The organism is Streptomyces sp. CB02009 (assembly GCF_001905825.1).
Taxonomy (GTDB): domain Bacteria; phylum Actinomycetota; class Actinomycetes; order Streptomycetales; family Streptomycetaceae; genus Streptomyces.
Map to the genome: position 1 here is coordinate 171,436 of NZ_LIVV01000014.1, position 40,615 is coordinate 212,050.

At 68.6% G+C, this 40,615-nt stretch carries 44 protein-coding genes, 1 pseudogene and 1 riboswitch; of the genes and pseudogenes, 25 read left to right on the forward strand and 20 right to left on the reverse strand.

The features are described from left to right. The first annotated feature begins 984 nt into the window (after positions 1-984). Together AMK27_RS38695 and AMK27_RS38700 are read left to right on the forward strand one after the other, a co-directional pair. Entirely contained in the window at positions 985-1,245 is a 261-nt protein-coding gene (locus tag AMK27_RS38695) for a hypothetical protein (RefSeq protein WP_073918938.1), read from the forward strand. Positions 1,246-1,667: 422 nt separating this feature from the next. Then, positions 1,668-1,940 carry a hypothetical protein gene (locus AMK27_RS38700; RefSeq protein WP_073918940.1) on the forward strand — a complete coding sequence of 91 codons (273 nt, stop codon included), beginning with the start codon at positions 1,668-1,670 and terminating at the stop codon, positions 1,938-1,940. On the opposite strand, the gene AMK27_RS38705 is transcribed toward AMK27_RS38700, so the two are convergent. From AMK27_RS38705 to AMK27_RS38730, 6 genes and pseudogenes are all read right to left on the reverse strand, one after another. Beyond that, on the reverse strand, positions 1,937-2,479 hold the full coding sequence (locus AMK27_RS38705; protein WP_338014370.1) for a DUF6233 domain-containing protein: 543 nt from the start codon (positions 2,477-2,479) through the stop codon (positions 1,937-1,939). The genes AMK27_RS38700 and AMK27_RS38705 overlap by 4 nt on opposite strands. A 50-nt stretch (positions 2,480-2,529) precedes the next feature. Beyond that, entirely contained in the window at positions 2,530-3,639 is a 1,110-nt protein-coding gene (locus AMK27_RS38710) for a DUF5954 family protein (RefSeq protein WP_073918941.1), read from the reverse strand. A gap of 224 nt (positions 3,640-3,863) precedes the next feature. Beyond that, a complete protein-coding gene (locus AMK27_RS41465; protein ID WP_079188783.1) occupies positions 3,864-5,093 on the reverse strand; it encodes a helix-turn-helix domain-containing protein in 1,230 nt (409 codons plus the stop codon). A 156-nt stretch (positions 5,094-5,249) separates the two neighbouring features. Then, a complete protein-coding gene (locus AMK27_RS42515; protein ID WP_143204931.1) occupies positions 5,250-5,531 on the reverse strand; it encodes a hypothetical protein in 282 nt (93 codons plus the stop codon). A 423-nt stretch (positions 5,532-5,954) separates the two neighbouring features. Continuing rightward, positions 5,955-6,068, reverse strand: a pseudogene (locus AMK27_RS42160) (IMP dehydrogenase); the annotation flags it as partial. A gap of 604 nt (positions 6,069-6,672) precedes the next feature. Next, positions 6,673-6,849 (reverse strand): CsbD family protein, encoded by a 177-nt coding sequence (locus AMK27_RS38730; protein ID WP_073918945.1) that lies wholly within the window; start codon positions 6,847-6,849, stop codon positions 6,673-6,675. Between the two features lie 255 nt (positions 6,850-7,104). Between AMK27_RS38730 and AMK27_RS38735 the strand changes: the two genes are divergently transcribed. The 3 genes from AMK27_RS38735 (at position 7,105) to AMK27_RS42520 (ending at position 8,732) form a co-directional block, all read left to right on the forward strand. Beyond that, the gene (locus AMK27_RS38735) at positions 7,105-7,266 is read left to right on the forward strand and encodes a hydrophobic protein (protein WP_073919027.1); all 162 of its coding nucleotides are present in this window, start codon (positions 7,105-7,107) and stop codon (positions 7,264-7,266) included. 365 nt (positions 7,267-7,631) lie between these two features. Then, a complete protein-coding gene (locus AMK27_RS38740) occupies positions 7,632-7,988 on the forward strand; it encodes a PRC domain containing protein (protein ID WP_073918946.1) in 357 nt (118 codons plus the stop codon). Positions 7,989-8,552: 564 nt separating this feature from the next. Then, a complete protein-coding gene (locus AMK27_RS42520) occupies positions 8,553-8,732 on the forward strand; it encodes a hypothetical protein (RefSeq protein WP_143204932.1) in 180 nt (59 codons plus the stop codon). Positions 8,733-8,763: 31 nt separating this feature from the next. On the opposite strand, the gene AMK27_RS38745 is transcribed toward AMK27_RS42520, so the two are convergent. After that, positions 8,764-9,012 (reverse strand): hypothetical protein, encoded by a 249-nt coding sequence (locus AMK27_RS38745; RefSeq protein ID WP_073918947.1) that lies wholly within the window; start codon positions 9,010-9,012, stop codon positions 8,764-8,766. Positions 9,013-9,281: 269 nt separating this feature from the next. Between AMK27_RS38745 and AMK27_RS38750 the strand changes: the two genes are divergently transcribed. The 3 genes from AMK27_RS38750 to AMK27_RS38755 all read left to right on the forward strand — a co-directional run bounded on the left by AMK27_RS38750 (position 9,282) and on the right by AMK27_RS38755 (position 10,929). Then, positions 9,282-10,193 (forward strand): hypothetical protein, encoded by a 912-nt coding sequence (locus tag AMK27_RS38750; protein ID WP_073918948.1) that lies wholly within the window; start codon positions 9,282-9,284, stop codon positions 10,191-10,193. Beyond that, entirely contained in the window at positions 10,190-10,348 is a 159-nt protein-coding gene (locus tag AMK27_RS43170; protein ID WP_198956018.1) for a hypothetical protein, read from the forward strand. Before AMK27_RS38750 ends, AMK27_RS43170 begins: the two co-directional genes overlap by 4 nt. A 392-nt stretch (positions 10,349-10,740) precedes the next feature. After that, entirely contained in the window at positions 10,741-10,929 is a 189-nt protein-coding gene (locus AMK27_RS38755) for a hypothetical protein (RefSeq protein WP_073918949.1), read from the forward strand. 167 nt (positions 10,930-11,096) lie between these two features. Here AMK27_RS38755 and AMK27_RS38760 read toward each other — a convergent pair whose 3' ends face one another. Next, on the reverse strand, positions 11,097-11,303 hold the full coding sequence (locus tag AMK27_RS38760) for a hypothetical protein (RefSeq protein ID WP_073918950.1): 207 nt from the start codon (positions 11,301-11,303) through the stop codon (positions 11,097-11,099). Positions 11,304-12,284: 981 nt separating this feature from the next. Here AMK27_RS38760 and AMK27_RS38765 point away from each other — a divergent pair. The 7 genes from AMK27_RS38765 (at position 12,285) to AMK27_RS38810 (ending at position 19,803) form a co-directional block, all read left to right on the forward strand. Further along, a complete protein-coding gene (locus AMK27_RS38765; RefSeq protein ID WP_445194897.1) occupies positions 12,285-14,246 on the forward strand; it encodes a SpoIIE family protein phosphatase in 1,962 nt (653 codons plus the stop codon). 586 nt (positions 14,247-14,832) lie between these two features. After that, positions 14,833-15,662, forward strand: a protein-coding gene (locus AMK27_RS38780) for an IS5 family transposase (RefSeq protein ID WP_445194895.1) whose coding sequence is annotated in 2 segments (ribosomal slippage) — positions 14,833-15,145 and positions 15,145-15,662 — 831 coding nt in all. Because the reading frame shifts where the segments join, the coding sequence is not laid out codon by codon here. A 33-nt stretch (positions 15,663-15,695) separates the two neighbouring features. Further along, a complete protein-coding gene (locus AMK27_RS38785; RefSeq protein ID WP_073918955.1) occupies positions 15,696-15,953 on the forward strand; it encodes a DUF6221 family protein in 258 nt (85 codons plus the stop codon). A 54-nt stretch (positions 15,954-16,007) separates the two neighbouring features. Beyond that, positions 16,008-17,417 carry a pentapeptide repeat-containing protein gene (locus tag AMK27_RS38790; RefSeq protein ID WP_241847763.1) on the forward strand — a complete coding sequence of 470 codons (1,410 nt, stop codon included), beginning with the start codon at positions 16,008-16,010 and terminating at the stop codon, positions 17,415-17,417. 778 nt (positions 17,418-18,195) lie between these two features. Further along, positions 18,196-18,408 carry a hypothetical protein gene (locus AMK27_RS38800; RefSeq protein ID WP_073918959.1) on the forward strand — a complete coding sequence of 71 codons (213 nt, stop codon included), beginning with the start codon at positions 18,196-18,198 and terminating at the stop codon, positions 18,406-18,408. Between the two features lie 216 nt (positions 18,409-18,624). Continuing rightward, a complete protein-coding gene (gene ku / locus AMK27_RS38805) occupies positions 18,625-19,536 on the forward strand; it encodes a non-homologous end joining protein Ku (RefSeq protein ID WP_073918961.1) in 912 nt (303 codons plus the stop codon). 45 nt (positions 19,537-19,581) lie between these two features. After that, the gene (locus tag AMK27_RS38810; RefSeq protein ID WP_073918963.1) at positions 19,582-19,803 is read left to right on the forward strand and encodes a hypothetical protein; all 222 of its coding nucleotides are present in this window, start codon (positions 19,582-19,584) and stop codon (positions 19,801-19,803) included. Here the strand turns inward: AMK27_RS38810 and AMK27_RS43920 are convergent. Both AMK27_RS43920 and AMK27_RS38825 read right to left on the reverse strand, forming a co-directional pair. Continuing rightward, entirely contained in the window at positions 19,787-20,641 is an 855-nt protein-coding gene (locus tag AMK27_RS43920) for an STAS domain-containing protein (protein WP_241847764.1), read from the reverse strand. The two genes, AMK27_RS38810 and AMK27_RS43920, sit on opposite strands and share 17 nt — an antisense overlap. 291 nt (positions 20,642-20,932) lie before the next feature. Beyond that, positions 20,933-21,271 (reverse strand): DUF6233 domain-containing protein, encoded by a 339-nt coding sequence (locus tag AMK27_RS38825; RefSeq protein ID WP_073918965.1) that lies wholly within the window; start codon positions 21,269-21,271, stop codon positions 20,933-20,935. A gap of 300 nt (positions 21,272-21,571) precedes the next feature. Between AMK27_RS38825 and AMK27_RS38830 the strand changes: the two genes are divergently transcribed. The 3 genes from AMK27_RS38830 to AMK27_RS38840 all read left to right on the forward strand — a co-directional run bounded on the left by AMK27_RS38830 (position 21,572) and on the right by AMK27_RS38840 (position 24,438). Continuing rightward, positions 21,572-21,811, forward strand: coding sequence for a hypothetical protein (locus AMK27_RS38830; RefSeq protein WP_073918967.1), 240 nt, complete (start codon positions 21,572-21,574; stop codon positions 21,809-21,811). Then, complete coding sequence (locus AMK27_RS38835) at positions 21,808-22,800, forward strand: DNA polymerase Y family protein (protein WP_073918968.1); 993 nt, start codon at positions 21,808-21,810, stop codon at positions 22,798-22,800. The genes AMK27_RS38830 and AMK27_RS38835 overlap by 4 nt, the downstream gene beginning before the upstream one ends. Before the next feature lie 606 nt (positions 22,801-23,406). Continuing rightward, complete coding sequence (locus AMK27_RS38840; protein WP_073918969.1) at positions 23,407-24,438, forward strand: SGNH/GDSL hydrolase family protein; 1,032 nt, start codon at positions 23,407-23,409, stop codon at positions 24,436-24,438. Here the strand turns inward: AMK27_RS38840 and AMK27_RS38845 are convergent. Then, complete coding sequence (locus tag AMK27_RS38845) at positions 24,428-24,952, reverse strand: helix-turn-helix domain-containing protein (protein ID WP_073918970.1); 525 nt, start codon at positions 24,950-24,952, stop codon at positions 24,428-24,430. The genes AMK27_RS38840 and AMK27_RS38845 overlap by 11 nt on opposite strands. A 474-nt stretch (positions 24,953-25,426) precedes the next feature. Here AMK27_RS38845 and AMK27_RS38850 point away from each other — a divergent pair, with 474 nt between their 5' ends. From AMK27_RS38850 to AMK27_RS38860, 3 genes are read left to right on the forward strand one after another with little or no spacing between them, the layout of a single operon-like run. After that, positions 25,427-25,666: a hypothetical protein gene (locus AMK27_RS38850; RefSeq protein ID WP_073918971.1), complete on the forward strand. Its 240-nt coding sequence runs from the start codon at positions 25,427-25,429 to the stop codon at positions 25,664-25,666. 2 nt (positions 25,667-25,668) lie between these two features. Further along, entirely contained in the window at positions 25,669-26,235 is a 567-nt protein-coding gene (locus AMK27_RS38855) for an RNA polymerase sigma factor (RefSeq protein WP_143204933.1), read from the forward strand. Then, a complete protein-coding gene (locus AMK27_RS38860) occupies positions 26,228-26,908 on the forward strand; it encodes a hypothetical protein (protein ID WP_143204934.1) in 681 nt (226 codons plus the stop codon). The genes AMK27_RS38855 and AMK27_RS38860 overlap by 8 nt, the downstream gene beginning before the upstream one ends. A gap of 88 nt (positions 26,909-26,996) precedes the next feature. Here the strand turns inward: AMK27_RS38860 and AMK27_RS38865 are convergent, their stop codons facing one another. Beyond that, positions 26,997-29,060 (reverse strand): hypothetical protein, encoded by a 2,064-nt coding sequence (locus AMK27_RS38865; RefSeq protein WP_073918975.1) that lies wholly within the window; start codon positions 29,058-29,060, stop codon positions 26,997-26,999. A gap of 475 nt (positions 29,061-29,535) precedes the next feature. Between AMK27_RS38865 and AMK27_RS42855 the strand changes: the two genes are divergently transcribed. Next, the gene (locus tag AMK27_RS42855; protein ID WP_158076964.1) at positions 29,536-29,709 is read left to right on the forward strand and encodes a hypothetical protein; all 174 of its coding nucleotides are present in this window, start codon (positions 29,536-29,538) and stop codon (positions 29,707-29,709) included. Positions 29,710-30,143: 434 nt separating this feature from the next. On the opposite strand, the gene AMK27_RS38870 is transcribed toward AMK27_RS42855, so the two are convergent. From AMK27_RS38870 to AMK27_RS38905, 7 genes are all read right to left on the reverse strand, one after another. Then, positions 30,144-30,896 (reverse strand): helix-turn-helix domain-containing protein, encoded by a 753-nt coding sequence (locus AMK27_RS38870; protein WP_073918977.1) that lies wholly within the window; start codon positions 30,894-30,896, stop codon positions 30,144-30,146. Further along, positions 30,893-31,156, reverse strand: a complete 264-nt coding sequence (locus AMK27_RS38875; RefSeq protein WP_073918980.1) for a hypothetical protein — start codon at positions 31,154-31,156, stop codon at positions 30,893-30,895. The genes AMK27_RS38870 and AMK27_RS38875 overlap by 4 nt, the downstream gene beginning before the upstream one ends. A 1,576-nt stretch (positions 31,157-32,732) precedes the next feature. Further along, entirely contained in the window at positions 32,733-34,136 is a 1,404-nt protein-coding gene (locus tag AMK27_RS38880; RefSeq protein WP_073918982.1) for a hypothetical protein, read from the reverse strand. 265 nt (positions 34,137-34,401) lie between these two features. Next, the gene (locus AMK27_RS38885) at positions 34,402-34,674 is read right to left on the reverse strand and encodes a hypothetical protein (RefSeq protein ID WP_073918984.1); all 273 of its coding nucleotides are present in this window, start codon (positions 34,672-34,674) and stop codon (positions 34,402-34,404) included. Continuing rightward, on the reverse strand, positions 34,671-35,522 hold the full coding sequence (locus tag AMK27_RS38890; RefSeq protein ID WP_143204935.1) for a hypothetical protein: 852 nt from the start codon (positions 35,520-35,522) through the stop codon (positions 34,671-34,673). The genes AMK27_RS38885 and AMK27_RS38890 overlap by 4 nt, the downstream gene beginning before the upstream one ends. Positions 35,523-35,863: 341 nt before the next feature. After that, complete coding sequence (locus tag AMK27_RS44615) at positions 35,864-37,018, reverse strand: restriction endonuclease (protein ID WP_079188785.1); 1,155 nt, start codon at positions 37,016-37,018, stop codon at positions 35,864-35,866. Next, positions 37,011-37,247, reverse strand: a complete 237-nt coding sequence (locus tag AMK27_RS38905) for a hypothetical protein (RefSeq protein ID WP_073918988.1) — start codon at positions 37,245-37,247, stop codon at positions 37,011-37,013. Before AMK27_RS38905 ends, AMK27_RS44615 begins: the two co-directional genes overlap by 8 nt. 419 nt (positions 37,248-37,666) lie before the next feature. On the opposite strand from AMK27_RS38905, the gene AMK27_RS38910 reads away from it, so the two are divergent. Then, positions 37,667-37,858: a hypothetical protein gene (locus tag AMK27_RS38910; protein ID WP_073918990.1), complete on the forward strand. Its 192-nt coding sequence runs from the start codon at positions 37,667-37,669 to the stop codon at positions 37,856-37,858. A gap of 1,059 nt (positions 37,859-38,917) precedes the next feature. On the opposite strand, the gene AMK27_RS42860 is transcribed toward AMK27_RS38910, so the two are convergent. After that, positions 38,918-39,064 (reverse strand): hypothetical protein, encoded by a 147-nt coding sequence (locus AMK27_RS42860; protein WP_158076965.1) that lies wholly within the window; start codon positions 39,062-39,064, stop codon positions 38,918-38,920. A 212-nt stretch (positions 39,065-39,276) separates the two neighbouring features. Here AMK27_RS42860 and AMK27_RS42865 point away from each other — a divergent pair, with 212 nt between their 5' ends. Further along, on the forward strand, positions 39,277-39,453 hold the full coding sequence (locus tag AMK27_RS42865; RefSeq protein ID WP_158076966.1) for a hypothetical protein: 177 nt from the start codon (positions 39,277-39,279) through the stop codon (positions 39,451-39,453). Continuing rightward, a riboswitch (cobalamin riboswitch) is annotated at positions 39,450-39,586 on the forward strand. Its footprint overlaps the gene before it by 4 nt. A gap of 157 nt (positions 39,587-39,743) precedes the next feature. Then, complete coding sequence (locus tag AMK27_RS38915) at positions 39,744-39,992, forward strand: hypothetical protein (RefSeq protein ID WP_073918992.1); 249 nt, start codon at positions 39,744-39,746, stop codon at positions 39,990-39,992. The last annotated feature ends 623 nt before the right edge of the window (positions 39,993-40,615 follow it).

Sequence of the window (40,615 nt, forward strand, 5' to 3'; positions counted from 1 at the left end):
CCACACCTGTACTCGACGCCGAACCCCAGGCTTGCCCAGGCTCACCTTGGCTTGCCCACTCGGTGATAAGCCCAGTTCGGAAGCACGCCCCTCTGCGACTGCCGGCGCTTGCGCGGCTTACTCCGCACTCAACCAAGGTGCGGACCGCCGCTTCAGCCGACCGGCATCACAACACCTCCAGGGGAACCTCCATGTCCACGACCACGCTCCTCGTCATGCTGCTCCTGTGCACCACCGGCATCCTTGTGATGGCGGGGGGCCGGCTACATCGCCTGGCGTCACCCCCGCCTCGGCATCCCCCTCACGATCGCCGTCGCGGTCGGCGGCGTGTTCGTCACCGCGGTGATCGGCTTCGCCGCGCTGAAGCTCTGACCCGCCGCGGCCACGCCGCCGACAAGGACAGACCGACCATCTGTCTGTCACACGGCCTGTCACATCGACCGGCCCGTCACGCTCTTGCCTCGGGGCTGACCAGGGCGACGGCCTCCGGACCCCCGCCAGGGGCCGGAGGCCACGCGCGTGTGACATGCCAGCCGGCGCGGGCAAGTCTGCCGGCTCCAGCCGCTGAGAGTTGCACCGAGGGTTGCACCCGAAGGTGTCTGCAGACGTGCACCTGGGGTTGCCCCGGAGGTGGGACCGGGAGTGGAACCCCCACTTCCACGATCCTGGCCGTCGTGCCTGGTCAGGACCCGTGGGCAAGCCGGATCGCCAGGACGACACCTCTTTGTACGCGTAGCCGTACGTAGAGGTCGTCTTGAGGACGGGCGGGCGGCGGGTGCCGGCGTCGCCGAGTGCGGGCGCGGTCCACTCCACGGTCCACGTTGCCGTCGCGCGGCCCGCGTACCGATCGCCCGGCTTCCCGGACGCGGTGCGCTGTAGCGGTGGCCGCAGTCCGGCAACATCGACTTGCCCCGGTCGGAGAGGGCTTGGTCTTCCTCTCTCGATCCGGCTGGCCGACGGGCACGGGCGTGCCAGGCTGGCTGCATGGGTGATCACCGCCGCGTGTACGGCAGCGAGCCCGACGAGGGCCAGGGGCCGGATCCGGGCCGCGCGTACGTCGAGCTGGTGGGCGGACCGCTCGACGGGATGCTCGTCTACATCACCGGCTGGGCCGCCGCCGACATCGCCGACGGAGCCGCCCTCATCACCGAGGCAGGAGCGTTCGACCCCGGAGGCCGCGCCCTGTACGAGCCGCTCGCCGACGGAGCCCCGACCCGGTGGGAGTGGGCTGGAGACACCTCCTAGCCCCGCGTCCTGGCGTGTGGGAGGCCGAGGCCGGAGCAGCGCGCCGGGGGTGCCTCACGTCCCGCGCTTTCGCGCGGTGGGCGCTTAACCTGACGGCCGGCTGCGGATCCTGACGGAGTCTCCCCGCCGCCGCTCGTCCGGTCCCCTGCCTCCCCCCCCTGCCGGGGACCGGACGCATTTCTGCTCGGGCACTGATCTTGTTCTTGTAGGGTCGGCGCAGCCCGTGCCGATATATGGCGTGCGCGGGCGAGGCCCGGCGCCCAGGGGCACACCCCGGGGGCAGTACCGTCAGGCCACCCCCCCCACCCCCCCTGTGCCGTGGGCTGCGTCAAGATCGTTCTCGCCTAATTAGGTGAAAACGATCTTGAACCTGAACCAGTCCGGGCCGTCTTCCCCTGCCGTGATGGCTCGTTGCGTACGGCATGGAGACGAGCAGCGAGACCGGTGTCATCGTGGCGTGGATGCGGTGCGCGGGGTGTGCGGGAGTGGGCCGGGTGATCCTGGCGAGTGAGTCGATGGCGGCGGTCCTCGCGGACGCCGGCGCCCACGTGGCGGCCGCGCATCCGGACGAGCGCGCTGCGCAGCTCCTGGCTATGGAGACGGCCGACGCGGCGGTGTTCCGGGGGCCGGACCCTCGCCCCGACCCGGCGGCGTGGGTGACGGTCCTGAACAAAAAGCTCAAGCCCGACTTCTAGCCGCTGCGCTCGCGCCGCCGTGGACGCCCCCGTGACCCTCTACCGTTCGTCGCCTCCGGACTCGGCGTCGAATGCCCGTAGGGCGGGGTCGAGTTCCGGGGCCGCGCCACAGATCGAGCACAGCCGGACCCCGGGCCGTCGGCGGCGTCGAGCGACTGGTCCAGCGACAGCCGGGGCGCGTTCGTCGGGGCCTCGCCGCAGTCGGCGGCATGCACCACGGCCTGAGACCGGCCGGTCCGCCCGCTGAGGTTCTCCAGGACCCACCCGGAAGGCCGGCGGGGACCCCGGATCTGCTCGACGAGCGACGGCGGTTCGATCCGTTCGGTGGGGACGGAGGCGTACGACACACCCTCGACCGGCATCAGGTGGTCTTGGGGGCGGAGCCACATCCGGTACTCCACGGGCTCGACGTGCCCGTCGGCGGTGTTCTGGTAGACCGGAATGGAGGCGAGGCACACCCAGCCCTCAGAAAGCTGTCGGCGCGCGTGCAGGCGCCCCACGATCTCCTGCCCGTCCGGCAGGACCACACGGATGGGCACCGCCCGGCTGCTTCATCAGCCTCTTCGCGTGCGGTGCGCCCCGCTCAAAGTCATGAGGAGGCTTCGTCCTCTACCGGCTCATCGAAGTGGACGGTGCCGTGCTCGTCGAGGGGCGGGTGGAGGGCGCCGGGGGCGTGGGTGTTGATGTCGGACGGGCGTGGGCCTTCCGGTCCGTCGAGGCCCCAGCGCAGCAGACGCCGGGCGCGGCCGATCCGGGAGACGGTGCCGTGGACCTCGATCTCGTTGAGCCGGCCGGCTCGAAGACGGTCCGCGGCGTCGGCGAACACTGCCAGCTCCGCAACGGCTTGGTGGGTGTTCTCGACGACGACACTGTGTGCGTCGACGTCTGTCTCGGCGTCGTAGGGGATCAGGCCACGTGTGCGCGGTTGCATCCAGGTCAGGGAGAAGGCGAGGGTTCGGCGTGCATCGTGGGCGGTGGCATGCAGGCTGCTGCCCGGTGTCCAGGGTTCGTCGCCGGACCGTTCGACGATCAGGAACGCCGCCGGCATGAGCACGACGTCGGGGTGGCTCTCCAAGGCCCGGACGGAGTCGTGCAGCACGTGCTCGGGGAACCTGGTGCCGGAGTAGACCAGGGAACGCAGCGACAGACGTTCCGCCGCGTCGACTGGAGTGAGGGGTGCGTCCGGGTCCAGGACGAGGCCAGCGTCGGCCCGCGGGCTGTGGGCGCCGGCGCCGGGGCTCCAGTCGGGGGTGTGGGGTTCGGGGTCGGTGGGCCGTGGTGTTTCGATGTCGCCGTGTGCGTCGATGGCCGTGTACTCCTCGGCCCGCACCACGCGGTAGCGGGTGCCGAGCACCGTAAGCTCGTCGACGCACTCCGTCTCCAACCGTGCGACCGCCGTCAGCAGCGCGCGCCGTTCCTCCGGACTCTTCGCCTCGTCCTTCGCCCGGAACCAGAGCAGCGAGTTCAGCGCGTCGCGGGCCTGCTGTGGACAGCCGTGGGTGACCTCGACGACCACCCGCCACTGCCGCCCGTCAGTTCTGCTCTGGGTGGCCACCCCGAACAGCGGGCCGCGTACGGCCAGGGCGCTGTTGCGTACCGCCGCGTCACGGGCATCGGCCTCTATCGCGGCCTCTACCGGCTCCACGGGAACCCTCACCACCACCGGCCAGCCGTCCGGTCCCGCACCCTCTTCGCGCATGAGGCCATCCTGGCGGCCTCCGCGCGGTGCCATCACGGTTTCACGGAATCGTCCGCTACTCCGGGGGTGTCGCTCCAGTCTTTCGTCGGGGAGCCGGGTGACCAAGGGAGTGCTTTCTCGACTCAGCCGCTTGATGGGGCCGGCTGTCATGGGATTTCGAACTCGCAACCGCTTGCTGCGGCATCGTGTTCGACGGCTCGCGACTCTGATCGGTCCGTGAGGCCTTAGATCTGGCGTGCCATGGCGAGCCGGTGTCGAAGTTCGCGGGAGCGGCGGCTGGTCGTGTACCGGTCGCTTTCTCCCAGCACTCCGCCGAAGGCCGACATCAGTCGGCCCACACGGGCTTGGGGAGTGTTGGCCTGGGTGGGACCTGCGGCTTCCGCGTCATGGGCAGCTCGCTCCCAGAGCGGATGGAAGAACGACGGCTCGCCGTCGAGCGCCAGGATGATCATTTGCATGGCCTGCCAGTCCGGCAGTCGTACCCCGCGAAGGAAGTCCCTGACCTCTGCCTCGGTGAGCGCGTTGCCCGTGGCCACCGCGAGGACACGGGGGGCGGGGCGGTTGGCCCGGCGGTGGAGATAGCGGACCGCGGTCACCAGCGAGTTGGGAACGACCCCGCCTCCGGACGCTTCGTTCGGGGAGATGTCGTGCATGCGGTCCTGCTCGTCCGCCCAGACCTTCCGGAGCACCTCGCAGTCGGCGCCCAGGGCCTGGCCGATCTTCTCGGTGAGGTCCAGGGTCGGGATCTTCTCACCAGCGAGGATGCGGCTGAGGTAGCTGGCCGAGACCCGCACCCGCTTGCTGAGCGCGCGCAGCGGCAGGCCGCTGCTCCGGTGGAGCTGGGAGAGCACGGGGGCCAGCTGGTTCGACACACGACGAGGGGCTCGCACGGCTGGGGGTGGAGCGCTTTCGGAAGCTGTGATGTCGCCAGCTGCCCGGACGGCCTCTCCGATCACTTCAGCTTTCCCGGACTCGGTGACGAGCAGGCGCTCGACCTTGTCTACATGGAACGACTTGCGGAGTGTCTCCGGGCTCGCGTTCATCACGTGCGCGAGAACGTCCCAGGGAATGCGGCGGGTCCGGGCGAGAAGGACGAGGCCGGCAACGAGGGCCTCGATCCGGCGCTGGATCTGGACGGCTGTCTCGACGTACTCGACGGCCGAGGCGAGCGGTCCGGGGTGAAGCAGCCGCGTGAGGTGGCGGACGTCCGCGTTGAGGTCTTCGGCGAGGCCGAGCAGGTGCCCGTGGAGGAGCTCAAGAGGTGGCTTGGGCGGCTTCTCGTCGAGTCTGGGATTCGGCGTCAGATCGACCTGACGCTCCTTGTGCCGGTCGCGGTACGCGGCCTGCCGGCAGGGGCGCCCGCAGTAGGCCGACGGACGGCCGCGGCCAGGGGCGCGGGGCGGTAGAGGGCTGTGGCAGTAGCTGCAGTAGCGCTCGGGGACGGGGCTGGACACCGGGGAGGTCCTCTCCTGCGGCCAGAGCCGCAGCTGAATGTCCTCTGAACGAGGGATATTCCGTCACGGTTAGCCGGTGTAATTCAACCTTTTCGTCATTGGGTGCACCGGCCGGTAATGAGCCGGGGGCGCGGTAAGGCGCCCCCGGCCTACGGATCAGGCGGCGAGGTGGCGCCGGGTGGCGAAGTTCCAAGCCAGACGGCCGATGACCATCAGGCCGGTGATCACCGCCGACACGATCCACGACTCCCACGGGTCCCAGGGGTTCCAGTTCGGAACCGCGATTACGATGATCGGCGTCGCCGGGATCGCGATAAACCCAGTGTGAACCAGCCGTTCGTGACGTTGGGTATTTTCGTCACGCCTGCTACTGTCACCAAAGCGGAACCGGCCCCCACGTGCGGGTTTGGTCCCGCCGAGGTCAGGAAGAAAGGGCATGATCAGCCCTCCTGTTCTTGAGGTGTTTTGGACGGCGTGAGTCCCGAGTTACAGGGGTGCCACCCTTCGCGACTCACGCCGTCGACCCTAGCCTCACGCAGCGTGCCAGCGCCAATCCATGAAGCGAACTCCATTTCGACCATTTCGCGGAGATTGCACGGCGCAAATCGGCCGAATTCGAGCATTGTCAAGATCGACGACGGGCTGTATCGGCTTTTTCCCTCCGAGTTTCCTCATACCCGAGAAATGAGCCATCCTCGGTGGTATAACGCACATCGGCATCCCCTGTGGGGAGTACCTGTGCTACGCCCCGGGAACCGTGGGACCTTGTGAGAGCGGCATTCCTTACCGGGCGGAACGCTCGTTGACGAGCCGGCAGATCGCCCGGCGCTCAGACCTTCCTCGTCGGGCCGACGCAGGATCAGGCCTCAGGTCGCCGCCGCACACGGAGGCGACGACGCGGACCACGGCGTCGGCGGGCTGGGCGATCTTGGGGTCGGGCCGGTTCTCGACGCGGACGTCGCCGGCTTCGTACATCACTGCTGCACGCGCGCCCGCGGATCTGCTGTTCGAGAGTGGTGACCAGGTCCAGCAGTGCTGCGCGCACGAGGACGGGGGCGTAGACGTCGCGGTCGAAGGCGTGGAAGGCGCTGGTGGATCGGGCGCGCGGCGATTTTTGGCGGTGCTGGGGTCGACTCCTCGGGCGCGGTCCAGCAGGGCGCGTTCGGCCTTGCTGCCCAGGACGCGGCAGACGATGGTCTCGTCCATCTCGGCAAGCGCGCCGATGGTGTGGAGCCCGAATGCCTCGCCGTACGTCGAGGTCGACTGAGCCGTCGCCGAATCCGTCGAGGCCGGAGCGCTCGAGCCTCGGGCACGGGTGACAGGGCATCGACGGTGGCTCGGATCACCGGGGCGCCTGCGGCGGGGCGGATCTGTACGGGGGCGAGCGCTCGCCCTTGTGCCTGGGCTTCTCCTTCGCTGTCCGGGGCGGCTGGTAGGCGCAGGCGTACATCCACTGCACCGCCGTCCCGGGGCAGCCAAGGAAGTTGTGTCTCGCGAAGAGACGCAGGCCCCCGGGCCGGGGACGTGACTGGGCCCCGACCGGGGGGATCGGTCGGGGCCCAGGGGTGAGGTGCGCGGTTCAGCGGTGGCGGAGGGTGTCCTTGACGTCTTCCTTGGCCTGGCGGGCGTTGCCCTTGGCCTGGTCGGCGTGTCCTTCGGCGGTCATCCGCTCGTTGCCGAGTGCCCGGCCCGTCATCTCCTTGGCCTTGCCCTTGGCCTGCTCGGCCTGTGCCTTGGCCTTCTCGGTGCCCGACATTGGGGACCTCCTCGTGTAGTACCGGATTGGTCGTGACCACCGCCTGCTCAGGATCCCGGGGCTTAAACCCGCGCGGCTCGCCGGCGGTCGGCGTCAGATCTCTCCCGATTCCCCAAACTGGTCAGCCGTCCCGAGGCGGGGGAGTGAGGAGCCGGGCGCGCGCATTATGCCCACCTGCGCCGCTAGGAAACAGCTGGAAATCATATGCATGGGTGAGGGGTGGTTGGGCATCCGGTGTTTCGGAGGTTGATAACTATGGTTCCCCTGCTTCTTGTTCTTTTGCTCGCTCTGATCCTGTTCGGTGCCGGTTTCGCGGTGAAGATTCTCTGGTGGGTCGCGATCGCCGTCCTGGTGATCTGGCTGATCGGCTTCATTGCCCGGCCCAAGAACAGCAGCGGCCGCTGGTACCGCTGGTAGCACGGCCGCTCCTGGCGTAGTTCACGGTTGGCATGACGGTGGCCGTCCACCCCCGATCGAATGGGTGTGGACGGCCACCGTCATGCCGGGAAAGGTTATTTTCCTGCTCTCCGGTGAAATCCGATGCTGCGGGTAGCCGCATGAGGGCCGGGGCGGTGGCCGTCACGCAGCAGGGAACCTGCTCACCTCCACAGAACGGCGGCCGTCCCGGCTCGAAGGAAAATGGTGGAGGTGTATCGGCGCGAACACGGGGCAGTCGGAGTCCAGGCCGGAACGAGAGTTCCGTCGCATGCGTGATCTATCTGAAGAAGACCGGTCGAGAATTTCATTCCCGATCGGGTTTCCGTTCACGGAGGGAAATCCGAATGACTGAGAATGTGTGGGGCTACCGCGAGACGTCCGGTCGTACGGTCGGAACCGACCTGACGGGTTACAAGGTCGAGGCGGCCGACGGTTCCATCGGCAAGGTCGACAAGCACTCCGACGAGGTCGGCTCCTCGTACATCGTGGTCGACACCGGCCCGTGGATCTTCGGCAAGGAGGTTCTTCTGCCGGCGGGCACGATCGACCGGGTCGACGCGCAGGAAGAGAAGGTCTACGTCGGCTGGACCAAGGACCAGATCAAGGCCGCCCCGGAGTTCGAGAAGGACAAGCACCTCGGCAACGAGGACTACCACCGGCAGGTCGGCGACTACTACGGGGGCCTCTCGAACCGCCTCTGAGGAAGCCGCAGAGGCGGTGCGGGTGTGGGGCGGCAGCCACCGGGCTGCCGCCCCACACTCATGTCCTCTCCACACGTGGTCACCGCGGAGGGCTCCCCGCCTGTGAGATGTGCCAGGGGGCTGGGTATGCCGAGCGGCAGACCGTCTTTCCCATGTCACACGTGGTGTGCAGCAGGTTGGGGTCCGCGCGTAACCGGAGCGGAACTGCCAACCTCCGGCATCCAGGAGCTCAGCGGATCCCGATCACGTAAGGTCGGCCGCAGCCCGTGCCGATATGGCGTGCACGGGCGAGGCCCGGCGCCTAGGGGAACACCCCGGGGGCAGTACCGTCGGGCCGCCCCAACCCCCTGCAGCCGGAACCGCGTTCCCCTGGTCGGGCGGCCGCGCACCCGGATGAGAGCGCCACGCAGCTCCTGGGGATGGAGACGGCCGACGCGGCGGTCTTCCGGGGGCCCGACCCTCGCCCCGACCCAGCGGCGTGGGTGACGGCCCTGAACGCGAACCTCACGCCCGACTTCTAGGAGCTGTCCGGCCGATCATCGGATGCGTACCCTTGGCTCGTGATTGGCCGCCAGAAGGGCGTCTCCGAAGCCCCAGGCCCCCAAGGAGAAGAAGCGGAACGCCACTCGCCGGCAGCAGCCCGCAGGAGGCCAGCCCGATATGCGTCAGCTCTGCCGCGAGGCGGCCCGGATCAAGGCCCCGATGGGAGCGGCCGACCTCTGCCGCAACACGTACGGCCGCTGACCCGCCGCCGGCCGCCATGCGCGGCGGCGCGTCACTCCCCCGCGTAGGCGACGGCCAGGACCGTGAGCGTGCTGGTGGCCCCGCCGACCATGATCACAGCAGTGACGTGACCGCGCGCCACGGTACGGATGATGCCGTCGTCCTCGCCATACGGCTCGGAGTGCCCGATCGGGTCCTCCTGCGCGTCGACGAGACAGACCGCGAGGTCCTGCCGCGCACAGTCGGGGAGCTGCTTGTAGATGTCGAAGACATCGGCCGGGAACGAGAGCCGGTAGGTCACGCGGCGCCCCGACCGGGCGCACGGTCACCGCGGTGACTGGCGTCCCGCAGGACGTCCAGCCGCGAATGGGTCCGCCAGACCGTCAGCTGACCACTGAACACACACGGGAAAGCGCCCGCCCTCGGCCACGAGGGACGGGCGCTTCCCGTATGCCGTGGAGCAGGTCAAGTGACGCAGCCCACACAGGAATCTGCGGCGGCGTTGTCGGATCGGGCTCGCCTGGGCCCTTAGGAGGAGAAGACTTTTCCAGCGGCTCCAGGAGGTACCCCTTGACCACCGACGACCAGACCCCCAGCTACTACATGGTCGAGGACGACGGCTCCGTCGACATGCACCTGGCAGAGAGGGTCACCGAGTTCAACTGTGATTCGGACACGGTGGGGACGGTCATGGCCTTGTTCCCGGCCGAATGGAGCGGAGGCGAGCTGGTGACCCTTCACGGGGACGGAAGCGTCGCCCTCGATCTCGACGGCAGGTTCGATCTGCCCGAACCGTTCGGCCGTGACACACCCAGGACGATGATCACCACCACCGAGGGCATGGCGGTGCTCAGGCCCGACCACCCAGCGAACCAGACGATCGAGTCCGGCTTCCAGGCCGTAGGCATCCCGGTGCCCGACGTGGTCCGAGCGCTGAACGCCCGCGAAGCCGCCATCGCCGGGGACAAGGCCGCGGTCCGCGCCTACACCACCGACACGTTGAAGCGGTTGAGCTGGTGGAACAAACCGATCTCCGACGCGCTGCTCGGCAACTGGGCCGACCCGCTCTACGACGACGGCCGGCTCACCCCCGACGCCCTAAAATTGATCATGGCCGAGGCCAAGGTCCTCAACAATCAGCGCAAGCCGATCTGGGCCCACGAGACCAACAGGCAGAAGGTGCGACTGCTCGACACCCCGCTCGGCGAGGGGATGACGCTGTACGACGTACTGTCCGAGCAGCCGGCCGACGACCTCACCTTCGAGGGCTTCGAGGACCAGCGTCTGATCTCCATCATGGAAGCCCTGACCACCGACGAGCGGGAGGTGTTCATGTGCCGCAGCCTCCGCGGAGTCGCCAACTGGAACGAGGCCGCCATGGCCGCCGGGCATCCAGAACCGGCCGTCATGGGTCAGCACGTCCGCCGGAAGGTAAAACGGCTGGCCAAGCAGCCCTCCACTCCGAAGGCGGACGCCCGATGAACAACAGCAACAACGGGCTGGACCTGCGCGTAGCCTTCGTGCTCCTCGCCGGAGGAGTCGCCTCCTATACGGCGTTCCTGCACCCCACCGTCGGCGGCGCACTCCTCGTGGGGATCGCCGTGATGACCATTCTTCACGTCCTGCTCAGGCAGTGACCTTAGCGAGTCGAGGAAGGCGTCAGCCGCCGTCCGGACGGTCAGCGCCTTCCCGGACCGGCTCCAGATGCGCTCCCGTCACATGCAGCCGGTCGGACCCGACCGCCGCCATGCGGTGACCTAGATCAATCCGCCTCCAGGCGGCAACGGGAACATCCAAGACACGCCGCGACGTTGAGGCTTGTGGTTCCCGCTGGTGTTTGGAGGGGACCGGTCTCCTGAAGTCTGAGGCACCGGTACAGGTTCGTATTCGGGCGATGACACAGCAGCCAAGCCGTACTGAGCGTGAACGCCAGCAGCGCCCAGATCGACCACCTGTCATCAACGGCAGGGTGGTCAGGCTGGGCTGCCACCGTGGCATCGGTCTGACCACCCTGCGGGGAGGGAACCCGGTGCAGATCAACAAGCTCCTGGCCGTCATCGTCGTCGTCCTCATCGCCGTCATCGTCGCACTCATCGCGGAGCGTGTGGTGTCGCGCTGCGGCGCACCGAAGCTCGTCGCCCTGCCGACCAGCGGCGCGGCCTTCCTGGGTACGGCGGGACTGGGGATGGTCATCCTCAGCTACCTGACGTCCAGCTGAACGGGTTGTGTGCGGTGCGGCAGCAGAGCCGCACCGCACACAAGTCAGCTTCGCCGGGCGTCTGCGCTCGGCCGTGAAAGCACAGCCACGAGCCCGGCGAGGTCCTCACCGCATAGCTTGCTGGCAGCTAAGTCCACGCCGATCGGCTGGACGTGCAGCCGTGTGGCCTACTTGAGGGCGGTGATCACTACCGTAAGGACTGCGGCGAGGACCATCAGCGTCGTCCCGAACGCCTTACCGAACGCTGCCACGCACCGGTTCATCGGCTCGCCACCCCATCGGGTGACAGCGAAGGCCGCTCCGGCAGCGAGGATCGAGACGATCACCGCCAGGCCGATCACCATCACCAGCAGGGCGGTGCGATTCGTGCTCACGAGCTCCTCCAGATCTTTCGGCGCGCGACGCCCTTCACGTCGCGCTGATTTCACAATCCACCTCTCACCTGCAGGAACAAAGCGGTTGGATGTTGTTGCGGTGACAACGCGGGGTTGTTCACGAACTAACTCACCGCAGGAGGAGCAAGGGTGGGGACGGCAAAGCGGCCGGGACGTCCATGGACACCAGCACGCGGACCAAACCAGAAGATCAACGACCTGGTGCAGATCCTGCGAGACTGGCTGGATACGTCGAGCATCTCGGTCAACCGCCTTCACGGTCTCCTGACCGACGATCACTTCACCGGCCCGATCCCCGCCCTGCGGCGCCTGCGGGCCCAGCTCAACGGCGACGGTCTGACGTTGGAGCTGGCCGAGGCAGTCGCTGACATCTGTTTCCCGAAGGGCGGAGACGACACTGCTGGACGACTCACCCTCATCAGGGCCTTATGGACCGCCGGCTGCCAGGCACCCCCACAGCCCCTGTCTGATCCCGCGCACGACCTCGTCCGGGCCCAGCAGCGAACGATCGAGGCCCTGGAAGAGCTCAACGTTGTGCGCCAGGCGTACGAGGTCAGCGAGCAGGCTCGACTGCAGACGCTCCAGGCGGCGACGTTGCTGGTCGCCCTGTTGGGAAACGCCCAGGCTCAAGTGGCACAGCTAACCCGTCAGCTTGACGCCATCCGCGGCTCGACGAGCCCCCAGGCGGTGGAAGAGACACAGACAGCGTCCCGACTCATTCGAGCCCAGAATCAGACGGAAGAGCTCCGCGTGCAGCTTGCCCGGGCCGAGGCCGAACGCGACCGGGCTCAACAGGTGGCTGATCTCGCTGCGCGTCAGATCAGCCGCTTGGAGGCGGAGCTGAACGACCTGCGCCCAGCTGCCGCAGCGGAAGGCTCTCTGATCCTGCCGGGTGCCAGGACGACCGAGGACGACATCGCCCTTGACCGTGTCGATGCCACTCTCAGCAAGGTCCGCGACCTGCTCGACCGCGAGCACGACGCCGTCCAGGGCGCGGCCGAGGATGTCGGCTGGATGGGAGTGGAGGGACGGAACGAGCCGCGGATCGTGGTCGGGGAAGCCACCAGCGACCGGCATCCTGCGAGCGACTCGGAGGATGCCGCCGGGTTGTTCCGAACAACCCCGGACAACCCTCCCGTCAGCAAGGACGACTCCCCGCCGCTGGCTCTGCCTGCGGACCCGAGTGCAGACATCGTGCGCTTTGTTGGTGCCGCGGCCCGGCGCATCGCGCGTGGCGTCGACTTGGACGAGATCGTGCTCGGCCTGTGCCGGGCCACCGTGCCGACCTTCGCGGACGAGATCCTGGTCTACCTGCGCGAGCCGCTCCCGGTGGGCGACGAGCGGCCGGCTTTGCCGTTCGTGCTGCGACTGCGCCGCACTGACCGGATGAAGATTTCGGAGGCGCCGGGCGAGGATCACGTCTTCGTACCTAATCCGGATCCGACCCCTGCGGCCGAACTCTGCGAGGTGCGATCCGAGGGTGCGCTGGCCGAGGTGCTGCGCGGGGTGCGGCCAGTTCTCGGCGGCTCAGCCCCTTCCTCGCTCATCGAACTTCTCGGCCCAGATCATCCGCCGCTGGACGGGTCGCGGGTCGTTCTCGCCCCCTGCCGAGGACGCCGTCGGATCATCGGGGCCGTTGTCTTTCTGCGTCACCCCGAACGGAATGCCTTCACCCCGGCGGATGTGCTGGTTGGTGGCCAACTGGCCACCCAAGCCGCCCTCGGTATCGACAAGGCCATGCTGTTCGGCCGTGAGGCGTACATCGCGGACGAACTCCAGCGCACGATGCTGCCGCACTCGCTGCCGCAGCTGACCGGCGTGAAACTGGCCTCGCGCTATCTCCCGGCGGCGGAGACGGCACGGGTGGGCGGCGACTGGTACGACGCGATCCCGCTGCCCGGCAGCCGGGTTGCGCTGGTCATCGGCGATGTCATGGGCCACTCCATGACCTCGGCGGCGATCATGGGCCAGCTGCGCACCACCGCGCAGACGCTGGCCGGACTCGACCTGCCGCCGCACGAGGTGCTGCACCACCTGGACGAGCAGGCGCAGCGCCTCGGCCCAGACCGGATGGCGACCTGCATGTACGCGGTGTACGACCCGGTCTCGCACCGGATCACGGTCGCCAACGCGGGCCACCCACCGCCGATACTGCTCCACCGGGATGGGCGCGCCGAGGTGCTGCGCGTGCCGCCCGGCGCCCCGATCGGGGTGGGCGGGGTCGAGTTCGAGGCGATGGAGCTGGACGCCCCCGCCGGTGCCACCCTGTTGCTCTACACCGACGGTCTGGTCGAGTCACGGCTGAAGGACGTGTGGATCGGAATCGAGCAGCTGCGGGACAGGCTTGCCGCGATTGCACATATGGCTGGCCTTAAGCGCTGGCCGCCCTTGGAGGCGCTCTGTGACGACGTCCTGGACATGCTGGGGCCGGGTGACCGGGACGACGACATCGCGCTGCTAGCGGCCCGTTTCGAGGGGCTCGAGCCGAGCGACGTGGCGTACTGGTTCCTGGAGCCTGAGGACAAATCCCCGGGGCGGGCCCGTCGGCTGGCCCGGCGGGCCCTGACCCGCTGGGACCTGGAGGAGCTGACTGACTCGGTCGAGCTGCTGATCAGCGAGGTCGTGACGAACGCCGTGCGGTACGCGGAGCGGCCGGTGACCCTGCGGCTGCTCCGGACGGACGTGCTGCGCTGCGAGGTCGGCGACGACTCCCCGCAGCTGCCCCGGCAGCGGCGGGCGCGGGACACCGACGAGGGCGGGCGCGGCCTGTTCCTGGTGAACCGGCTGGCCCGGCGGTGGGGTGCGACGCGGCTCTCGGGCGGCAAGGTCGTCTGGTTCGAACTGGCACTGCCAGCTCGCCTGATGGTGCAAGGAGAGAAGCACCGAGTCACACCGACGAAGCCATTCGATCAAGAGCTGTAGAGCCGGGGGCGAGCATCGGTGTCGAAGGTCTACCCTCGGCCGGGTGAGCACTGCCCCTCACCCTCATGAGGTCCTCGACGCCTGGCTCGCCGGCAGCTACGTTCGCACCGACGGGAGCCTGTCGCTAGCCGCGCCTGGGACGACGACACCGTCTACCGGTACACAACCACGCTCGCCGACTGGCCCGTCTACCCGGCTGGGCAGCCCTCGCACGACCAAGCTTGGTTCGCGTTCATCGGCCCCCAGGTCTGGCAACGTCACTGCCGACGACCTCAGGACCTGGGCAGAGAAGCTGACCAGCCAGGACGGCACTGTCATGAGCGAGGCCGCCCGGGCCCGCGCCGCGAGCGCCGTCCGCTCTTTCTGCAGGCACTGCGAAGATGCCCTAGGTGCCTCGTCCTGGCGCCTCCCGCGCCGCTCCCAGCTCGTCGGCACCCCCGCCACCAAGGAACAGAAGCTGCTCTCCCGCGATCAGATGGAAGCACTGCGCTCCGCCGCCGACGGCTACCGCGGCCCTAGAGCGTGTCTCTTTGGTCAGTTGGTCAGTTGATCGGATGTGTCCGTCCGATTAGTGATCACTGATGCGATGTGGGACCGGATCGAGCCGCTGATGCCGGCCGATCCGGTCCGCGGTCGGCGATGGGCCGATCACCGCCGGACGTTGGAAGCCATCGCGTGGAAGTACCGCACCGGCTCTCCCTGGCGGGACCTGCCGGACGAGCTCGGCTCGTTCCAGACTGCTCACAAACGGCTGATCAGGTGGGCCGTGGATGGAACCTGGGAACGCATCCTCGCCGCAGTTCTGGCAGCGGCCGACGCTGATGCCGACATCGGCTGGACCGTGTCGGTGGACTCCACCGTCTGCCGGGCTCATCAGCACGCTGCCGGTGCCAGGAAAAAGGGGCGCCGGGCCGGGCCGAACCCGACGACCATGCCCTCGGACGCTCCCGCGGCGGCCTGAGCACGAAGGTCCATCTCGCCAGCGACACCCGTGCACGGCCCCTGGCCCTCCGTATCACCGCAGGCCAGGCGGGCGACGCCCCGGCCTTCGAGACCGTCATGGCAGGCATTCGTGTTCCGCGAAGCGGACTCGGACGACCGAGGACCCGACCCGATGCCGTCCTGGCGGACCGCGCGTATTCATCCCGCGCGATCCGCAATCACCTCCGCCGACGCGGAATCCGCGCTGTCATCCCCCAGCCGTCCGACCAGGTCGGCCACCGGCTGCGGCGAGGAAGCGGCGGAGGCCGCCCACCAGCCTTCGACGCCGAGGCCTACAAGCAGCGCAACGCCGTCGAGCGGTGCATCAACCGACTCAAGCAGTGGCGCGGCCTGGCCATGCGAACGGACAAGCTCGCCATCGTCTACCAGGCCGCACTCCCCCTCGCCGCGATCCTCATCTGGACCGCCGCCTGACCGCCGAAGCACCTCGCCCGCGAAGATGGCCGCATGGACGATCTTGTGGAGTTCCTCGTCGCACGCGTCATGGACGACAACCACGCCTATGCCTACGTGGCCGGCACCCTGGGCGGCGAGGCTCTTCTCGACAGCCATCTCCCCATGCTCGACCTGATCGAGCAACTGGCGCACGACTACAAAGCCATGGACCCCTCGGACTCCCGCTCGGCCGGGTTGGCATACGCGCTGCGAGTCCTTGGCCAGTCATACGCCGAGCACCCCGCCTACCAGCAGGAATGGCGCCCATAGCCCTTCAAGGAGACAGGCCCTAGGGCCGTACCTGGTCACGAGTACCGCAACCGCATGCCCCCGAGCCTTGTCTCCATCCTCATGACACCCACTCGTCGACTGCGACCAGCCCCAAACGAACAGGAGCTACGACTGTGGAAGGTCGGCCGTGCCTTAACGGTCATCTTCGTCACCGCAGTCCTGATGTCGGGCGGCGTCTTTTTCAGCCTTGTCGTTCTGCTGAACGTCCAGGAGATCGACAACACCGCGAAGCTCGACGCGAAAACGCTCTTCGACCTGGTCAAACTCTCCTTCGGAGTAGTCGCAGGGGCCGGTGCGCTCGTTGCCCTGGTTGTCGCCTACCGTCGGCAGCGTGTCGACGAGGCCGGGGCCCACCGCGAAGCCACCCGGCTCCACACAGAGCGATTCTCTCAAGCCGTCGACAAACTCGGCTCGGATTCGCCGGCCGTCCGGCTCGGAGGAGTGCACTCCCTGGCCGGCCTCGCCGACGATGCCCCCGACGACAGCCTGCGCCAGACCTGCATCGATGTCCTGTGCGCCTACCTCCAACTTCCCTTTACCCCCGACCCAGGCGACCACGACCCGGCCCATCAAGAGGAACACCACCGCTACCTGGCCTTCCGTAAGGTCCGGCACACAATCCTGCGTCTCATCTGCGACCACTACAGCCTCCCCCGGGGCACTTACCGCTCATGGCAGGGCTGCGACCTTGACCTCACCGACGTCACCATCGACTGCGACATCTCCTTCGACGGTGCGACGTTCTCCGGCGGCAGGGTCTCCTTCAGCGACGCGACGTTCTCCGGCAGCAGGGTGTCTTTCGCCCACGCGACGTTCTCCGGCGGCGATGTGCTCTTCGACGGCGCGGTGTTCTGCGGCGGCAACGTGTTCTTCGACGGCGCGGTGTTCTCCGGCAGTTGGGTGTCCTTCGACACCGCGGCGTTCTCCGGGCGCAGGGTCTCCTTCGACGGTGCGACGTTCTCCAGCGGCAGGGTCTCCTTCGACGACGTGACGTTCTTAGGCGGCGAGATGTCCTTCGGCGCGAGGTTCTCCGGCAGCGAGGTGCTCTTCGGCAGCGCGGTGTTCTGCGGCGCCGATGTGTCCTTCGGCGGTGGGACGTTCTCCGGCAGCTGGGTGTCCTTCGGCAGCGCGACGTTCTCTGGCGGTGAGGTGTCCTTCAACCCCACGACGTTCTCCAGCGGAGAGGTGTCCTTCGGCAGCGCAAGGTTCTCCGGAGGCGAGGTGTCTTTCACCCACTCGACGTTCTCCGGCGGCGATGTGTTCTTCAGCGGTGCGACGTTCTCCGGCGGCAGGGTCTCCTTCGGCGACGCAAGGTTCTCCGGCAGCCAGGTGGCTTTCGACCAGGCGAGTGGGCTGGCTCCCGACGGACTTCTCGCTGCAGTCGGTAGGGGTGCTCCTGGGACTGTCCGCCTGTCCCAGACCTGGCTCCCCTGCGGCCCCTAGTCAAAGCGGACGAGCGCGTCCGCGCTCGTCGACCCGGGTGCGGCCCCCTGCGGCCCGCGCGTTTACGGGGCCTGAGGAACATCGGCGTGTCTGACTACGGCCGGAAGCGCTCGCGCGTCCTCGGGGAGATGCCCTGCTCCGAGGTCGTGGAGTTCGGCGGCGAGTCCTTCTTCCTCGACCTTCCCCCGGACTGCCGGCACAAAGGGCAGGGACTCGCTGGCTTCAGTGGAGCACCGCCGATGAGGTGTCACCTATGCATAGTTGCAAGGCTTTTGCCCCTCGGCTGAGGTGATTTGTGGATCTTCACGTTCACGGTGGGGCTGTCGGGTGGATTACCGGCGGTGCCGCTCGACCTCCCAGATCAGGGCCGGAACCGCGTTCCCGCCGCCCCTGCGTGTCACCAGCACTCCGTGTGTCGTGCCGTCAGCATCGGTACAGGTCAGAGGCCTTGGTGACACATGAGGCGGAAAGGAGCCCTTAGGCGCGGACGCCTGCCGATTGGGGCAGGTCCGCGCCCTCTGCGTATCGTTGAGCGAGCAGGGCCCAGACACGACGATGGGGAGCCCCGCGATGCACCGATGCTTGCCGGCCTGGGTGCAACGCGGGGACTCCCCGATTCGTCGCGATGGGCGCCATCCTCCGAGTTCTTGAGCACACGAAAGGCTAGTGCGCTAACCATGCGACACATCGACGGTACCGCAGGTACCACTACCCGGCTCACAGCCCCTCGTACCAGTGGTACCACTGGGCTGTCCTCGACCACGGGCGAGGACAAGCAGTGAGAAACCGGATCATCGCCATCGTGATCATCCTTCTCGTGGGCATGATCGCGGGATTGAGTGTGGGGATCGTCACCGCGTACCTCAGCTCCAGCAGCTTGACCTCGGTCGTCAGCGGCGGGGGTGCGTTCATCAGTGTCACCACCATCGGGATCGCGATGGCCGCCTGGCTGTTTCCCCCGAGCCAGGGACAGGGCCCGACTTCGCCGTAGTCGGGACCGAGATATCGCCCGGCCCCGGAGCCCGGCTTCCGGAGAGCTCCGGCTCTCCGGAAGCCGGGCTCACTCGCATACGCCCGAGCCCTAAGCCAGACTCGGGACGGTGAAGCGGCTTGGCCCCGTTCTGCTCACCGGGGCATGCGATCACGGGTCGGGTCTGCTTAGCCTGGGGGCGGACCCCAGGGGGGCGTCTTCGAGGAGTGCGACTCGATGCCCCGAGCCCTGTGGAACGGCGCTATTTCCTTCGGTCTGGTCACGGTGCCGATCACGCTGGAGCCGGCGACCGAGTCGCATGACGTGCACTTCCGGCAGGTCCATCTGGAGGACGGCGGCCGGGTCCGGTATCAGAAGCGGTGCGAGATCGACGGCCAGGTGCTGACCGAGGACGAGATCGGTAAGGCGTACGAGGTCACCAAGGACCAGCTCATCCCGATCACCGAGGACGATCTGTCCGGGATGCCGCTGCCCACCGCGCGAGCCGTTGAGGTCGTCGCGTTCATCGACGCCGACAGCGTCGACCCGGTCGCCTTCGGCGCGGGCGACTACTACGCCAGGGCTAAGGGCGCCGTCGCGGCGAAGCCCTACACGCTCCTGCGCGAGGCACTCAGCCGCACCGACAAGGTCGCGGTGGTGAAGTACGCCCTGCGCGGCCGAGAGCGCCTCGGACTGCTGCGACCGGTGGGCGAGGCCTTGAGCATCCAGGGATTGCACTGGGACGACGAGATCCGCTCCCCGGCCGAACTCGCCCCGCCGGAGACCGACGTCAGCGAGAAGGAGATCGAGGGTGCGCTGACGCTGATGGAGACGATGACCGTTGCCTCTCTCACGGACCTGGACGTCACCGACCACTACACCGAGGCGCTCCACGAGGTCATCGAGGCGAAGGCCGAGCACCGCGAGCCTGCCGTGCTCGAGGGCGGGGATGCGGCGACGGCCCCGGTGGTCGACCTCATGGCCGCGCTGGAGGCATCCGTGGCGAAGGCGAAAGAGGGCCGCGGCGAGAGCGGCGAGCCGGCGACCGTGCACGAGATGCCGGCGAAGCCGAAGAAGAAGACGGCAGCGAAGAAGACCGCTGCCAAGAAGACCGCGGCGAAGAAGACGACCCGCCGGAAGAGCGCCTGACCGCCGGATCGTGTCCTGGAGGCCTCAGCGCGGGTTGGTTCCTGCGTGGAGACTGACGAACAGGCCGTGACCGGCGACTACGCGGATGATGCTCGCCTGCCCCTGCTGACGGCGGCGGAGGCTCGGGACGCGGTCGGGTACATGCGGCTGCTGGAGACGCTCGACCTCACACCCAGGGGGCAGGCTGCCGGCCAGCTCGCCGCGGACCTGGCTCGACGGCTGCCCGCGGGCCGGACCGGCACGGATGCGGCTACAGGCTCCGTCTGACCGGCTGGAGGGCCGCGAATCCGTGGGTGGTGGAGCGGGCCAGGACGGATTGCAGGTGGCGGACGGCGTTCTCCGCGTCGGTGAACTCCTGCGGCGTGGGCACCACGGTGCCGAAGGCATGTTCCCGGTCGGCGGTCAGAGCGCGCCACCGCAGGACGGGAGTGAGGGCGATGTTGGCGCGGGCGAGGAACCAGGCGAGCTGGCCGTGGGTGCGGGCGGTGCCGATCGCCACAACGGCGAGGGCTTCACGCAGGCGCTCCAGGCGTTCGATGCCCGGCAGCGCCTCCTGTATGTCGAGGGGGCCGACGAATCCGGCGAGCTGAGTGGCGGTTGCGCGGGCCAGGGCCGTGCTGGCAGTGGAGAGGTCCCATCGGCCGGTGGCGGTCTGCCGCTCGGCCTCCGCGGCCAGCTCCGCCACCTGTACGGCCATACCCGTAGGGGCCGGTGCGGTGGAGGGCCGTGGAACCGCTGTGGGCCGTGCCTGAGCCCGGGATTTCCCCATGGCCGAGGGTGCCTTGGCCAGGACCTCGAACACGGCACAGGTGCCGGTGAGGTCGAGGAGACGGGCGACCTGTGGGCTGAGGCCGGCGAGCGCGAAGCCGACGTCGGCCCCGGCTGCTGTGTGGCGGGCCCGGAGCAGCTCGTTGAGGCCGGCGCATTCACAGAACCGCAGGGCGGAGCAGTCGACTATGAGAGTCTCCGGAGCCGGTGATCCGCAGAGCGCTGCGTCCAGGGCGATGGCGAGAGCCGGTGCGGTGTCGCTGTCGGCCTCGCCCGCCACGGCCAGGACGCACGTGCCCGGGGGCCCGGCAAGCCGGTGGAAGCTCAGCTCCGACATCACCGGCTCCGGGCCTGTTTCCGGCGCAGGGGTCGCTGGCGTGAGGTGGCGTTCCATGATGGCCGTCCTGTCGGTCGGAGCCCTCCGCCACCCCGATTCAAAAAGGGGTGAAAGTGCGCGGCCAGAGGCGCCGCGCGTCGAGGAGGTCCGTACCCAAAGCGCCCCCTCCACGGGGGACGCGGCGGCGCGGGGTATCGCCAACGGCTACGTCCAACGTACCCCTGAATCCACCATCTGCCGCCGGCGGCCGTTGGGCGACTGCGAACCCCGGCATCCGGCACAGCAGCGCTGTCAGTCGAGGATGCCGAGTGCGGAGTCGGGCCGGCAGATGTCGCATGCCCGTATCCCGCCGTTGGTCAGTGCCCGGCGGGCCTCGTCGCGGCTGAGCGGTCTGCGGTGGCGTGCGGCGAGGCGGCAGTCGCCGATGTGGATGCTGTCTGCGATTGGCCGTCCGCCCTCGAGCAGGAATGACAGGACCCAGCCGGGGCCCTCCGGCCGCGGCCGCACCGGACGCAGCGCCGCCTCGCGTGTCTCGACCTCCGCTATCCGCTCCCGGACGCGGTCCAGGGACAGCACGAGCCAGTGCCCGAGAGTCCTGAGCCGCGGGAGGTCGGGTGGCAGCTCGGACATCAGGCCCCCGTGCGCTTCTTCGCCTGGAGTTCGGCCACCTCTCGCTGATGGGCCTGGCACAGCGGGTTCCCGCCGAACCCGAATCTGTGGCAGGGGGCGTGGCAGCGCGCACATTTCCCGAGGAGCGGGGGAGGACACATCTGCGGCGGGAGGTTCACGGGCCGGGCAGGGGTGGTCATGGCGCGCATCCTCGGGGTCGGGCGGACAGGTGCCGATAGCGGCTGAGAGTAGAACTCGCGTTCTGCCCGACCCGCGCGGCACGACTGGCACCCTAAATCGAACAGGTGCTCTAATCAGTGTATGAGGTTCCACCCGTTCCCCGACGACCTCGTCGCCGCCCAGCGATCCTGGACCGCGACCTACGAGGAGCTCGCCCACCCCGCCACCACCCGTACGACCCTGCTTCGCCGCCGACTGCTGCACCTGTCGACGCAGCTGCACTACAACCCCTACTGGGCACACCCGCGCCCCGCCGCAGGGCGCGCAGAGCTTCGGGATTTGGTTCGTGCGCAGCGCGCGAGGGAGGGCCGCGCGGCATGACCGGTGCGAGCGTCATCTGGCACGTCCGGTGCCGGCCGGACACCTCACCCAAGGACTACCGCCACGTCCTGGACCTGCTCACAGACTTCACCCCGCAGGTCCAGCCGCTCCCGCCGCTCGCCGCGCTCGCGCAGGTCAGGGGATCGCTGCGCCTGTTCGGTGTGGACGCCGGCGAGCTCGCGGCGCGCTTCCGGGTGCGGGCGTTGGTGCAGGCCGGTGTCGACACCCACATCGGCGTCGCTGACACCTGGGCGACCGCCGCCACCGCCTCCGCCCGCGTCGGCCGGTCCGGGGTGCTGCACCTGCCCGACCACCGCGCGGTCGAACACTTCCTCAGCCCCCTCCCGATTCAGGCGCTGCACGGTATCGGCCCCGCCCAGGCCGGCCAGCTCCAGCGGTACGGGCTGCACACCATCGGCGCACTGGCCGCCATGGACGAGACCGTGGTGTGCCGCATCCTCGGCGGCAAAGCCGGACGCACCCTGCGCGCTCGGGCCCGCGGCATCGACCCCCGCGCGGTCGCGGTCCGGAAGATGCCCGAGTCCGCCTCGGAGTCCTTCGGCTTCGACCGCGACGTCTACGACCCGGTCCTCGTCCGCGCCGCGCTCCTGGACCTGGCCGTCATCCTCGGAGACCGGATCCGCGCACGGGGACAGACCGCCCGCGGTCTCACCCTCGCCGTCCGTCTTGCCGGCGGCGGCACCGCGGAGCGGACCAAACGCCTCCCGCAGCCCTCCGCCCACACCGAGGACCTGCGCACCGGCACCCTGCGGCTCCTGGACGCCATGGCCTTCCAGCGGGCCCGGATCCGCTGCCTCACGCTCACCGCCGAAGACCTCCGCCCGGCTGAGGAAGGCCCAGGTACTCAGCTCTCCCTCGACCATGCGCGGGAGGCGCGGTTGCGGCTGGAGCCGGTGATCGACAAGCTGAACGCCCGGTTCGGCCACCGGGTTGCTGGGCCTGCTGCGGCCTACCGCAAGGCGAGTTGACGCACGCTCACGTGTGAGCCGGGCCCGCCGGCGCACGGTGCAACCGCTGTTGGCGTCGAACGGGTCGTCAACCACACGACACCGCGAGGCTCGCGCGCATGGAGGACTGCGTTGGGGCGGCTAGCGTCGGGCCTGGCCTCGGGTGCCGACTGGTTATCGCTCCCGAAGCCCCGCCCGGCCCCCTGCACCCCCCAAGGCATGGGACCGGGCGCATTCCAGGCCCGTACGGTGCGCCGATGCCGCTCCGCGACCCGCTCGCGCCGCGCACCGTCCGCCTGCCAGACCCCCGCCGTCCGGCGGGGGTCTCGTCGTTTCCGGAGCCGCTCCGGCTCACCCGTGCGGGTGATCTGCCCTTGGGCGTGAGAAGCCGCCAGTCACGTGAAGTGAGCCGGCGGCCTTGCGGCACCCCACGCGCCAGCATGGGTGCCAGCAGTTTCCTGTCGAACGGATGGGCGGCCATTGCAGGGCTGACCAAGATCGCCCGGCTGCGCTTCGCTGCCACTGGACCATCGCGTTCCGTTTGTGAATGAATACCTAGCGTTACGTTCTTCGCTCATTCCCTCCTCTCGTGGACTCCGACGAAAGGGCACAGCCATGTCTTCGGCCATGCGTAAGACGACGACCACTCCCAGGGCGCGGCGGCTGGCCGCCGCCACGCTCGCGCTCGGCAGCTGCCTCGCACTCGCCGTGCCGGCGGGAGGTGCCGCCGCGGCGCCCGCCGACCCGGTGCCGACCGTCTTCTTCGGTGACTCCTACACCGCCAACTTCGGCATCGCTCCCGTGAACAACCAGGACAACGAGAGGGGCTGGTGTTTCCAGGCCACGGACAACTACCCCGCCGTCGCCACCCGGACCCTGGCCGACAAGAGCATCACGCTCGACGTCCAGGCGGACGTCTCCTGCGGAGGCGCCCTCGTCCACCACTTCTGGGAGAAGCAGGAGCTGCCCTTCGGCGCCGGGACGCTCCCGGCGCAGCAGGACGCGCTCAAGCAGGACACCCAGCTGACCGTGGGAAGCCTGGGCGGCAACACGCTGGGCTTCAACCGCATCCTGAAGCAGTGCTCCGACGAGCTCCGGAAGCCCTCTCTGCTGCCGGGAGACCCGGTGGACGAGGAAGAGCCGGCTGCCAAGTGCGGTGAGTTCTTCGAGACCGGGGACGGGAAGCAGTGGCTGGACGCTCAGTTCGAGCGGGTCGGTTGGGAGCTGGAGGAGCTGCTGGAGCGCATCGGCTACTTCGCCCCCGACGCGAAGCGCGTCCTGGTCGGCTACCCCAGGCTCGTGCCCGAGGACACCACCAAGTGCCAGACCGCGGCGCCCGGCCAGACGCAGCTGCCGCTCGCCGACATCCCCCAGGACGCCCTGCCGGTCCTGGACAAGATCCAGAAGCGGCTGAACGACACCATGAAGAAGGCCACCACCGACGCCGGAGACGGCGCCGAATTCGTCGACCTCTACGCCTACACCGGCGCCAACACGGCCTGCGACGGCGCCGACCGAGGAATCGGGGGCCTGCTGGAGGAGTCCCAGCTCGAGCTCCTCAACACCAAGATTCCCTGGTATGGGCACCCCAACGAGAAGGGCCGGGACATCCAGGCCAAGCAGGTGGCCGCCAAGATCGAAGAAGTCCTCAACCGCTGACCGGCCACACAACCGCTCTTTCCGTATGAACGAAGCCCCAGGTCCCGCTGACGATGGCGTGCGCGGTGCTGTGCGGGACGTAGACGCCGGACCTGCGGGCGATGGTGCGCATCGCGGGGCGGCCGGCCCTTGCCCAGGCGTCGCGCATCGCTCTGCCGAGGCCGGCGGTGTTCTGGACGAGGTGGGGCTTGGGCACGATGGTCGACCGGCGGCTGTCCCTGTCGGCCTTGTTCACCGCGGCCTCGGCCGCACGGTGCAGTTCGAACAGGTCGTCGACCATGCCCCATGTCAGCAAAGGGACGCACCCCTTGGCGTAGGCGAGGACGACGTTCCAGGAGGGGACCTCCTTGCCGGAGGCCGCCCGCTTGTAGTGCGAGGCGGAGAAGACCCGGTCGGTCTTCTCGACGAGCTGCGTGTAGGTGAGTCCTGCCGTCGAGCGCAGGGAGCGGAGCTTGAAGGCCAGCTCCCCGCGCTGGGGGACGGTGAAGTCGACTTCAACCTCGGGGCGTCCCACGACAGCCGCCTCAGCCGGCCGAGTGGCCGGCCGCCGCGGCCAGGACCCGTCGCAGAAGCCGACGGGGCCCACCACCGCCACCCGCGTTCGTCGCGAGGATGACCACGACGGAGAAAAGCGTCCAAGGACCGGATCGTCCGCGCCTGCGACGTCGACCACGCTGCCGCCCCCGGCGACCTCTGACAAACAGAGAAGCAGTGCACCGGGCGCCGCACGAATCGTCGAACTCCCTCAAGGTGCCCATGTCCCCCGAGCCGCTGGCTTGGGCCCGGGAGCGGCCACAGCCACGCGAGGACGACTCGGCACCTTCCTCTCCAGGGCGCCGCTCCGAGCGAGTGCCCGAGTGCAAGCACGAGGCATGCTTCCCTGGGGCTCGGCGGAGGTTCTGTCTGCGAGATGTCACACTCGGGCACGCTTGCTGCTTTAAGACCCAGACGCGTGCGACAGCGCGCCGCGAAGGTCGAGGAGTAGGCCGTGGATCCGACGTTGGTGACGGTGATCGTGACAGGGATGCTCTCACTCCTGGGGCTCTGCGCCCGGCTGGCGTACAAAGCGGTCCGGGAGCGGGCCGACGTGCGTCGCGCGGAGCTCGCTCAGCAGGGGCTTTCGGAGCGAGTGCGGCTGTTGCCGCCGGGCAGTCGGCTTTCGGAACGGTCCGCTGGGCAGGCCGTGGAGATCCTGGTCGGCGGCGCTGACCACGGCTCGGAGAGGTGATCGTGACCGAGGTTCCGGTCCCCATCACCACACGGGTGGAGTACGCGGCTCTGTGTCCCGGAGACCTCATGCCTCCGGATCGAGATGTGTTCGACGCCTTGTACACCAGCGAGATGCGCGCAGTGACCGTCTTCCTGATGAACCTGGGAGCCAGCGTCTACGAGGCGGCTGATGCTGCGCACGAAGCGTTCCTGACACTACTCCCAGACAAGTGGCGCGAGCTGGAGCACCCCAGAGCGTGGCTCCGCAAGGTTGCCCACCGGAACTACCTGCGTCAGGTCGACCGACGAGACCATCCGCTCGACCCCGTTCCGGACCGTCCCGGCGGAACCTGCCCGGTGGATCTGGTCCTACTCACCGAGGAACAGACGCGAGTTCTACAGGCTCTCGGCCAGCTGCCGCCGGCCGAGCGGGAGGCTATCGCCTGGAAGCTGGACGGCTTCACCCACGAGGAAGCCGCCCGAGCACTGGGGAAGAGCCCAGCCGCGGTGCGGAAGGCATACGAGCGGGCCAGAACACGCCTGATCACCCTTCTGGAGCTGAAGAGGAAGGTGGAGTCGAGTGAGTGACGTGTACGAAGAGTTCGACGCCGAGGACGCGCTCGACACCCTGCTCACTCAGCACCAGAACAGTCTCACCGCGACCGTGGGGACGGCTCTGAACGTGTCAGCCGGGCTGCAAAGAGCGGCCTCAGTCGAATCGATCGTGATGTCGCACGGCGTGGACCTGAGGGACCGCAACGTCGCCTGGCTCATCTCGCTCAACACATGCGAGAGGACATCAGAGGTTCGCCTTCTTGACTTCCCAGTGCCCTCGGGCGCTGAAAGTTCGTCCCTGAACGGCGTCCTGGACGCGATCCAGCACGAGATCGAGGAGCTGGAGACCCTCGCACGGCGGATCGGTGAGCAGTCCGCTGCGGCAGGCCCCTCGGCAGAGACGGAGGCCTCGCCAGTCAAGCTCGCCGTTCTTGGTGCACGAGATGAACTCGGCCGCATCATGAAGCTGCTTTCCGCCGGAGGGATCACGAAGGAGTCCGCCACCTCCGAGTTCTCCCTGGCTGTCCACCTTCTCGACGAGCAGCGTGCGAACCGGCGTGCGGCAGACACCCAGGATGATCCGTTGTGTGACATGACCTGGGTGCGGCACAGCATCACCGCCCGCCTCGCACGTTTGCTACAGCTCAGGGAGTTGGTGGTGAGACTCTTCGAGGACTCCAACGCTGGCGCCTTCCAGCTGAGCTGATCGACCGGGAAGGTCCGGACCGATGAGAAACGCCCGCCCTCTGAACGAGGGTGGGCGATTCCGGTCGGTGGGTGGCCGCGTCGCCGTTCTACAGGAACCCGATGGAGTCGGCGAGGGCCCGGCCTCCGTAGTCGTGGTCGGTCAGCAGCGGCAGCACGTAGCCGGTGAGGAGGGTGAGGAGCCATCCGAGGAGCACGAGGCCAGGGACCCACCGGTCGTACAGGCGTTGGAGAACCGTTCGCGCCGCCATCGCGAGAACGGCGTTGACGAGGATGAGGGTCAGTGGCTTCCACAGAGGCGTGGTGGGATCGGCGGAGTAGGTGGCGCTCAGCACGATCCCGGTCTCCGCGGCGGCGGCGAAGACTGCCAGACAGGTGACGGTGGTCATCCAGATCAGATCGCTTCGCCTGGTACGGCGCCGCAGCATCTCTGCCGGGTCGGCCATCACCGCGGCGGTGTGGGAGACCCGCTTGAGCGCCTCCTCGAACGCCGTCAGCTCGCCCTTGGTGGCGCCCATGGCGATGAGAAGGGGCCGCAGGCGGGACCACGAAGGCAGGACCCTCCCGGCGAGCCACTGCTTCACCACTCTGCGGGCCTTGCGCGTGGCGAAGCCCTGGCTGACCTCGGAAGCCAACCGGGCATGCGACCAATCGGCCCACCCCACGCCGGCGCGCTGCCGCAGGGCCTCGATCTGCTCTCCGAACTGTTTCGCGTCCGACGCCCCGGCCAGCGCGATCATGAGGGGGGTTGGCGGCTCGGGACGGATGACCGGGCTCGGCGGGGCATCGCCCCCGGTGCCCGCATCGCTCGTGGGCGGCCCTGGGACAACGCGAACCTCGGGAGCGGCGTTCTCCGCGTAGGGCAGGGTCCCAGTGGCGGACGACGGCGCGGGGGCGGGGCCTTCGGAGGGCTCCATGTCGGCGTCGCTGGGGGCGGGCGTCACGGCGTGAGGCCGCTCGCCGTCGAGGGAGAGCACGGTCCTCTCGGCCTCGATCCGGACCACGTTCCGCCCCGGGGCGGAGATCTCGTGCTGCGCCGCTTCCTCCCTGGCCCGCGCCTCCGCCTGGGTCACTCTGCGGGACGCGCACTCGAAGGACTCGTCGCCGAGCCGCTCGATCCGCGGGTAGGCCTCCTTGAAGGCGTCGGACTCCCGCCGGGCGATACGTGCGTACGCGTCGTAGAAGGCCGCCTTCTCCGGTTCGGTGGCGCCCAGGGCGTTGATCAAGGCGTCCAGTGCCAGGTAGAGCCTGGGGAAGTGGCTGCCGCTGAGCCACTCGTCGACGGAGTTGTCCGTGTGCCGGGCCTCGTCGCTGAGGCGGCCGGTGTTGGCCTGCGCGTTCATGCGCTGCACAGGCCATTCCTCGACGCCGGCACGGGCCCGCAGCACCCCGACCGCCCGCCCCAGGTCTGCCGGAGACAAGGCCTTGGACAAGGCCTGGACAACCACGCTCGGCCCTGCCGCGGGTGCGATACCCGTGCTGGTCACAGTGTTGTCTGCGTTGTCCCCAGGGCCCGCGTGGACAAGTCCGCTGTCTGCGGGCCGGGGGCCGTCGTGCCGGGCGACGACCTCCCCGGAGATCACCTGCGGGGATGCGGAGTCTGCGACGACGCGCTGCCCGCCGACGCCGAGATGCGAGCGCAATTCATCGAGTCCCTCGTCCTGCTCGGCAAGTTGGTCCTGCACCGCCTGGAGCACCTCGCCGATCCGCTCGAAAGGCGGCAGGTCCAGCCCGATCCCCGCCGGCTGCGGCAGCCGGCCCCCCGCACCCTGAGCCGCCCCGGTGGTCCGGCGGGCGTCGGCCTGGGCCCGCGCGACGTTCGCCTCGGCGGCCAGCCGCAGCTCGAAGGCCTGCTCGGTGGCCTTGCGAGCGTGCCGCAACTGGCCCTCCGCCTGCTCCCGGTACTTCTCGGACTGTTCCAGCGCAGCCTGGAGTTCGTGAGCGCCGTGGGCCTCGAGGCGGGCGTGGTCGCGCTCTTCGGTCAGCTGGGCGCACTGGTTTTGCAGGACGGAGACCATCTCCTGCAGCTGCGTGCACCGTTTCTCGGAGTCGGCGAGCTTGCGCATGGCCTCGATCTGCTGGAGCCGGGCGTCGTCGAGGCGTAAGAGGACCTCGCCGACACCGGCCGGCATCGACGCCGCCCGGTCCGACATGCCCGGACGCCGGCCGTGCGGCAGGAGGCCGCTGGACCGCCTTCTGCGCGGCTGCCAGGAGACGGAGTCCTTCGGTGCGCTGCCGGTCGCGCATCTCCGTGTCGGACACGAGCGTGTCGACGACATCGTTCAGCAGCTGCTCGGGGATGAGCTTGGCGCCGTTGCGGTACTCGCTCCACACCGACTTCGAGTACGGGAACGTCTCCGCCAGCACCCTCACCTGGACGCCCGCGGTGACCTTCCGCAGCCAGGTCGCGAGCGCGTTCGCCTCCTCGGTACGGCCCCTCAGATCGCTCATCGGCCGCCCTGCCTGGCCCATCCCGTCCCCCTGCACATGCGTCCGCACGATGGACAACGCCCCCGTTGTCCGCGATCAACCGCCAGCTGCCTGGGCCTTCATTGATCGCCCCAGGCGGACATTCTCACCCCCCGTCAGCTTGGTCTCCAGCTGGTTCACCGAACTCAGGAGGCCCTCATGCCCAGCCCGAACGCTCCCCGCCCGTCCCGCCGCACCTGGGCGGCCGCCTTCGCCGCCGTCCTCGTCCTCGCCCTGAACCAGGGCTGGCCCGCCGCCGACGTCATCAAGCTCGCCACCGGCATCCTCGTCCTCATCGCCCTGGTCATCGGCGCCGGCTCCAATACCGACTAGCCCCGCCGTGGAGTGCGCCCGGTCGAGGTGCCGCCTACATGAGGATCAAGGGCGCCGGAGGCCGGCCTTGCAGTGAGCGAGGGAAACGACTCAGGACGTGTCGGCTGTGATTGGCCATGCATGAAGAAGCCCCTGGCGGCGCTCGGTACAGGAGCACCGTCGGGGACTTCACACGACGAAGCCCCCGGCGGTGCTCGGCGCGGAGCAGCAGACGGGGGCTTCGTCGTCACCCGGGGCCTACGTGGTAGGGCGCCCCATCGTCCTCCACGATGTCACGGAAGGGCGGATCGACTAGATGACCGACGCCGGCCGCGTGGTCCAGTAGGCCCGCTGCGCCAAGCAGTCCTTCGGCGGGCAGACCGCCAGCGCGCTCTGGTATCGAGTGCTGCTGGGGGCTTGACTGTTACCCCGCGAGAGGGACGCCGGGCAACGGGTCAGGACGAGGTCGTGGCCACCTCGGCGGACCGGTCAGCTTCGGTCGGCGCCTTCGCGGCGCGGTGCCATGCTGCTACCCAGGGCTCGAGGATGTGGTGGTGGCCGCAGGCGATCATGAATGCCTTGAAGTTGTCGAGCTTCTTCGGGAAGACCGGGTCGTCCTCCCGCTGCACGCCCCTGAGCATGGTGTTGAGCGTCGTCCTGCCCAAGTTCGGCACCCACTTATCGGAGTCTTTCCGGAAGCGGCGGGCGTACTTATCCAGGGCGTGCTCCATCTCGCGTGCCGAGCGGTACCCCGACCTCCGCCACATCTGTTCCATGGCCTCGCACAGGTCTCTGCGGGTCCGGACGTTCCGGGGGTTGGGCAGCCCGGACACCGCGTAGGAGGAGTACGCCCTGAGGGCCGCTTTGTTGTTCATGAGCCACTTCGCCGCGTCGGGCGTGATCGGGCCTTCCGGCAGGCCCGCATGTGCCTGGACGCCGACGTGCCCGTCGGGACGGAAGACCACCGTGCAGCCGGTGGCCTCCCTGACGATCGTCGTCCACGTCTCCGTGTCGAGCGTCAGGCCGCCCGAGACGAAGGCATTGAGCAGCTTGCACAGGTGCAGGGCGCTCGGGACGCGCTCCGCGGACTCGATGCGGCTGATCGTCGAGAAGTCCATGTTGCAGATCTCAGCGAGGCCGCGCTGGCTCTGCCCCATCTCAAGACGGCCTTCGATGATCCGACCGGCCAGCCGGACCCCGGCGCTCACTTGCCACCGCCGGCGCGCCAGGACTTGAACGCCTCGGTCACCCAGGCCGCGGCGGCCGCAGCCACCACACCGATGAGGACCTCGACCTCGTGACCGAGGACGAAGAACAGGACCAGCAGGAGCACGCTGAGCGTGCCCACGGCCCACTGAAGCATCCGGGCGAAGCCGAACGCCTGCGGTGCGGGCGCGTCGAGCACGCACCCGCAAGGAAGGTTGAACGGGCGGGACCCGAAGGCCACGTCCAGGTGGATACGAAGCATCACTGCTCCTGTCTCAGTCGCCTAGCCGAGGCGGATGGCGCGAGGTTCACTACGCCTCGCGATGTGAGGCGCTTGCCTCACTCACAAGAACTTTTGCCGGGTATGCACCCGCTGCACAAGGGCGTCCAAGGAAGTCGGACAGCGTCCACGTCCCGTCAGTTCTTCTTCCCAGAGACGCGTTTGGAGGCGTCCGAACGTCCCGGTAGCGCCTGATGCTGAACGCGGTGTCCAACCTCGTCCGTTGTCACGACCGGCGGGACGTCAACACGTCCACATTTCCGCTGTCAGACCGCCATTCGCTGTCCAACCTCGTCCAACCTCCGTCCCACGTGTCGCGCAACACCGATGGTGTCCGCTTCAGTAGCGGTCGTGGATCTGTCCCTTAGCCGAGGCGGGCCACCCACGCTCACTACGTGGACTGTGAGGCAGCTCACGCTCCTTGCGCCGCAGCCCGTGTCCCCGGACGCGGGCTCTTTGGCGTTCACAGCCGGTCCGCAGGAAAGACGAAGCCCCGGTGAGGCTCGTGAAGAGCAGCCGCGGGGGCTTCACGTCGCCCGGGCCCACGGGGGGAGGCGCCGGGAGACGGTTCAGGAGGACGCGGCCGCAGCCTCGTCGGCGGGCACGGCGGCCGTCAGGCGGTCGAGGCGCTCGTACAAGTGCCCGGATCAGCCGGGCGCGTTTCTGCACTCGGTTCAGGCGCATGCACCGCTGCGACAGCTGGCCCTGTGCGCGAAGCGGGGTCACCGTCATGCTCGGCGAAGGCGGCTTCGCCCCGCACAAGCAAGCAGGGCAACCTCGACGCCTACCCATGGCAGGCCGCGCTCGACGCTCTCCGCACCTGATCAGACTGGGTTGGCCCCGTTGGACCAACAGAGCCAACCCTTCGTCAGGAGGTCGCTTCTGCAGGGAGCGCCGCCCGCTACTTCACGTACGCCGCATCGTGCTGTCGTCGATGCCGAAGACGCGGACCTCACGGCCGTGTCGGGTGTCGGCCGGTGGCCTGTACGGCGCCGAGGTGCGGTACGCAGCCACCGGCGGGCTCAGCCTGAGTGCGTCCGAGACGGCGGCTGCGGTGTGGAGGCAGGGGACTCGCTCTGGCGGGCACGGCGGGCGCGGATCCGCCGGATGGTCCAGGTGGAGGCGGCGACGGCAAGTGCGGCCGACAGGCTCCCGGGGAACTCGGGCAGGGCGGAGAGGAGGACGTCGGACACGAAGATGCGGGCACGCCACGGCGGAGGCCCTGGCGTGCCGTGCTCCTCTGTGTGGTGCGACGACGGATGTGCTGTGCGCCCGGGCCTCTGGACGCGTTCGGTGGACAGCAAGGCGCCCGCCTGGTGAACCCCCGTGTCGGGGGCGAGGTCGGCTCGGGCGCCTACCGCGACCAGTCTGATCGATCGCCCGCCACGTCGAGGCGGTTAGTTGATTTCTCCTCGTTTGCGCGTAAGAGCCGTTTGATATCCGATCTGGCCGGGGCGGACGTCGCTTGGACGGGGCGCGCCCCCGTCCGGCTACAGTCACCGGCGGGGCCCGGAGCCACTGATCCTGGCTCCGGGCCCCGCCCGTCGGGACTGGCCGGTCAGTCGTTCTTCTCCGGCGGGGTGAGCAGGTCGAAGAAGGCGTCCGCTTCCTCCGCGCTCAGTCGGCCTTCCACGACCGCGTACTGGCGCAGCGTGTAGAGGGTGTCCTTCGCCGGGATCTCCCAGCGGGTGTGGGCTTCACGGGTGATCTCGCCGATGTGGTGGTGGGCGGACTCGGGGTGGTGGCGTATGAACCAGACGAGCATCTCCGCGATCGGCCGCGAGAGGTACATGTGCAGCCACTCCTTCGCCCTCGCCTTCTTCGGCCGGGCTCGCACCTCGCGGTCCAGGTCGATGGCGTCGGCGAAGTCGTGCAGCACGGCGCTCTCGACGGTGTGGCCGAGGACGTGGGTGGGCAGGACGCGGTCCAGGCTGCTGGCGACGTTCCAGGCCAGCGCGTCGGCGATCTCCCGGACGGAGTCCTCGTTGCGGGCGCGCAGGATCCACCGCTTGCGGACGTCCGGCCTTCCCCACAGGGTGTTCTGGAAGTCGTCGGCGAAGTGGTCACGGACCTCCGCCGCCCCGCGGGAGAGCTGGTCGCGGTCACCGGCCGACATCACGGCCCGGACACCCTCGTAGGAGCGCCGGCGGGCCTCGACCCAGTCGTCGGCCACGGCCCGGGCCCACTGGTCACGGCCGCCGACCTGGGCCTGCGGCTGGGGCACCTCGCTGTTGCCGCGCGAGATGTAGGCCCGCAGCGTCGAGGCGGTGATGCCGCCGAGCTCGGCCATCTCCGGTACGCCGATCAGCTGGGCGCCGCTCAGCTCCGGGGTGGCGAGGTCGACCACGCACTTCTCCAGCGGCAGCGCGCCATCGCGCTCGGCCTGGTGGGCGGCCCACAGCGCCAGGTGGTCGCCCCAGTTCGCCACCACCGGCGCTGGCGCCTCGGCGTCGATGGCGGCGACGTCGAGCACGGCGGCCCGGGCCGCGTCGGCGCGGCGGTCGAGCATGTCGGCGGCGCTGACGGTGACCGCGGCGCGCGCCTGGCGCTTCTCGTAGTCCTGCTCGACGGGGTCCCAGACCTGTCCGGGCCGGTACCAGGCGGCGCCGTCGAACCAGTAGCCGCCGGCCCGGTAGAACAGCTGCTCGCCGTCCCAGGTGCTGTGCAGGGTGGAGGTGTCGTCGTCCTTCATCAGCAGGACGGTTCGGCCGTGCTCGGGGTGGTAGCGCACCGACCAGCCGAGCGAGTTGTCGAGCGGGTCGGTGGTGAAGGCCCGCCAGCCGCCGGAAGTACGGTGGAGGTCGAAACGGCCCCACATCCCCTCTCCCTTGTTGCGGCCGACGGCCTCGATGGCCTCGGGCCCCTCGTCGAGCGGGATGTGCGAGTCGTCGACGAACGGCAGCCCGGGCACCGGGTGGTCGGTGCTCAGCCCGTTTGCGAGGGGGTAGAGATGGACGGTCACATGTACTCCTTGATCGATGCCATCCGCTGCATTTCTTCTGCAACGCTATCTTGCTCTACTTATACAACGTCATAAACCGTCCTGTGCAGCGATTTTTAGACAACCTTGTGCAGCCCTCTGTCCTGAAGGGGCGTAGGCGGCACATCGCAACCGGGGCCGGACTTGAGGAGACGCCGCTGTGTGCCCCGGTCGGTCGGGCCGGACACCTGGCAGGGCGCCCCGGCCCCCGGGGCGCCCTGCCGTCGGGACAGCGCCCCGGGGGCCCTTACAGCTGCCCGAACTTCTCCAGGATGTTCTGCACCATGTAGAAGGAGCCGGCGAACGTGCCAGCGGCCCAGCCGATGGAGACGAGCGGTTCCGCAGCGAGGTGGCGTGCGATGGAGAAGGCGATGATGGCTGCGAGGGCCGCGCAGACGAAGCAGAACATGATCGCCATGACCTTCGTGCCGGTGGTGGGCCCACCGGGTGCGGTACCGGCCGACGGCTCTGCGGCCGGAGCCGTGGGGTTGGACGGGGGCGTCGGGGTCGGGGTGGTCACGCGGCACCTGCCTGCTGCTTGTCGTGGTTGGCCTTGGTGTGGAGCTGGGCGGGGATCCAGATCCGCCGCTCGCGGGCGGCCTGGTAGAGGGCCTTTCGGAAACGTGTCTTGCAACTGCGGACCGCTCCGTGGGTGATCTTCAGCGTGTCTGCGATCTCGGTGTCCACGAAGCCGTGGATGGTCATGCCGACGACGGCCTGGGTCTGCGAGGTCTGCTCGGCCAGGATGTCCTCGAAGTTGTTGGTGAGGACGATGGCTTCGGGCTCGGCCAGGTAGCCGGGCGCCTGAAGCAGGCCGAGGATCCCCCCGGTTCCGCCGGGCGTCTCCTCGCCGAAGTCGGAGAGCTTGTGCAGCTCGGCCCACCTGACCCGCGCCCGCGCCCACTTCAGGTAGGCGCGGCGGAACTCCCAGATGCATGTGCCGACGAAGTACGTCCGCAGGCAGCCGGCTCCGCGGGGACCGGTGTGGTCGGGGTTCCACCTCTCGTTGACAAGCGCGTTGACGCGGAACGTCTTGAGGGCGCTGACCTGCATGTCGATGAGGATCTCGTCGCGGGCGGCGGCGTCGGCACGCAGAGCGGCCCAGTCCTCGGGGTGGATCCAGAACTCGATGCCCCGCTCGTTGAAGCGCGCGATCGCGAGCCGGCCGAGGGAGCCGTCACGGAGCATGCCCTTCAGGATCGGCTCGGTCTCCCGCAGCAGCGAGTCCTGGAACACCTCGTACGTCGGGCCCTCGAAGCCGTAATGCGCGAGCTCCTCGACGATGGCGACGTCTGCTCGAATCCGTGCCGCCCGGTCGTCGGACAGGCCGACGTCGACGGCCTGTCCGATCTCATGATCCATATGCATAGAACCCTCCCCGTCTCTGCACCGCCCCGTGTCGGCGACCATGCTTTCTCTGGCGCGCGACCAGGAGCAGTTACCTGGTTGTACGGGCTGATGTGCGGCGGGAACCTGCGAATGTCACACACGAACTGAAGAAGTTCTGAACTTTCCGCCCCGAATATTTCCTTGGGCCCCTGACCTGCATCGATGCGAGGAGTCGGCAGGGGACTTGATTCCTGCGGGCAGCTGGCTCCTCGGCTGCGGGTGCCGAGGCGAGTTGAGCCTCGAGCCCCGGCTGACCCATTGAGCCCTTGGATGTGCCTTCACCGGATGAGGTGAAGGCACGTCAGCCCCACAGGAGGTCCTTACAGCAGTTCCCACAGAGGCCGCGAGCCGCTGGCCCACTCCCGCAGGAGAGCCCGTCCGACAAGATGCACCTCCTGGGAGCGGGCGAAATCGATCGCAGGCTTGGTGAACCTTCCATTGGAGACGAGCACGACGACGTCGCCTTGGTGCACCCCACGGCCAGTGCTGCTGAGAACTTGCACATCAGGGCTGCCCACTGCGCTTCCGGACCGGCCATTCCGTCGGTGCTTGCACTGGACCACCCAGCGCCGCCCCTCCGGGTCGGTCGCCTTCACGTCCGCGCCGAGATCCCCGGCACCGCCGACCTCCACCGCGTCAGCACACCCGTCACGGCGCATCAGGTCTCTGACAGCGAGCTCGAACTGATGGGGTTGCATCGAGTCCAGTTGCTCGAGCGTGTAAGGAGGCGCCGAAGGCGTTGCCCGCCGTCTCGTTGCCGCGCGCCGTCGCTGGACCATCCAGGCCGCTGCCACGACGGGGATCAGCCCGGAGACGACCAGGATCACCGGGGTGGAGAGCAGGAACTTCACCGTGGCCGTCATCAGTGCCGTGCCATCGTCGGAGCCCACGTCAACCCACTGGAGATCGGTGACCAGCTTCTTGTACCAGAGGCTGAAACCGATCCAGCCGACCAGCATCAGGGAGGCGAGGAGGGCGGTGGCGCGCCGGATGTGGGTGGCGACGGTGCCCTTGTGCAGGCCGGTGATGGCGGCGAGTTCGGCATGGGTGTAGCCCACGGCCTTGGAGAAGAGGATCAGCCGCCGCTGCTGCGGCGACATCTGGTGCAAGGCGCGTTCGACGTCGAGCCGGCCCCCGATGTCCTCCTCCACTTCGGAGACCCACAGAGGCTTGTTGCCTTCGGCCGTGCGGTCGGTGGTGTCGATGGGGTCGACGCCCCTGCGGCGGCTGGCGTCCCTGACTCGGTTGCGGACGACCGCGCACAGGTAGCCGTAGATGTTGTCGATCTCTTTGGCCGGACCGTAGGTCAGGACGATGACGAGGGCATCCTGGACGATGTCCTCGGCATCGGTGCGGGAGACGGGCAGCTTTTCTGCGGAGAGCTGGCACCGGGCAAGACGCACGAGCGCCCTGCCCTTGTCCCGGTAGACCCGGACGACCCGCTCGTGGAACAGGACCTCGTCGCTCTCAGACACGGGTGCGACCCTTCTCGCCAGCGGGTCGGCAGCTCCCGCAGCCGGACGACAGCGCGGCCCTGGCCCGCATGACCTCAGCTGCGCCGTACGCGCGGGCGAGATCGGCACTGGCGCTTGCGTGGATCACCTCGGCCACCCCCCGGGTGCGGCTGCGATCGCCAGCGATCTTGATGAGCTTCTCGGCCATGGGCACGAGACCGAGCAGCACCGCCGCGATCACGATCTCCATTGTCTTCCCTCCCGTAAGGCTGCGCGGCCGGTCCGCGAATGCCGTTCGACAGGTAAGGGGAGCCCGGGGGGCGACTGCATGACACGGGCACGAAGGTTCCCGTCGGCCGCTCTGACTGGACTCCTCGCCGGGCCGCGCCGGCTCGAAGGCTGGCACCCCTTTGACCGCCTTGCAGTCCAAGGTCGCGGCCCCTTGACCACTTACCGGTCAAGGGGCGTGTTTACACCGGCCCGCGGATCGATGAACGGAAGGGCCGCCGACCGCCTGGTCTTCGCCTTGGCCGAGTTCTTCGAGTCGATGCTCCGGAACAAGGACCAGGCACTCCTCGCATAGATGAAGAAGGTCGGGTACCTCGTCTTCTTCAAGTCGACCGACGCGGTCGAACGTCAGGAAGGGCAGGAGCACGGCATGGGCGCACCGTGAACTCGGTCAAGGACGACTACGTCGAGAACGACATGCTCTCCACGATGTACTCCACCGACAGGATCATGCGCATCTCCAACGAGTGCCTGGAGCCGACGCTGATCGAGGAGGTGGGGGCGATCATCCGCCAGGGGTGTACCGTCCGCGCCTGGCCGAACAGACCAGTTCCCGTTGCTTTCGGCAGGTAGCGATAGCAGCACGTGAAAATCTGCAGAGTGCCGCCGTGGAGATACCCGAAATCTGGTACCGCATGGAGCTTTCGTCACCTGCCGAGGAAGGCTCCGTCCGCCGGCCCGGTCCCGGTATGAGCCGTACCCGATGCCTCGCGGTATGAGCTGACCTGCGACAACCACATCTTCCCGCAATCCAGCTGGGTCTGACGGCACGGTGGCAACGGCGTCCCCTTACCCACCCAAGATCTAGTGGTTGGATGGGTTGCCCAGCCGCTGGTGCCCTTCGGCTGTCAACTGTGCGAAGTATGCTTATGCCGCTCCTCCGAGACCGGTCCTCCGAGTCTCCGTTCCGCTGTGGAACGGTCCCTGGGTTCCAGGGATATGGGACCGGATTTGGAGGGGTGCGATGACACCCGATGGTGAGCAGTCGCCGACTGGTCAGAAGCGCCGCGTGCCCATGAGGCAGGTGGTGGTCGACTGGCTGGTGCCGGTAGCCGTGATCGCGGAGTTCATCGAGTGGGCCGTGACCCTCTGGCTGGGCTAGAGGTGACCGGGACCGGACGAGATGGTCGGCTCATGACTGAGCCCGACCGCGAGAAAGTCGGCCGGGCTCGGTAGTCACACCCTGAGGCGAGGGCCTGGGACTGGCGGCAACCGGTTCCAGGCCTTCGTCATTCTCCACCCGCCGAAGCGGCTGGAGACAAAGTGTCTCCGCCAGGTTAGCCGAGCCAGGCACCGATAGGCACCAGCGGGCACGGTGAGGTCTGGTGATCCTCAGTGAGGGGGGCATGAGGTCGGGATCCGGCGGCGCGTTCCGATAGATACTGCCCATCAAGCCACCTGAGCCCCAGGTCAGGGCACTTTTAGCGGGTGGAGTGAGTTCCCATGAGTGTGGTTGTGCCGACGGCCGTCGAGCGGATCCTCCGACATGGGGCCTGGGCTGGCGGTCCGCTAATCGATTAGCGGACCGTCGTCAGCTGTTGCGGACCAGTTCGTCGCGGTCGCCCTGGCCGCCGTCCAGCTCGCCCTGGCGGCTCCTGTCGACGTCTGAAGGCGCCCCCAACGCCCGCACGCCTACCAGTCGGCCCGCACACAGGCACCCGCGCGCGGCCTGTTCGGGAAGTTGGGCTGCCCATGGACCCTCTCGTGATGACCGTCGGCCACCTCCGCGAAGTCCGAGCCCTCCACGGGGCGGACGACGACCTCCCCGTGGTCATCCACGCCGACGTCCTGGGCGGCGAGTTCGTCTCCGTGCTATGCCTGGAGTCGGTCCACTCCACCTCGACCCTCCCAGAGGGGGCCGTCCGCGAGGACGACGATCCCAGGTCGTCCTCGGCGCAGGCCTCGGCGACGGTCACTACACCCGGAAGAACTCGCTGCTCATCCGGCCTTGCTGAAGCACCGCCGCACCCGGCACCACCGACGACGCCCGCATGCGCCACCTCACCCTCGCCCTCCAGCCCCACCACCCTGCCGACGCCACCGACCGCGAGCTTCAGCGGGCGACGGCCGACGCGCTGGGAGAGGTGTACTTCCGCGGCGGCGGCCATCGCGTCCACGACCTCGAGGTCGAGCTGACCTACATCAAGTGCATCCAGTTCGACCTGTAGCTCGTGTCCGGGGCGGTAGGATCGTTCTCGATAGACGCAGGGGGATCCGGTGCGAATCCGGAACTGTCCCGCAACGGTGTGCTACCCGGCCTGGGTGGTGAGTCCGAGGACCTGCCTATCCAGAATGTGCTCGAGCGTATCCGCGCCCGTGCCCTTCTGGAAGGGCTTCGGGGCACCTCTCGAAGCCCGATCCGAACCGGATCGGGCTTTCTTGCTGTCTACTCCAGGTCTCTCCGCTGAAGGGCTGAGGTCCGCGTATACGCGCAGACGAATCAGCTTGGAGGACTTCCGTGACCATTCAGATCGCCCCGCTGGCGGTCATGATTCTCGTCGTTGCCGCCATCGTGGGCTTGACGGTGTTCAAGTACACCGCCCGCGCGTACGGGATCGCGGGACGTGGAGATCTGGCAGCGGCCATCGCCTCCGGCGTGGGGGTAGCAGCCGCGCTCGCGGTCCTGCTAGCCCCGGGCTTCGGCCATGCGCCCGGCGTACCTGCCGCACCCCCGGCCAGCACTGCGGAGCGGGTATCGCTCCAGTAGCGCCGTACGGCATCGCAGGAGGCCTGGGCACTTCGCCCAGGCCTCCCAGCAGTGCTCCCCGCCCTCGTCCTGATGCTGTCCGGGGTGGGGCCGCCGAGCCCGCGCCCAGCAATCCGGCCGACGGGATCCGCTGCAAGGCCGTCGAGGTCGGCATGGGCAAAGCGGCGAGGACAGGCCGGCCCTCACCAGTGCGGCAGCCCTCCCGGCGGGCGCCTGAATGCCTGCTGCGCCCTTGTCCGTGCACCCTCCGGGGGTGGTGTTCGTGTGCGTGCGGTGTGCGTGAGGGGTGTGGCCCGGTTTGGCCATCTGTACATGCTGCATCAGTTTGATGCAGAGGGGTGGGGCAGGCTGTTTCCAGAGTTCAGCCGCGACCTCTTTTTGAAACACCATCAGCCGCACACTATCCGACCAGTGTGGGGTGATGGCAGCTGACTTCCCAGTCGGTGCACAGTGAGGCCTGTGATGCGTTCTCGGGTGTTTCTCCGGCTGGAAGTCGGAGGCTCTCGGCGGGGGTTGGGTCACTGTTCGGGTCACTCGCTCCAGAGCTGCCCGAACCTGAGGCGATGGGACGGAATCCCCAGCCGGTGGTTTAGGCAACGGCCCGACCCACCCTCACGCCTTGC

Bases quoted from the DNA above. Each gene is read 5' to 3' on its own strand.
- AMK27_RS38695 (WP_073918938.1), top strand. From the start codon at position 985: ATGGGTGATCACCGCCGCGTGTACGGCAGCGAGCCCGACGAGGGCCAG.
- AMK27_RS38700 (WP_073918940.1), top strand. From the start codon at position 1,668: ATGGAGACGAGCAGCGAGACCGGTGTCATCGTGGCGTGGATGCGGTGC.
- AMK27_RS38710 (WP_073918941.1), bottom strand. From the start codon at position 3,639: ATGCGCGAAGAGGGTGCGGGACCGGACGGCTGGCCGGTGGTGGTGAGG.
- AMK27_RS42515 (WP_143204931.1), bottom strand. From the start codon at position 5,531: ATGCCCTTTCTTCCTGACCTCGGCGGGACCAAACCCGCACGTGGGGGC.
- AMK27_RS38730 (WP_073918945.1), bottom strand. From the start codon at position 6,849: ATGTCGGGCACCGAGAAGGCCAAGGCACAGGCCGAGCAGGCCAAGGGC.
- AMK27_RS38735 (WP_073919027.1), top strand. From the start codon at position 7,105: ATGGTTCCCCTGCTTCTTGTTCTTTTGCTCGCTCTGATCCTGTTCGGT.
- AMK27_RS38740 (WP_073918946.1), top strand. From the start codon at position 7,632: ATGACTGAGAATGTGTGGGGCTACCGCGAGACGTCCGGTCGTACGGTC.
- AMK27_RS43170 (WP_198956018.1), top strand. From the start codon at position 10,190: ATGAACAACAGCAACAACGGGCTGGACCTGCGCGTAGCCTTCGTGCTC.
- AMK27_RS38785 (WP_073918955.1), top strand. From the start codon at position 15,696: ATGGACGATCTTGTGGAGTTCCTCGTCGCACGCGTCATGGACGACAAC.
- AMK27_RS38790 (WP_241847763.1), top strand. From the start codon at position 16,008: ATGCCCCCGAGCCTTGTCTCCATCCTCATGACACCCACTCGTCGACTG.
- ku (WP_073918961.1), top strand. From the start codon at position 18,625: ATGCCCCGAGCCCTGTGGAACGGCGCTATTTCCTTCGGTCTGGTCACG.
- AMK27_RS43920 (WP_241847764.1), bottom strand. From the start codon at position 20,641: ATGTCGGAGCTGAGCTTCCACCGGCTTGCCGGGCCCCCGGGCACGTGC.
- AMK27_RS38825 (WP_073918965.1), bottom strand. From the start codon at position 21,271: ATGTCCGAGCTGCCACCCGACCTCCCGCGGCTCAGGACTCTCGGGCAC.
- AMK27_RS38830 (WP_073918967.1), top strand. From the start codon at position 21,572: ATGAGGTTCCACCCGTTCCCCGACGACCTCGTCGCCGCCCAGCGATCC.
- AMK27_RS38835 (WP_073918968.1), top strand. From the start codon at position 21,808: ATGACCGGTGCGAGCGTCATCTGGCACGTCCGGTGCCGGCCGGACACC.
- AMK27_RS38840 (WP_073918969.1), top strand. From the start codon at position 23,407: ATGCGTAAGACGACGACCACTCCCAGGGCGCGGCGGCTGGCCGCCGCC.
- AMK27_RS38865 (WP_073918975.1), bottom strand. From the start codon at position 29,060: ATGTCGGACCGGGCGGCGTCGATGCCGGCCGGTGTCGGCGAGGTCCTC.
- AMK27_RS42855 (WP_158076964.1), top strand. From the start codon at position 29,536: ATGCCCAGCCCGAACGCTCCCCGCCCGTCCCGCCGCACCTGGGCGGCC.
- AMK27_RS38875 (WP_073918980.1), bottom strand. From the start codon at position 31,156: ATGCTTCGTATCCACCTGGACGTGGCCTTCGGGTCCCGCCCGTTCAAC.
- AMK27_RS38890 (WP_143204935.1), bottom strand. From the start codon at position 35,522: ATGCATATGGATCATGAGATCGGACAGGCCGTCGACGTCGGCCTGTCC.
- AMK27_RS38905 (WP_073918988.1), bottom strand. From the start codon at position 37,247: ATGGAGATCGTGATCGCGGCGGTGCTGCTCGGTCTCGTGCCCATGGCC.
- AMK27_RS42865 (WP_158076966.1), top strand. From the start codon at position 39,277: ATGCGCCACCTCACCCTCGCCCTCCAGCCCCACCACCCTGCCGACGCC.